The organism is Calothrix sp. CCY 0018 (assembly GCF_963920925.1).
Taxonomy (GTDB): domain Bacteria; phylum Cyanobacteriota; class Cyanobacteriia; order Cyanobacteriales; family Nostocaceae; genus Rivularia.
The window spans coordinates 115344-173014 of record NZ_CAWUDI010000008.1 but is presented as its reverse complement, the minus strand read 5'-3'; the positions used below and the strand labels follow the sequence as shown (position 1 = coordinate 173014).

The 57671-nt window shown below is 38.8% G+C and carries 41 protein-coding genes and 4 pseudogenes (2 of these 45 cut by a window edge); 16 read left to right on the top strand and 29 right to left on the bottom strand.

The genetic code is table 11. The annotated features are described in order from the left end of the window. Together ACM03V_RS08350 and ACM03V_RS08345 are read left to right on the top strand one after the other, a co-directional pair. Positions 1-247, top strand: partial view of an AAA family ATPase gene (locus tag ACM03V_RS08350; RefSeq protein ID WP_414620300.1) — the end only. It extends 1265 nt beyond the left edge of the window; the window shows 247 of its 1512 coding nt (coding positions 1266-1512); the start codon falls outside the window, past its left edge; its stop codon occupies positions 245-247. A gap of 140 nt (positions 248-387) precedes the next feature. Next, complete coding sequence (locus ACM03V_RS08345) at positions 388-738, top strand: DUF1257 domain-containing protein (protein ID WP_323237688.1); 351 nt, start codon at positions 388-390, stop codon at positions 736-738. Between the two features lie 540 nt (positions 739-1278). Here the strand turns inward: ACM03V_RS08345 and ACM03V_RS08340 are convergent. From ACM03V_RS08340 to ACM03V_RS08300, 9 genes are all read right to left on the bottom strand, one after another. After that, positions 1279-1653: an ester cyclase gene (locus tag ACM03V_RS08340; protein WP_414620299.1), complete on the bottom strand. Its 375-nt coding sequence runs from the start codon at positions 1651-1653 to the stop codon at positions 1279-1281. A gap of 501 nt (positions 1654-2154) precedes the next feature. Next, positions 2155-4332 carry a prolyl oligopeptidase family serine peptidase gene (locus ACM03V_RS08335; RefSeq protein ID WP_414620298.1) on the bottom strand — a complete coding sequence of 726 codons (2178 nt, stop codon included), beginning with the start codon at positions 4330-4332 and terminating at the stop codon, positions 2155-2157. A 52-nt stretch (positions 4333-4384) separates the two neighbouring features. Further along, positions 4385-4837, bottom strand: coding sequence for a hypothetical protein (locus ACM03V_RS08330; RefSeq protein WP_414620297.1), 453 nt, complete (start codon positions 4835-4837; stop codon positions 4385-4387). A gap of 332 nt (positions 4838-5169) precedes the next feature. Continuing rightward, on the bottom strand, positions 5170-5343 hold the full coding sequence (locus ACM03V_RS08325; RefSeq protein WP_414620296.1) for a hypothetical protein: 174 nt from the start codon (positions 5341-5343) through the stop codon (positions 5170-5172). A 77-nt stretch (positions 5344-5420) separates the two neighbouring features. Continuing rightward, entirely contained in the window at positions 5421-5708 is a 288-nt protein-coding gene (locus ACM03V_RS08320) for a hypothetical protein (protein ID WP_414620295.1), read from the bottom strand. 240 nt (positions 5709-5948) lie between these two features. After that, positions 5949-6740: a CPBP family intramembrane glutamic endopeptidase gene (locus tag ACM03V_RS08315; RefSeq protein ID WP_414620294.1), complete on the bottom strand. Its 792-nt coding sequence runs from the start codon at positions 6738-6740 to the stop codon at positions 5949-5951. A 28-nt stretch (positions 6741-6768) separates the two neighbouring features. Further along, the gene (locus tag ACM03V_RS08310; protein ID WP_414620293.1) at positions 6769-7563 is read right to left on the bottom strand and encodes a lysostaphin resistance A-like protein; all 795 of its coding nucleotides are present in this window, start codon (positions 7561-7563) and stop codon (positions 6769-6771) included. Beyond that, positions 7544-8500, bottom strand: a complete 957-nt coding sequence (locus tag ACM03V_RS08305; protein WP_414620292.1) for a lysostaphin resistance A-like protein — start codon at positions 8498-8500, stop codon at positions 7544-7546. Before ACM03V_RS08305 ends, ACM03V_RS08310 begins: the two co-directional genes overlap by 20 nt. A gap of 62 nt (positions 8501-8562) precedes the next feature. Then, on the bottom strand, positions 8563-9180 hold the full coding sequence (locus tag ACM03V_RS08300) for a TetR/AcrR family transcriptional regulator (protein WP_414620291.1): 618 nt from the start codon (positions 9178-9180) through the stop codon (positions 8563-8565). Positions 9181-9651: 471 nt separating this feature from the next. Between ACM03V_RS08300 and thrB the strand changes: the two genes are divergently transcribed. From thrB to ACM03V_RS08285, 3 genes are all read left to right on the top strand, one after another. Continuing rightward, a complete protein-coding gene (gene thrB / locus ACM03V_RS08295; protein ID WP_414620290.1) occupies positions 9652-10584 on the top strand; it encodes a homoserine kinase in 933 nt (310 codons plus the stop codon). A gap of 9 nt (positions 10585-10593) precedes the next feature. Then, entirely contained in the window at positions 10594-11112 is a 519-nt protein-coding gene (locus tag ACM03V_RS08290) for a hypothetical protein (protein ID WP_414620289.1), read from the top strand. A 369-nt stretch (positions 11113-11481) separates the two neighbouring features. Next, entirely contained in the window at positions 11482-13089 is a 1608-nt protein-coding gene (locus ACM03V_RS08285) for an NAD(P)H-quinone oxidoreductase subunit 4 (protein ID WP_414620288.1), read from the top strand. 148 nt (positions 13090-13237) lie between these two features. Here the strand turns inward: ACM03V_RS08285 and ACM03V_RS08280 are convergent, their stop codons facing one another. The 6 genes from ACM03V_RS08280 to thrS form a co-directional block, all read right to left on the bottom strand. Continuing rightward, positions 13238-13435, bottom strand: coding sequence for a type II toxin-antitoxin system RelE family toxin (locus tag ACM03V_RS08280; protein WP_414620320.1), 198 nt, complete (start codon positions 13433-13435; stop codon positions 13238-13240). 50 nt (positions 13436-13485) lie between these two features. Continuing rightward, positions 13486-13725, bottom strand: coding sequence for a hypothetical protein (locus tag ACM03V_RS08275; protein ID WP_414620287.1), 240 nt, complete (start codon positions 13723-13725; stop codon positions 13486-13488). 147 nt (positions 13726-13872) lie between these two features. Continuing rightward, the gene (locus ACM03V_RS08270; protein ID WP_414620286.1) at positions 13873-16008 is read right to left on the bottom strand and encodes a TonB-dependent receptor plug domain-containing protein; all 2136 of its coding nucleotides are present in this window, start codon (positions 16006-16008) and stop codon (positions 13873-13875) included. Between the two features lie 722 nt (positions 16009-16730). After that, on the bottom strand, positions 16731-17030 hold the full coding sequence (locus ACM03V_RS08265; protein WP_414620285.1) for a type II toxin-antitoxin system RelE/ParE family toxin: 300 nt from the start codon (positions 17028-17030) through the stop codon (positions 16731-16733). Further along, entirely contained in the window at positions 17015-17203 is a 189-nt protein-coding gene (locus ACM03V_RS08260) for a hypothetical protein (RefSeq protein WP_414620284.1), read from the bottom strand. Before ACM03V_RS08260 ends, ACM03V_RS08265 begins: the two co-directional genes overlap by 16 nt. A 70-nt stretch (positions 17204-17273) precedes the next feature. Next, the gene (thrS, locus tag ACM03V_RS08255; RefSeq protein ID WP_414620283.1) at positions 17274-19127 is read right to left on the bottom strand and encodes a threonine--tRNA ligase; all 1854 of its coding nucleotides are present in this window, start codon (positions 19125-19127) and stop codon (positions 17274-17276) included. Positions 19128-19444: 317 nt separating this feature from the next. On the opposite strand from thrS, the pseudogene ACM03V_RS08250 reads away from it, so the two are divergent. Together ACM03V_RS08250 and ACM03V_RS08245 are read left to right on the top strand one after the other, a co-directional pair. Beyond that, a pseudogene (locus tag ACM03V_RS08250) lies at positions 19445-19784 on the top strand (DUF2605 domain-containing protein). Between the two features lie 233 nt (positions 19785-20017). Next, positions 20018-20362 carry a DUF2973 domain-containing protein gene (locus ACM03V_RS08245; protein WP_414620319.1) on the top strand — a complete coding sequence of 115 codons (345 nt, stop codon included), beginning with the start codon at positions 20018-20020 and terminating at the stop codon, positions 20360-20362. 101 nt (positions 20363-20463) lie between these two features. Here ACM03V_RS08245 and ACM03V_RS08240 read toward each other — a convergent pair whose 3' ends face one another. Together ACM03V_RS08240 and ACM03V_RS08235 are read right to left on the bottom strand one after the other, a co-directional pair. Beyond that, positions 20464-22743 (bottom strand): glycogen debranching N-terminal domain-containing protein, encoded by a 2280-nt coding sequence (locus ACM03V_RS08240; RefSeq protein WP_414620282.1) that lies wholly within the window; start codon positions 22741-22743, stop codon positions 20464-20466. 852 nt (positions 22744-23595) lie between these two features. Then, positions 23596-24639, bottom strand: a complete 1044-nt coding sequence (locus tag ACM03V_RS08235) for a glycosyltransferase family 4 protein (RefSeq protein WP_414620281.1) — start codon at positions 24637-24639, stop codon at positions 23596-23598. Positions 24640-26069: 1430 nt separating this feature from the next. Between ACM03V_RS08235 and ACM03V_RS08230 the strand changes: the two genes are divergently transcribed. Together ACM03V_RS08230 and ACM03V_RS08225 are read left to right on the top strand one after the other, a co-directional pair. After that, a complete protein-coding gene (locus ACM03V_RS08230) occupies positions 26070-28079 on the top strand; it encodes a DICT sensory domain-containing protein (protein WP_414620280.1) in 2010 nt (669 codons plus the stop codon). A 235-nt stretch (positions 28080-28314) separates the two neighbouring features. Next, on the top strand, positions 28315-28743 hold the full coding sequence (locus ACM03V_RS08225; protein ID WP_414620318.1) for a photosystem I reaction center subunit II PsaD: 429 nt from the start codon (positions 28315-28317) through the stop codon (positions 28741-28743). Between the two features lie 267 nt (positions 28744-29010). Here ACM03V_RS08225 and ACM03V_RS08220 read toward each other — a convergent pair whose 3' ends face one another. The 3 genes from ACM03V_RS08220 to ACM03V_RS08210 form a co-directional block, all read right to left on the bottom strand. After that, positions 29011-32655, bottom strand: a complete 3645-nt coding sequence (locus tag ACM03V_RS08220) for an ATP-binding protein (protein WP_414620279.1) — start codon at positions 32653-32655, stop codon at positions 29011-29013. 105 nt (positions 32656-32760) lie between these two features. After that, positions 32761-35784 carry a hypothetical protein gene (locus ACM03V_RS08215; RefSeq protein ID WP_414620278.1) on the bottom strand — a complete coding sequence of 1008 codons (3024 nt, stop codon included), beginning with the start codon at positions 35782-35784 and terminating at the stop codon, positions 32761-32763. A gap of 154 nt (positions 35785-35938) precedes the next feature. Beyond that, the gene (locus ACM03V_RS08210; RefSeq protein ID WP_414620277.1) at positions 35939-36106 is read right to left on the bottom strand and encodes a hypothetical protein; all 168 of its coding nucleotides are present in this window, start codon (positions 36104-36106) and stop codon (positions 35939-35941) included. 125 nt (positions 36107-36231) lie between these two features. On the opposite strand from ACM03V_RS08210, the pseudogene ACM03V_RS08205 reads away from it, so the two are divergent. The 4 genes and pseudogenes from ACM03V_RS08205 to ACM03V_RS08190 all read left to right on the top strand — a co-directional run. After that, positions 36232-36555: pseudogene (locus ACM03V_RS08205) on the top strand (transposase); the annotation flags it as partial. Positions 36556-36769: 214 nt separating this feature from the next. Beyond that, the gene (locus ACM03V_RS08200) at positions 36770-37798 is read left to right on the top strand and encodes a D-alanine--D-alanine ligase family protein (protein ID WP_414620276.1); all 1029 of its coding nucleotides are present in this window, start codon (positions 36770-36772) and stop codon (positions 37796-37798) included. Between the two features lie 274 nt (positions 37799-38072). Then, complete coding sequence (locus ACM03V_RS08195) at positions 38073-39464, top strand: ATP-grasp enzyme (protein ID WP_414620275.1); 1392 nt, start codon at positions 38073-38075, stop codon at positions 39462-39464. Between the two features lie 775 nt (positions 39465-40239). After that, positions 40240-41568, top strand: coding sequence for an ATP-grasp domain-containing protein (locus ACM03V_RS08190; protein WP_414620274.1), 1329 nt, complete (start codon positions 40240-40242; stop codon positions 41566-41568). Positions 41569-42060: 492 nt separating this feature from the next. Here ACM03V_RS08190 and ACM03V_RS08185 read toward each other — a convergent pair. The 4 genes and pseudogenes from ACM03V_RS08185 to ACM03V_RS08170 all read right to left on the bottom strand — a co-directional run. Continuing rightward, a pseudogene (locus ACM03V_RS08185) lies at positions 42061-42483 on the bottom strand (helicase); the annotation flags it as partial. Between the two features lie 63 nt (positions 42484-42546). Next, a complete protein-coding gene (locus ACM03V_RS08180; protein WP_414620273.1) occupies positions 42547-44793 on the bottom strand; it encodes a Piwi domain-containing protein in 2247 nt (748 codons plus the stop codon). Next, entirely contained in the window at positions 44790-45605 is an 816-nt protein-coding gene (locus tag ACM03V_RS08175) for a PD-(D/E)XK nuclease family protein (protein WP_414620272.1), read from the bottom strand. Before ACM03V_RS08175 ends, ACM03V_RS08180 begins: the two co-directional genes overlap by 4 nt. 18 nt (positions 45606-45623) lie before the next feature. Beyond that, a complete protein-coding gene (locus ACM03V_RS08170) occupies positions 45624-45848 on the bottom strand; it encodes a hypothetical protein (protein WP_414620271.1) in 225 nt (74 codons plus the stop codon). Positions 45849-45987: 139 nt separating this feature from the next. Here ACM03V_RS08170 and ACM03V_RS08165 point away from each other — a divergent pair, with 139 nt between their 5' ends. From ACM03V_RS08165 to ACM03V_RS08155, 3 genes are read left to right on the top strand one after another with little or no spacing between them, the layout of a single operon-like run. Further along, positions 45988-46350 (top strand): helix-turn-helix transcriptional regulator, encoded by a 363-nt coding sequence (locus ACM03V_RS08165; protein WP_414620270.1) that lies wholly within the window; start codon positions 45988-45990, stop codon positions 46348-46350. Between the two features lie 29 nt (positions 46351-46379). Continuing rightward, the gene (locus ACM03V_RS08160) at positions 46380-46994 is read left to right on the top strand and encodes an ImmA/IrrE family metallo-endopeptidase (protein ID WP_414620269.1); all 615 of its coding nucleotides are present in this window, start codon (positions 46380-46382) and stop codon (positions 46992-46994) included. Between the two features lie 19 nt (positions 46995-47013). Then, positions 47014-47601, top strand: a complete 588-nt coding sequence (locus ACM03V_RS08155; protein ID WP_414620268.1) for a Uma2 family endonuclease — start codon at positions 47014-47016, stop codon at positions 47599-47601. A 23-nt stretch (positions 47602-47624) separates the two neighbouring features. On the opposite strand, the gene ACM03V_RS08150 is transcribed toward ACM03V_RS08155, so the two are convergent. From ACM03V_RS08150 to ACM03V_RS08130, 5 genes and pseudogenes are all read right to left on the bottom strand, one after another. Further along, positions 47625-50195, bottom strand: coding sequence for a CHAT domain-containing protein (locus ACM03V_RS08150; protein ID WP_414620267.1), 2571 nt, complete (start codon positions 50193-50195; stop codon positions 47625-47627). A gap of 103 nt (positions 50196-50298) precedes the next feature. Beyond that, positions 50299-50646: pseudogene (locus tag ACM03V_RS08145) on the bottom strand (phosphoribosylformylglycinamidine synthase subunit PurQ); the annotation flags it as partial. A 287-nt stretch (positions 50647-50933) separates the two neighbouring features. Beyond that, positions 50934-51488, bottom strand: coding sequence for a hypothetical protein (locus tag ACM03V_RS08140; RefSeq protein ID WP_414620266.1), 555 nt, complete (start codon positions 51486-51488; stop codon positions 50934-50936). A 36-nt stretch (positions 51489-51524) separates the two neighbouring features. Further along, the gene (locus ACM03V_RS08135) at positions 51525-53582 is read right to left on the bottom strand and encodes a hypothetical protein (RefSeq protein ID WP_414620265.1); all 2058 of its coding nucleotides are present in this window, start codon (positions 53580-53582) and stop codon (positions 51525-51527) included. Between the two features lie 52 nt (positions 53583-53634). Next, a protein-coding gene (locus ACM03V_RS08130) for a DUF4011 domain-containing protein (RefSeq protein ID WP_414620264.1) crosses the window boundary here: on the bottom strand, positions 53635-57671 show its 3' portion. 37 nt of this gene lie beyond the right edge of the window; 4037 of the gene's 4074 nt are visible here — the last part of the coding sequence; the start codon falls outside the window, past its right edge — the gene reads right to left on this strand; it ends in the stop codon at positions 53635-53637.

Sequence of the window (57671 nt, the reverse complement as noted above, 5' to 3'; positions counted from 1 at the left end):
ACAGTTATCCAAGATGTCTGATGGCTTCTCTGGGGCGGAAATTGAACAAGCGATTGTAGCGGCAATGTATGAAGCCTTTGCCCAAGACCGCGAGTTCACCCAGCTAGATATTATTGCTGCACTCAAAGCGACGTTACCGCTGTCTCGAACGATGCAAGAGCAAGTAACCGCGCTTAGAGACTGGGCGAGACAAAGAGCGCGTCCAGCCGCAGCCTCCGTAGCTGAATATCAGCGAATGGAGTTTTAACAAGCTTTCTCCTGTTAACGCAGGAGCAAAGACTAGCAAACCCAAAGCTAGTAAATAAAAAAACCGCGTAATTATAAACGCGGCTTAGCCTAAAAAAAACCGTTGTCTTAATCTCAATCTTCTTTTTGGAGGAAACCCAAATGTCTCATTTTAGCACTCTACGTACCAAAATTACCGACGCTGAAATTCTCAAAGCTTCTTTAAGCGATTTAGGTATCACCGTTAAGTCTGAAGCTGATGTTCGTGGTTATAACGGTCAGCGCGTTCGTTCTGACATCGTTGCAGTTTTAGAAGGCGAATATGATTTAGGTTGGTCTCGCAACAGCGACGGTTCCTTCGACTTGATTGCCGATTTATGGGGTGTTGCTAAGAAGCACAACCAGACCGAGTTAATCAATTCCATCAACCAGAAGTATGCTGTTAACAAGACTTTGACCGAAGTCAAGCAACGCGGTTTGCAAAATGCTAACGTTAAGTTGGTATTGCAATAGAAATTTTCTGCGCGTTCCCAAAGCTGCACGGGTTAACTCAATTAAATAAATAGCGGTTAACCCGCTTTTTCGGGATTGGGACTTACCCAGTCCCTTTTGCATTGCTTATCTCTAAATTAAATTTAACATCTTTTAACGCTAACTTCAGTTGCCTGCAATTCAATATTAGGTAAAAACCGGACTTGTTGATTAAATAAGCCCGGTTTTTAATTTTTTAAGCTTCGATAGCAGGAAACTTTTTTATGTAAGGGACTTGCCTGAAAATAAAATACCACTTTCAAAGTCTGAATCAAGCTAAAGATGGTAAACCTAGATTCGTCTATTGCTACATTATTAAATCGCAAGTTCCTAAGTATTGATTTTAATTCGCCAACAAGCATCATTCATTTATGGGGAATTAATTACGAATTACGAATTACAAATTATATTCACTAACGCAGTAGCTTGCCAATGCCCGATGCTCCTCCAGTGACTAAGGCAACTTTACACTGAAATATTATTTTGTTTTCCTGTTTCAACAAAGACTGAAAAAGGGATACCTTACCTAATCGGCGGTGTAATCGTTGGCCAACGCTCAACAAGTTTGTCATCTGCTAATCTCCAAAGTACAAAGCCCTTAAACTCCATCTTCTTTCCTGTAGAAAAATCGGTTCCGCGCCACAGACACCGCACCATAACCTTATCACCCTCAGCGATCATGTCCTCGACTGTAACGTGCAAATCGGGATACTTTACATATGCTTTCTCCATCGTCTGCTTAACCAGTTCGGGACTCACCAATCCTACAAAAGGTTCTTCATGATCTATAAAGTTAGGTGCGAAGTTTTGGTAAGCAATGGCAGAATTCTTGCGGTTCACAATCTCTTCAAAGTGATTGCGGATGAATGTTTTATTCTGTTCGAGTGTTTGTTCCATAATGCTCTTGAACTCCATGTTTCGAGTTGTGTTGTGTAATGTTCTATGTATACTGAAGTATAGTAAGTCTCAATGCTGGACTACTTTCAGATTCTTATGGTGTTTAGCGAACCCGTCGCTCTTGGTAGCTGATAAAACAACGGTTTCAACATTGACCGCCTGTATTGTTCTATATTTCGATCCACTGATTTACAGCACTAACAACCTTAAAGAAGGATTCATACTCGGCAGGTTCGCCGAAAAGTCCTCGTTGAGTAATCCCACGCACAAAATCTTCGTACTTAATCATTTTATCCACCACCTTAAAATTGTAGAGTTGACCATAACTTCAAGGAAACATCGTGATTTGTTTATGGATCGATTCACTGTGATTCGACCATCAACAATCAAAAATTAACTCAGTTCCCCTACTTTACATCCAGTCCTTGTATGCATCCTTTTTGATAGTTTTAGGTGGAAATTGTGGCGGATGTTCAAGTTTGGACTTGTTCAGGTTCGTACTTATTGCGGAGACCTCACATCGAGCCCAGTCCAGTGCGCGGCAAACGCCCACATATCTGCCGTCTCCTCGATGATCTTGTCGGTGGGCTTGCCTGCTCCATGTCCCGCCCGCGTCTCAATCCGGGCAAGGTGGGGCTTGTCACCAATCTCCGCCGCCTGGAGTGCAGCGACATATTTGAAGGTGTGCCCTGGAACCACGCGATCATCCGTATCGGCAGTGGTAGCGAGAATCGCGGGATAGGTTTTGCCGGACTGGATGTTGTGATAAGGCGAATAGCTCAAGAGGTTACGGAAATCCGCTTCCTGCGCCGGAGAGCCAAATTCGTCTACCCATAATTTCCCGCCTGTGAACTGGTCGAAGCGGAGCATATCCATGACACCGACACCGGGCAGCGCAGCGGCGAACAGATCCGGTCGCTGATTGACCACTGCGCCGATCAGGAGTCCGCCATTCGATTCGCCCTGAATCGCCAAGCCGTCTTGGGTCGTGACTCCCTGCGCCTTAAGATACTCGCCCGCCGCGATGAAATCGTCGAAGACATTTTGCTTGTTCTGACGACGACCTGCTTCGTGCCATGCCTTGCCATATTCGGAGCCTCCGCGAATATTCGCGATCGCGAATACTCCGCCCTGTTCGACCCACCCCAAACAGTCCGGCGAGAAAGCGGGAAGTATGGGGATTCCAAATCCTCCATAGGCATAGAGCATGGTCGGTGCCGGACTGGTCACATCCTTGCGTCGGACGATAAACATCGGGATACGGGTGCCATCCTTCGACCTGTAGAACCGCTGTTCGACCGCGATCCGGTTGAGATCGATGGCGACCTTGGGTTGTGCCCACACCCGCGCCGTGTTGCTGGCGACATCGTATCGATAGATTACGCCCGGAGTGTTGAAGCTGGTGAAGACGAAGAAGGTTTCCTGATCGTCTTGGTCGCCCTCGAAGCCGATCGCGGTGCCGATACCGGGCAGCTTTACAACGCCGTCCGCTTTGCCATCTAGCGTGTAGCGTCGAATTTCCGTCTTCACGTCAGCCAGATAGGAGATCAGTAACCGTCCAGCGACCAGCGACGCATTGAGCAAAACTGAATCCTGCTCCGGCACTACATCCGTGATCACTGGGTCGGCGGCAGCGATGTCCATCGTCACGACCTTGAAGCGAGGCGCGTCCTGGCTAGTCATGAGGAAGAACTTCGTCCCCACATTGCCGACGACACTCCATTGATGATCAAGATTATCGACCAGCTTGCGAGGCTTCCAATCAGCGCTCTGGAGATCCACCACGGTCAGTGTGTTGGTCGCTGAAATGGGCGTAGAAGCGATCGCGAGATAACGCCCGTCTTCGGTGATGCTCAAGGTATGCAGCATATTCGGCTGATCTGGGGTTGCATAGACCAGCCGATCTTGCGCCTGGGGGGTGTTGAGTGCATGAAAATAGACGGCATGATTGGTCACGCTCGCCTGGAACGTTTCGCCCTGCTTCGGTTCAGGGTAACGGGCGTAGAAAAAGCCAGAGCCGTCTTTAGCCCATGCGATGCTGGTGAACCTCGCCCATTTGACTTCATCGTCGAGCACCTTGCCCGTGTTTACGTCCAGTACCCGAATCGTGCGCCAGTCTGTGCCGCCATCCTGCACCGCATAAGCCACGCGCTTGCCATCATTAGAAGCTGACCACTCGGCAAGTGCGGTCGCCCCGTCCTTTGCCCAACTATTGGGATCGATCAGCACGCGCCCTGCGCTATCCACGCTGTCGCGGACATAAAGAGCCTGCTGGTTCTGAAGTCCGGAATTATGGAGGTAGAAATACTGCCCCCCCTTTTTGACCGGAATGCTGAACCGCTCATAGTTATACAACTGTTTCAGTCGGTTCTTGAAAATATCTCGACCGGGCAGCGTATTGAGATAAGCGTTGGTAACTTTGTTCTGTGATTCGACCCAGGCGGCAACTGACCTGTCGTTGCGGACATCGTTTTCCAGCCAGCGATAGGGGTCGGCGATCTTCTGCCCGAAATGTTCTTCGACGACATTGACTCGTTTGGTTTCAGGATAGGTGACTGTAGGCATCATTGCTGTAGACTCCGTGCAGGCGGAGGCGAAATGAGTGGTAAAGAGTAGCGCGATCGCGAAAAGGGCTACGCGGCGCATCGGTATCTTTTGAATCCTTTTTGGGAATGACATTGCTTTCTCCTTTGTCGTCTGAAATGGTTTGACTACATTTTTGTGGCAGCTTCTAGGGAAGAATGCCGTCCTTTTGTAATTGCTTCTGGAGCGTTTTCGGCAGGCTTTTAATGTTACAAAGTTTGGCAGAATCGCCGTCATAGCGCCAGGATTGAATCTCGCTGGAGCGATCGAACTCGACATTGATCTCACAGAAATCGCGATCAACAATCGTGTTGCCTCCGGTAATCAGCGTAGTTTTATCGCCTCGACGGTTCTCAGACTCATTCACATGGATTGGCTGCTTAAACGCCCGTTCTCGATCCGTTCTGTAAGAATAGATTGTGTTCCCATTGGGTAACGTGAGTGTCGTCGTGGGTGTACCATATTTGCGAACAAACTCATTGATATCCCGACCAATCCAACTGTTCATCGTGCTATTCAATCGCTCTTTCGATTTGCTATCGTCGCACCCGAACAAGCTCACGCTTGCTAAAATTAGCAGCATCAAAATCCAAGTTTTCATATTCATCCCTCTGTGTTGAAAAGTTCTAATGTATTGGCCTTTGAAAGGCATGAGGCTGAAATCCTCTGCTTCCCTCAGCATTAATCTCGTGTTGATCTGGAGTGTACTAAGTTCTAATGCTTGATTTCTTCCAGATTCTTATGGTGAAGAACGAGTTCGTTTCGGCATCGTCCGATTGAAATATTAACGTTCAGAATTCACTTGCCACGTAATCACAATGAGTTCTGCTTGCAGCAAGACAATTAATATCCACGAAAGCGCTTGTAAAATGGCTGCCATCGTCCAGTTCTGACTCTGAAGCTCCCAGATCGTCCAAATAATAATGAATCCAATCACCAACCAGGGTACGATGACCAGTGAATTCCGTCTGCGATAGAAGCGGATTGCCGTCTCACGCCAAAATGGGAAGGTGCTGAGGATACAAGCGATGTAGGACATTCCTGCACTGCTAAACAAGCTTGTTTGAAGTCTCGAAGCCAGGTTGGGGTATCCAAGCGCGATCGCACTCAGACAAACTCCCAGCGCGAGATATAGGAAAGTAAACAAGGTAAATCGTTTCATTTTTTTCTCTTTTCGATAAAGCTTATTCTCTGTACCAGACACGTACACATTGAAAGTAATTGATTGCAAGACCCTGACTGATCATCACTGGGTAGAAAGCATTACTGGTCGTCACTCCGTAGTCACCATCACCCATGCCTTTAATCCGATCGGGTAAAACAACAGTTTCAACATTGATCACCTGTATCGTTGTATTTTCAATCCACTGATTTACAGCACTCACAACCTCAGAGAAGGATTCGTAATCGGAAGGGCCACCGAAAGGTCCCCGTTCAGTAATCCGAGGCGCAAAATCTTTGTACTTAATCATGTTATTTACCACCTTAAAACTGTAGAGTTGAGCATCAATTCAAGTAGTAGGCATTGCCCACCATCTTTAAAACCTAGGACTTACGCACTAACTACGTATTTCCGTCATTGCGACGTAAGGAAGCAATCCCAAAACCTTGATTTTCTGACAGATTGCGTAACTCCTAAAACCTTTCTTTGTAAAACCTTTCACGGTAAAGCTTTGTGGGCAGTGCTAGCCCTACGAGAACTATTCCAAAACTTAAGCTAACCTTGCCAGCAAAAGTCTAAGAGCAAAGGAAAAGGCATGAACGCTGACATGGGATAACATCGCAGTCTCAAGCGAGTATTGCCAAAAGAGCCAACCAAACGCAATCCCCCCAATCCCATTCAGTAACAACGCCCGAATAATCACAACTGGAGTGAGGGGAACAATCGCGGCAGTTGCTGGCAGGTGTAGTAGTCCAAATACCAGCGCGGCTAGAACGATCGCACCCTGGTAAATCCCTTGACTTGGCAACGTAACGCCTTGTTTTAGCCCTTTCCACGCGATCCAAACCAGCAGCGACATTAAACCCCAGCGCATCAAAATTTCCTCAGTGATGCCGCCATAGAACATTGCTGTGAGCAAATTCAACCAACTTGGCTCTGTATTATTGGCTGCCCGTAGCGCTTCAGGTAGGACAGGTTGCATCAACCGATCGAGCAACAAGAGAATGATCGCCGTTGCTGCACCTACACCCAAACTCCACTTCATCTCAACGGCAAAAGATGGAGACTTAGCGATGTGAAACACCCAATGATCAATCAAATGTGAGCGTAATCCAACGCGATAGGCACAACCAATTCCAATCAGAATGCTGATTGCCAGTAGAACTGTAAGCTGTAGTCCTTGTAGAAGCATTAAAATCCACAGTGGAGACACTTTTTCCAGTGTTTCTGGAGACAGTTTCGCCAACTGTTGCTCAACTAATGGAGCCGACGTAATCGTAACCATCGCAATTCCCACACTGCCCAATACAAATAAAATCGCGAATTGTTTCAGAGTTGCCATTGGTTTAATCTCCAAATGATTCGTCATATCAGCCTATGCCAGCAGCTACCATTAACGGGAGTTGGGGCAGGTTGTAAACAATGTGGACGACGACAGCGGGCCAGACCGAGCCGCTGCGGCGGTAGATTTCGGCGGTGATCAGACCCACGAGCAAGGCTGCGGGGAAGACGGTGATGCCGTGAGCGATCGCGAAGGTCAAGGCGCTGCCCACGACCGCGATAACCGGACGACCGTGGCGGAGCAGGACGGTGGTGATGACACCCCGGAAGAGTAACTCCTCGCCAAGGGGTGTGAGAAAACTGATAAACAGCGTCGCCAGGATCAAGGACAGCACCCCGCCACTGCCACCTTCGGCGTACATGGTCTGATAGGGGACGCTATTTCCGGTGATCTCGATGTAGGCCAAGACCGCCAGACTCTTGACCACGAAGGCAACTAGTCCTGCTCCGGCCCCAATGAATAGCCACCGCCGAGAGACCGGACGCACGCCGAAGGCGCTGAGGGAACGGATGCGTAGCAGCACAGCGGCTGCAAACCCGGCGATGCCAGCGACACCAGACAGCGCGGTGAGAACCAGTCCATAGACCACAGGATCGAGTCCGAGCCGCGAAAGTTGTGAGCCGCCGCCGAACGTGACTACGCCAAGGACGACAAGACCAACAATGGCCTCGGGCAAAGTCGGACGTGTGAGCCGGTTGTGTGCAGGCCGACTAGAGAACTCGGCGGTATCTTCTGATTCCTGCGGGTGGTTAGAAGAGAATTTAGACATGATGATCAATCCTTTAGTGCATTTGCTTGTGGTTTTACGAACTTTCAAAATCACTGACGACCTGCGGTGGCTCTGGGAAATGGGTTGGGGCTTTACGCTTGAATACTCCGTAGGCGATCGCCAGAAACACGGGTATTGCAACCAGCACCGATAGCGCCACGTAGGTCGCGTGGAACTCGCTGATTGTGAACAGAGCCGGTGTGGTCACGGCGCTTCCGGCTATGTTGAACAGGAGTATGCCAATGATGTTGTTCGCGAAGTGTGCGCCGATGGCGAGTTCAGTGGTTCCGTCAATCAACGAGACCACGGTCCACAACAGACCTGTAGCGAGGAAGTAGTTGGAAAAGACCGTGAGCCAGCCGCCTGCGATCGCCTCTGGGTTTAAGAGGTGCGGCAGGGTGAAGATCACGGCCGCCACGATCGCCAGAAAGACGCGGTTGGCCCAGATCATGCTCGCGCCCTGCACGATGTATCCGCGAAAGAAAAGCTCCTCCGTGGTCGTCTGGATCGCAGTGAAGACCAGTGCCAGTGGCACGAAGAGCGCGAACGTCGCCAAGTCGAAGTTGAAGGTAAAGGTGTCGGGGTAGAAGAGGTACTGTCCCAGCGCGCCTATCAGACACGCTGGAACGGACCACGCCACAAACCCCTGACCGACGCGACGCCAATCGATCCGCTCCCGCGCCGTCACCAGCGTCCGGGGGTAGCGGCGGTGGATACGGGTAACGGCGATGAGAACCCCCGCGAGGAAGAACGGGAAACCCACCATAACAAACAAGAACTTCCCGAAAGGACCAAGCACGGAGTAATCCGGCTGGCCGCTGAGCGCGAACGCGACGAGTACGCTGGCACCAGTCCCGACCACCAGCCACGCAAAGAGGATGACCACCAGTCCCAGCAGGTACCGCCACCTCCGATGCTTACCTCGCCGGGCGGCCTCTACGTAAGTCGCTTTTTCAATCGTTTTTCCCGGCGTTCTTTCGGTGCCTTGCATCTCCATCTTCGTTTCCTCCATTAGTGTGTGTATGTGGTGCTTGGCTGCGGTTGCCAATGGCTTCAGGGATCGACCGGGTTGCCGACGGCTCCACCAGTGGCTACGCGCACGGCGTGAGCCATGTGCTTGAGCGGGTTGCCGATAGAGGCGCGATCGGCTCCCGCCATAAGGGCGGCACTGACATCTTCACTAATAACGCGCAAGACTGCGGTGGCAGCCGCCGCGTGCAGACGCACCTGGATATCATCAGCCGGGCGGCGCAAACGATCCGCGATGATCTCGACCAGATCGCGCTCTATTTGATCGTGAGCCATTAGCCAGGCCGTCCGCAGATCCGGCTCTTTTTCAGCTAGCACGGTCATCTTGATCACGGCATCGTCGTAGGACTGCTGATCGGGATCTTTGGAGCGATTCGTCGCCCACTCGACGAGGTGATCTTCGAGGGAAACCTCCCGAGGCCAACGGCGCAACACCGCCACACACTCCTCTGCATCCTGCGCTAAGACCGGCTCGACACAGCTCTCCTTGTTGCGGAAGTACCGCCAGAGGGTACGTACTGAAATGCCTACTGCATCTGCAATCTGCTCGCCGGTTGTAGCAGTGACACCTTGCTCCCAGAACAAGCGCGCTGCTTCACGGGAGATTTCCAAACGCATCCGCTCGCGCCGCTGCTCACCCATCCTTTCCTAACTCTTGATTGCTTGTTGTTATACCAGTTACGGTGATACTCCACACAGTGAGCATTTTTTCCATTGATTGGCATCAGGTTCTATTTTTTTGTCACTAAATGTCATTATGGCACTAAGTGACATATTTTGACAAGGGGATGCTGCACAATAGTTACTTTTGCCGCACCGCAGCAAGCCAATGTATAAAACTAGAGAAATTTTGGTCGCTAAGGTTGAGGCGCTGAACTTCTACGACGTGGACGACAAAAAACAAACAAGAATAAAGTTTCTACTGCCGTTGAACCCTCGTAAATTGGCAAAGGTATTGGTTAATGGCTCCGAGTTTGATAAATAATTATGACGGTAAACATCCTCCCGCAACAAAGCAGTCAATATGCTTCTGAGATTTTTTGTGTAAGTCCTGATTTATATGAGATGCTGATTAATTAATGCTGAAATTTTTTATTTAGTTAAATTTATTTGATGTCTGTTGTTTCTTCTGTCTGCGTAACTGTTCCCGCAACAACTGCGAATTTAGGCCCTGGGTTTGACTGTATTGGTGCAGCTTTAACGCTTTATAATGAATTGAAGTTTATTCGAGAAGAAGTTAATCCAAACAAAAAGCTAGTTATTACAGTTACCGGAAGCGAATCAGCAAAAGTAGCAACCGATGAAAGCAATCTTGTATATCAAGCATTTGTAAAATTTTTTCAACATATAGAACAAACACCACCCCCAGTAAAAATTGAGATTAAATTAGGGGTTCCACTAGCGCGGGGTTTGGGTAGTTCCGCCACAGCTATTGTTGGTGGATTAATCGGCGCGAATGTATTGGCAGGTGAAGTTTTAACACCAACGCAGGTAATGGAATTAGCCATCATAATGGAAGGACACCCGGATAACGTGGTTCCGGCGCTTTTAGGTGGATGTCGTTTAGCTGCCACAAGCGATACGGGATGGGAAATTTGTGATATTCCCTGGTGTAGTGATGTCGTACCAGTACTAGCAATTCCAGATTTTGAACTTTCAACTAGCGAAGCGCGGCAAGTATTACCAACTCAAGTAAGCCGTGGAGATGCGATTTTCAACACGGCACACCTGGGGTTGCTATTGCGGGGATTGGAAACTGGTAATCAAAATTGGTTGCGGGCTGCTTTGCAGGATAAGTTACATCAGCCCTACCGAAAAACCCTGATTAATAATTACGATGCAATAAACGCCGCAGCCTTATCAGTTGGTGCTTACGGCATGGTTATCAGCGGTGCGGGACCAACATTACTTGCATTAACTAATACCGCTAATTCTCAAGCTGTAGCGGCAGCTATGGCTCACGAATGGGAAAATCAAGGAATTAAAGCACAAGTACAAACGCTCCAAATTGATAATCAAGGAGCAAGAAGCGTCGTTCAAGGATAAAAAGCAATTATGCAAGATGTTCGGGCAGAAATTGAGGTGATTCGTTCTCAAATCGATCAACTGCGCCGAGAAGGTGCTTCTCTTGCCGTGAATATTACGCCTTCTGAAGATAATGATAATTCACCCCAAGCAATAGCAGAAGCTTATCGTCGTCAAGCAAGAGAAAATCCTCAACTGTTTGCCGAGCTTAAAGGTATAGATGAGGCGATCGCAGCTTTAGAATTTCAATTAGCAGAAAAAGAAACAATCATAAAAAAATCTCGTTCGGGATATATAACCCGTCTTTCCGAGCAGATAGAACAATTGGAAGAAGCTAAAACCAAAGCTAAAGCTCATGCAGAACGAATAAATCAGCTAGCATCAGAACTTGCTACAGAAGTCAATAGTCTCAAAAATTGTGCCGACAATCTAACTCCGCTTTATTGGCAGGTATATTACAAACCGTTTATTACAGGCTTTAAAACTATCTCCGTTCCTTACGTTCGTTCTGATGGAGAAGTTTGGACGATTGTTAACCGGATTGTTTGATTAGGAAGTAGGGAATGGGGAAGGAACAGTTTAGAATACGTTGGCTTCCAAATTTTCTTTATTTATAGAAATTGCTTTTCGCTTCAAGCATACATTTCTATATTTTTGGTTAGTTATTGAAAAACTTTACTAATTTTCAACTCCTACAAGACAGAGTTTATGTTACAAATTGCAACGGTGGCTGTAGTCGCCGTTTTTTGTTTTATTAACAATTATTTATGATTTGGATCAAAAACACCGTTTTTTTTGAGTATTTATTACTAAAAAAGGTCTAAATTTTCATTTTATAGGGGTAAATTCTGTTTACAAAACTATAAATTGCTTAATATAATGTAAACATTAAGAGAAATTGTAAAGCGATTGTCAGTAATGAGCGAATTTCCTTGGCTAACTTCTATAATCTTGTTGCCCGCTTTGGCAGCACTAGCGATTCCCGTACTTCCTGATAAAGATGGTAAAACCGTTCGTTGGTTTGCTTTGGGAGTGGCGATCGCCGACTTTACATTAATGATTTGTGCCTTTTGGCAAAATTATGATTTTCAGAATGCATCATTGCAATTTGTTGAAAAATATGCTTGGGTACCGCAGTTAGGTTTAAATTGGTCTGTGGCAGTTGACGGTTTGTCAATGCCCTTAATTTTATTAACAGGCTTAATTAATACTTTGGCGATTTTTGCGGCTTGGAGAGTCACAAATAAGCCACGTTTATTTTATAGTTTGATGATGGTGATGTACGCCGCTCAGGTTGGCGTATTCGTCGCTCAAGATTTATTAATGTTCTTCTTGATGTGGGAAATTGAGTTGGTTCCCGTATACCTGCTAATTTCCATCTGGGGAGGACCAAAACGTCGCTATGCGGCAACTAAATTTATTATTTATACAGCGGCAGCATCTATATTTATTTTGGTAGCAGCGTTTGCAATGGCATTCTCTGGCGATACCGTAACTTTCGATATGACAGCTTTGGGAATGAAGCAATATCCCAAAACTCTTGAAATGCTTGCTTATGCAGGTTTCTTGATTGCCTTCGGCGTAAAACTGCCAATTTTCCCTCTTCACACTTGGTTGCCGGATGCTCACGGTGAAGCTTCTGCACCAGGTTCAATGATTTTGGCTGGCGTATTGTTAAAGATGGGTGGTTATGCATTAATCCGCATCAACATGGAAATGCTGCCCAACGCTCACGTTGTTTTTGCTCCCGTATTAATAATTTTGGGTGTAGTTAACATTATTTACGGTGCTTGCTGTGCCTTCGCACAAAGCAACTTGAAGCGTCGTTTGGCTTATTCTTCAATTGCTCACATGGGTATCGTGTTAATCGGAATCGGTTCCTACACCGAAATTGGGATGAGCGGTGCCATGTTACAAATGATTTCCCACGGTTTGATTGCAGCAGCATTATTCTTCCTTTCCGGCGTAACTTACGAACGCAGCCACACCTTAGCGATGGATAAAATGGGTGGTATGGCGAAAGTAATGCCCAAAACCTTTGCTTTGTATACCGCTGGTGCAATGGCTTCCTTAGCGCTACCAGGAATGAGCGGTTTTGTTGGCGAATTAATGGTATTCCTCGGTATGTCTAGCAGCGACGTATATAGCTCCAGCTTTAAAGTTGTAGTTGTATTGTTAAGTGCCGTAGGCGTAATTTTGACTCCGATTTATTTGCTCTCTTTGTTGAAACAGGTATTTTACGGCAAGCAGAATGAAGAATTACAAATGGAATCAATAGTAACCGATGTAAAACCCCGCGAACTTTTCATTGCCGCTTGTTTATTACTTCCAATCATCGGTATCGGTTTGTATCCGAAATTGGCAACACAAACTTATGATGTGAAGACGCAACAATTAGCAGTTCATGCACGTGAAGCCCTACCAGTAATTGCATCCAAACAACCATCGAGTTTGTATTCTAAAGTTATTTCCGCACCAACTTTAGCAGATTCAAATGTTGCTAGTTTGGTTAAAATTGCTGAGTAGTTAAGTACGAAATTCCGGGCTGGTGCTATTAAATCGTTGTGTAAATATTTGGTGGGGGTGATGAATGCATCACCCCCATTAATTTTGGTTAGTTGTTAGTTGATAGTTGATGAGCCACACCCTTCGGGTGAAAGTTGTTGGTTGCAAATCAACCTTTTCTATAAACATCTTTTCGATGCTTACATTGTAAAATTTGTATGTAACGAACTCTGTAATCACCAATCCGGATACGATACTCATTATCGTAACCTTTTAATTTAACAACTCCATCAGGACGTGGTTCTGAAGCAAGATTTTTGATTTTTTCAATAACGCGCTCAACAAAATCATTTGGCAAATTGTCAATCTGCTTTTGTACTGATTTTTAAATGAGTATAGTGTACTCGCTCATAATACTTAATTTGAGCGATTAGTAAGATATTTATCTATAGTAATGGACTCACCAGCGACATACTCAGCGCGAACAGCTTGTATTTCTTTATGTGTTTCTAAATTATCTTCATAAACCGCTTCTTCAGCTTCAAAAATTTGTTGTTCAATTATTTCTTTAAGTTGACATTTCTCTTCTAAATCTAAGGAAGAAATAGCTTCTACTAAAGTTTCTAGAGAGAGTTGTAGTTTAACTATAGCTGGCATTTTTTTCTTGCTGATTGTTTTGTTTTTCGCTTAAATACACCATAATGGTAATTTTAACATTTATATGATTGATATTCATATTTTCAGTGTATTCGACTGCAATATTTGTGATTGATTCCTTGGATTAAGCCATTTTTAGTTAAAAGTTTAAATATTTGAACTTAAACCAAGCCGAAAAGTAAAACCAGGACTATAAATTCTATTTACTCTTTCGTACTGTTCTCCAAGTAAATTTTCAAAATAAAATGTTAGTCCTAAACTTTGATTGATAGGTACGCGAGCGCTGAGATCTAAGTTTATATAAGATGATGAAAAATCGGTGTTTTTGTCATTTGGATTGGTAAAAAATGCTCGACGAGCGCCACTGGAATAATTTGCATAGAAATTTGCTTGCCATCCATCTTTTGCGTAACCAAATCCTGCTTGTAAATTTGAGTAAGGAATTAAACCTAACTGTAACCCGGATTCAGTTCCGGTTTTGATTTTGGCATCGGTATAAGTGTAGTTTAAAAATGTTGACCAATTACGCGCTACATTCCACCGTAAAGCAGCTTCAAAACCATTGGTATCAACTAACCCAATATTTTGCCATTGACCTTGAACTATACCTAAACGGTCATCTAAACTACTGCCAAAATAAGTAAATTGTCCCGTCAAATTTGATGCTAAATTAATATCAATTCCCGCAGTCCAATTAGAACCAGTTTCTGGTTTTAAATCACTATTTGGCAACCATCCATGTACAGTATCATAAAGATATTTTTGGTCTAAACCAGGATTTCTTTGTACAGAAGACCAACTTCCACGCACAGCTAGATTTGGTGATATTCCATAGCGAAAACCAGCGCTAGGATTAAAGTAATTTCCATATTCTGAATCAAAGTTTTGTCTTAATCCTAAATCAACTTGAAATGCATCGCTAATATTAATAGTATTAACGGCAAACAAAGCTGTATTTAACAAACTTCTATTTTCTGATTCATTTAAAACAATTCTATCTGGACGAGTACTATCTGTAATTCCATCTAAGTTAAGGTTATTTACATCTAAACCCCAACGCAGTCTGTAAGTTGGAGAAAGTTTCCATTCATGATCTAATCTGCCAGTAAATTGTTGAGTATCTAAAGTTCCAGTCCGATAAAATTGTGCGTTTTCAAAAAATGTCGGACCGTATGTATTAAAATAATCTTGGTTAAATCCTAATGTAGTTGTGAGTTGAGAATTATTAGCTAGTTGAGATTTCCAAGCTAAACCAATATTTAATCCATCATGGTCTAATCTGTCTCTTTGTAAAGGAAAACCAAAATAAACTAAACCACGACGACTGCTGAGCGTTTTCACGTCTAAACTCAGAGTGTTTTTTTGATTTAAATCAACTGCAATACTACCAAAATAAGTGCTGGTGGCTGTGTCGGCATTAAATAAATTACCATTTGCATCGCGGTTAGCTGCACCTACAGGGACTTGATATTTATTATCGATAAAAAAGCGTTCAAAACTTAAGTTGTAGCGAACTTTTTCAGTTCCCCCACTAAAACTTGACTGTTGATTATTTGAATTTAAAGAACCAAATTCGGCAGTAGCATTTAGTTTTGGCTTGCCCCTACCTTGCTTAGTGATGATATTAACAACTCCACCGACTGCTGAGGAACCATACAAGCTGCTGGCTGCACCGCTATATAATTCTATTTTTTCTATTGCTTCAGTGGGAATACTATTTAAATCTGTGGCACCATGATAAGTATTAATATTAGTATTTATCTGTCTGCCATTGATGAGAATTACCGACTGATTGATAGATGCACCGCGATAATAAGTTCCTGTATGAATGTCTGCTCCATGTCCAACGTCATTAATTACAAATCCCGGCATTCTTTTCAAAACATCAGCAACACTAGATGCACCTTGCTTTTGAATTTCTTCTTTTTCAATAATGTATATTGGTGTTGATTCTGGTAAGGTATTTCTTTCTCCAATAACTTCTAATATAATATCGTAATCATCTGTTTCTTTTTCTTCTATACGATTAGTTTGAGATATTTGAGTCGGATTATTTACTTCGTTTGCTTCGTTGTCTTCATCGGTCTTTTTTACTTTAATTTCTAGTGGTTGAAGTAAACTGGCATTAGTTGCTGGTAATTCGATTTCGCTGAGGTTGGGGATATTTAATTGAGTTTGAACTTTTAATTCTGTGTGATTAAGTTCAGCATCGTTTGCAAGTGAGGGGTAAGCAACAAACAGGTTAAGAAAACAGATTGAAAAAAAGTAGAAATTATTTTTCATTAAATCGAAGTGTGATTTTTTGCTAAAAATTACTGTTGAGATTAGCTGAGCTAGATTTCTGATTGTGTATCGCGATTTTTGCACGGGAAAATTATCGTACTCGCTCCATAACTTGCACAACTAGTCCGCGATTTAATGTTTAAAAATGGCTATTTGAGCTTGCGATTAACTGAAATACGGCAAGTTGATAATATTTTTTGCCTACTAGAAAATTTCCATAAAAACCATTAGACGTTCCACAATCAACATTTCTAATAAATTATGCTGAAAATAAGCAGAGGATACATAATTATTCCACCTGCTGACATAAATTTTTTATTGCCATTTATTTAACTTGAAAGTTCGTTTTTTAAACTTTCTTTATATTGCTGAATACACAAAAGATTATCGGTATTTAAAATAAATTGTCAACTAATTTGAGAATAACTTTAGTATTTATTTATCTTTGACAAGCTGTCTTATTAAGTATTTTTGATTTAAGAAACTATGACATATAGTCATATGAAAATATTTTTACTTTTTGACATTTTTTTGGCTATAGCCGTACTTGTTGTCCTAAGTAGGTGGAATTAATAAAAATCATCTTTGGGGCTTGAGTAAGTTCTCATACTATCTAACTCATAACTCCTAATTATTCCCTACTCCCTTCCAATAGAAAAAACCCGGCTGTAGAAGACAGCCGAGTTTTTACTTTGATTGAAGTTGTTGTTTAGATGGATGTATTAGTCTTTGCCGAATTCCTCCAACAGTTTCTTTTTATAAGTGACTGCGGCTACAGTAACCGTCTGACCTTTGATACGGTAGATAATTCGATACATATAGGCAAACTGTTGTCTGACATTATCGTCATCGAATTCTGGTACAACTTCACCAGCAGTAGGACAGTGATTCAAACTGCGAGTTACATCAAGTATTTTCTTGACTACCGCAGCAGCATAGGAAGCAGAATCACGAGAGATATATACGGCGATCGCTTCTACATCATCTAAAGCTTTAGGCGACCATTCTACTTGATAAGCCATTTGCTTAAACGTTCTTTGGCCTCATTGTGTGTCCTTGTTCCTCTAGTATCGGCTACTTCTATGCTACGTCGCACTTTTTCGCTGACATACAAATGATATTGAATATCTTCAACAGAACAATTATCTGGTAACTGTCTCAAAATAGATTGGATGCTTTCCTTTGGAGTACTCATAATCTTATTTTTTGGGTATTTATATAAATTCGGTAATAGCTAGTGGGCTTTAGCCCACTTCTATTCTCTCCTAAAAGTTGCTGTAATTGGTAATAGCATTCTTCATATTGTCCAGTACTTCGGATACGGACATGGTTCCTAAATCTCCGGAAGCACGGGTACGAATACTTAAAGTATTGGATTCTACTTCTTTTTGTCCGACTACAGCCATTACGGGAATTTTCTGCTTTTCGGCATTACGTATTAGTTTACCAAGTCTGTCGCCACTGGTATCTACTTCCGCACGAATACCTAACATTTTCATTTTGGCAGCGACATCTTTTGCGAAATCTAATTGTACTTCTGTAACAGGCAATAACCTTGCTTGTACTGGTGCTAACCATAAAGGAAAATCACCAGCATATTCTTCTATTAAAATACCAATTAATCGCTCTAAGGAACCAAAGGGCGCACGGTGAATCATTACTGGATGCTGACGAGTACCATCTTCAGCAACGTATTCTAAATTAAATCTTTCTTTTGACGGCAAGTTGTAATCTACCTGTACAGTTCCCAATTGCCATTCTCTTTCTAAGGCATCGCTAACAATAAAATCTAATTTAGGGCCGTAAAAAGCAGCTTCACCTATCCCTTCAAAGTGAGCCATTCCTAACTTTTCCACAGCGCGACGAATCGCACCTTGAGCTTTTTCCCATGCGTCATCGGAACCGATATATTTTTCCTTGTTTTCTGGATCGCGGAAACTCAATCTGGCTTTAAAATTCTTTAGTTGCAGTTTGTTAAATACCGATAAAATCAAATCTACAACATTGAGGAATTCTTCATCAAGCTGTTCGGGAGTAGCAAATATATGAGCATCATCTTGAGTGAAACCCCTTACCCGTGTTAAACCACCCAATTCTCCAGATTGTTCGTAGCGATAAACCGTACCAAATTCAGCTAAACGTATTGGTAATTCCCGATAGGAACGCAGTTCGCTGTTATATATTTGAATGTGAAAAGGGCAGTTCATCGCTTTGAGAACAAAACCTTCTTCCTGTGCTGCGGCTTCCTCGTCTTCCGCCATCATGGGGAACAAGTCTTCCTTATACTTCTGCCAATGCCCGGATTTTTTAAATAAATCTACTTTGCCAATATGCGGCGTTACAACTGGTGAATAACCGCGTTTTACCTGTTCTTCCTGAAGAAAATCTTGTAAAAGAGTCCGCAGTAAAGTACCTTTAGGAGTCCACAACGGTAAACCAGGCCCAACTAAATCAGAAAATATAAATAATCCTAACTCTTTACCTAATTTACGATGGTCGCGGCGCATTGCTTCTTCTTTACGCCGCTTGTATTCTGCTAGCTGTTCGGGGTTTTCCCAAGCAGTACCATAAATACGCTGTAGCTGTGCTTTATTTTCATCTCCGCGCCAATAAGCACCGGCAACACTTTCTAACTCAATCGCTTTCGGGGTTAATTCGCTGGTATTTTCTAAATGAGGCCCAGCGCATAAATCCCACCATTCATCACCCAAATGGTAAATAGTAATCGGTTCTTGTTTAATATCTTCTAAGACTTCTAACTTATAAGGTTCGTTAATTTCTTTGATTCGACGTTCGGCTTCTTCGCGACTGACTTCTTCTCTGATAACGGGTAATTTACGATTAATTATTTTTACCATCTGCTTGTAGATGGCTTTCAAATCTTTCTCGGTAAAAGGTTCTGGATTCTCAAAGTCATAGTAGAAGCCGTTTTCAATCCACGGCCCAATTGTGACTTGCGCCTGGGGAAACAACTTTTGTACCGCCATCGCCATGATGTGAGAAGTCGTATGGCGAATTTTTTTTAAATCCTCAGATTCGCTGGTACGCGGTAGATTAATTTTTTCCGGTTCTGCCGATTGATTATGAGAGTCGGGAGGTGATATTGGCTGTTTAACCATTGACGAAGAAATTACTCTATATATTTTGGAACTCCATCTATATTAACGACCTTGGGGTAAGCTGCATCACCCAGTGTCAAATGTTGTTAACAGTATTTACATATTTTTTGAGAAAACAAGCTATATCAACCTCGAAGGTTAAATATTACGTCTTTTGGATATGTACAAATTACAAAATAAATATATATAATAAGTAAAGTGTAATAAAACTTACAGATTGTTTTAAGGTTCTAGCTTTGAAAACACACTGCTTAAAATGTTAAGAATATTAAAGAAGGTTAATATTAGTAATAAAAATTGAATTTTTCCTCTCATTTATGCGAGACTCGAATTTACCGGAGCCAGAGTTGCCCAAGACAGTCTTGCAGCCATTGTTGGAAGACTTTGAGTACTGGGAAGGCTCGATCGCAAACCTTACTAGAAACAGAGCATCTACCATTTTTGGATGAGCAGGATCAATCTGACCTGTTGACGCGAGTGAAAGTTGCAGCTGATGAAGTTAAACACGACATAATGTTGTTTAGAGTCGCAGAAGGAAAGGTAGGGATTGATATGGCAACGCTTATACCAAGGCATAAGTTAGTTACAGAATGCTGGAATGTTGCGATGCGATTTCGCTCCCAAGAGGATGTTTCACAAGAGCAACACAAATCATAAAATCATAAATATTTTTTCTTAACTTCTTTAAATTTAATGATGTTTAAGAGAAAATGTACTTAATGCTACAAAAATATATTTTTGTATTGACTGCTTTACTTGAATTAAATATGGGCGTACTCATTTAAACCGTGGAAGCAATTTTTACATTGCAGCTGGAAGCGAACGGTATTGATAAGCCCAATTGAAATGAACGTTTAAAAACTTGCTGCCCCTAAAGGAAAACGAAGATGCTGTTACAACTGCTTTACATTCTCGCTTTTACTACTCTCGCTTTTATAGCTGTTGCTAATTTGATTCGCAATTTAATAATGTTTAGTTTCGATAGACAATCAAATTATCCGGCGCGATTCTCAAGGATGGATCGAGGAAGCGTTGGAGGAAATCAAGGCAATTATTCACTATCTACAAGAAGACAATATGTACCTCACCCAGAACTTTTAGATAATTCTGGCAATATTGTTAAAGAACCGCTGTTGGTAATGCGTTCGATCAATGTTGAAGATGCTCGCCGTTCTCTTGATGCTCTTTATGAATCATCTCCTGGAAGGAAAGCTGATAGTTCTGAGGAAGCTTAATTGGTAATTGGTAATTGGTAATTGATAATCTAAAACGTTTGTAGAGACGCGATATAATGCCTTGTCGGGCACGCTAGCGCGTCTCTACATTTTTAATTGAATTATGCTTCGATGACAACTCGGAGATTTCCACGTTTCTTAGCAACACGACAAGCTGTAGTACTGCCAGAGCGCTCGAATTCTAGATCGAGAATTGTCGCACCAACTCTTAAGTTATGAAGAGAAAGACTATTTATCGACTCAGGTAATGCCGGATCGATAATTCTCAAGCAGTTGTTTGGCGCATCGGGAACTAAGTTAACCATCATTTGCAACAATTGGAAAATAGAACCAGTTGCCCAAGCTTGGGGAGTACAAGCTACGGGATATCTGACAGGAGCTTCATCACCGTGACGTTCGTAGCCGCAAAATAGTTCTGGCGGACGTTGATAGGGCTGCATGGAAGTCATGTCAAATAAACCTTGGAAAATTTCCAAAGCTTGATCGACTAATCCCAGCGATCGCAATCCCATCGCGATAATAGCATTATCGTGAGGCCATACCGAACCGATGTGATAGCCCATTGGATTGTAAGCTGGAGACAAACTGCTCAAAGTACGGATACCCCAACCATTAAACATATCGGGTGCCCGCAATCTCTCGGCAACGCTATAAGCATTTTCAGGAGTAAAAATCCCCAGTTGCAAGCAGTGACCTGGGTTAGAGCTAATACTGTCTACTTGCCTACCTTCACCGTCTAAAGACAAAGCACAGAAATCTTGGTCTTCAATCCAAAAATCACGATTAAAACGAGCTTTTAAATTTTTAGCATCTTCTTGCCAACGATCTGCTAGATCGAGTCGCTTTTTCATCCGAGCAATTTCTGCAAGACGCATTTTTGCTGAATAAACATAAGCTTGCACTTCACAAAGAGTAATCGCCCCGCTCGCCAATTCTCCTTTACGGTCTACAATACAGTCACCAGAATCTTTCCAACCTTGGTTAAGCAAACCGCGCTTAGATTTACGGATGTAGCTGAGGTAGCCCGTCTCCTTTAAATTACGGTCGATCCAATCCATTGCGGCTAAAGCATTTGGCCAAAGTTGCTCTAAGGTTTCTCCATCATGAGTCCATGCGAAGTACTCAGCATAAAGCATTAACCATAGAGGGGTAGCATCAACCGTACCGTAGTAAGGTGTATGGGGAATTTCTTGAGTACGGGCTAATTCTCCGAAGCGCAATTCGTGGAGAATTTTACCGGGTTCTTCTTCGCGCCAATCGTCCTCTACTTTACCTTGGTAGCGAGCTAGTAAACCTAAAGTCTCCTTAGCGATTTCCGGATTTAACATTAAGGTTTGGTAAGCGGTAATCAATGAATCTCTACCAAACAAAGTCGAAAACCACGGTACTCCAGCCGAAACAGTCATCGACTTACCGAAAGACTGGCGCAACAAATACATATCTTGTTCGCCGCGCTCGATAACTCGATTAAAAGTACCTTTATCCGAACGAATTTGAGTAATCTTTTGTACCCAATTTTGCTCCTCCATCATCTCGGCGGATCTAGCCTGAACCAAAGTTACCGGGGCGCTAACCGTAGAGGTGGGCTTATTATTGGTAAACATATTAATCCGATAACCCAGCTTTTGGGTTTCGTGGCTGGCTAGCTCCAACTGCCAAACAGCCGTATAACCTTTAAAATAATCTGGTTGCCGATGCTGAAAATGGATTCGGGATTCCATAATCATGTTATCCAAACCTTGATAAGCAAGGGTTAAAGCCTCTTCTTTCGCCCTTCCATTTTCATCTTGTACCGATGCTACATCTTGGGTAGCTTCTTCCGATTGCGGCTGCACTAAACGCAGCAGCCTACCGCGTTCATCCCGACTGAAACCCCTGACTTCAAATAGATCGACGTAATCCGCGTCATAGCTGATACTTAATTCAAAAGTGACAGTAGTCGTACTGTAGTTAGAAACTTCTATTTCTTCAAATAAAGCACCGTTAAGCACTAGCTCCCTGCGAATCCCTACAGTATCCGCTTGCAGGCGATCGTCAATCCTGGGATTCGTACACAACACCGAAAGCGAGAACCCTTTATCCGCAGTACTGCTCAACAATATTGGCGATCGCCCTTCAATTTGGAAATCCAACCGACTTAAAAAGCGCGTATCGCAGCAAAACAGCCCCATGCTGGGATTAATATCGTTAAGCGAGCAACCAGCAATATTACCCAAAGTGTCTGTGACTAAAAATAGGTCATCGTCTTTAATTGTTAACGATGCCTGGGGTCTTTCGCTGAGAACGCAAGGCCACTCTGGGATGGGGATTTGGTCGGCAGGTACAAAAGTTTTTCCGTCTAGTGTGATTTTGTCCGGTGTCATCAGGGTATCCGGTGTCATTAGCAAAAATTCCGTGTACAGGTGTAGGTGTATGCTTTGTGTTAGGAATACGTCAATCTGAAAAACAGACGCTTTCTTAAACTCGTTTGAGCCATTGAGTCAAAACATTAGTCGCGTACAGATGAGCAAGGGAACGCATGGCAGAGCCAATATATAAAATCTTTATGAATATGTATATTTAAAAAAGTATCCTAAATAGCAATATGCTTATTGAATAATATCAACCATCAATAGCAGTTAATTTGTACTTATTATTTTTGAAAGCGCTCTTTTTCTAAAAAATAGATATACGATAACTATCTCGGACTGTTGCTAACACTAATAGAGCAAGTCGGCGAAGGTATATTTTATCTATTAACTATTACCGTAAATTATTTAAACATATTATATAATTCTTATCTATATTTTTTTATATGTACGTAAAGCAAATATAACCATACCTATAAGCATTATTTTTTATCTTAAGCAGAGAAAAACAATGCATTTTTTTATATATACCATAAAAAGCTAAGTTAATTCCAAATTATTAAAAATTGATTTTTTCTAGTATTTTAGTATTTGTTAAAAAGTATCTATTCCGATATTGCCTAAGTCACAATCGTTATTTAATACTTTAACCATAAGTACTATAAAATAATGCTATTCAAGATTCCTCTAATATACTTATAAACTTAAATACCTATTGAAATTTTTTTAAGGCTTTGATATTTTCAATTTGCGTTAATAAGCTATATTACAGTGAAAAAGTCTACCTATAGGCAGACTCCTGTAATAACATATTATACTTCTGCAGCAATTGCGAGTAATGTCAGAGTTGTATTAGAAAACAATAATCCCTTTATAGTTTAGAGCTTATGTAGATTGGCCCGAATTCAAAATCATCGAGTAAGCTTTCTCATACCCGTCAGTCATCGATTCCACACTAAACCGACTGACAACGTATTCCCTGCAAATTTGACGGTCTAATTTCGTAGCTTTTGGAATCATCTCAATCATTTTGTCCGTAGAGTCGCAAACAAAACCTGTTTTTCCATCAACAATAACTTCTGGTACGGCACCCAAATTCATGGCGATTACAGGAGTACCAGCAGCCATAGACTCAATCATTACTAAACCAAAAGGCTCTCGCCAGGTAATAGGGAACAATGTTGCCATTGCTTCACCCAAGAGTCTTACCTTGTCGTCATGGGAAATCTCTCCAAGGTACTGAATCTGTTCGCCATCAACTGATGGTTCTACTTTCTCTCGAAAATAATCCATGTCTACTACATCAACCTTGCCAGCCATTTTCAAGGTTAAACCAGTAGCACGAGCAATTTTAATCGCTTCTACCGCTCCTTTTTGCGGCGACATTCTACCTATAAAAGCTAGATAAGCAGGCTGTACGGGTTGAGAATAGAAGGGATAAACAACCGTATCAATTCCGTTATAAACCGTGTGGACGTAATTTAAGTCCAGGCAAGGTTCTCGCTGCGAAGAGGAAATACTAATTAAAGGTTGCTCGCTAAAACGGTGATGTATCTTGATGGTATCGGATGTAAATGCTCCGTGGAGCGTATGCACGGTGGGTGTTTTGACGAAACCGCTGTAGGGAAGAGCGGTATAACCAATGTGGGAATGAATGATATCAAAATTGGCGTATGCTTCTTGATAAACTTCAGCGAGAATCATTTGATGGTAGATATCTGGCTCTTGAATAGAAGAGTCGAGCCGTAAAGCTTTATCGTGAACTGAGTGCAACTTTGCGTTTGTAATCGAGTCACCAGAAGCGAACAAAGTTACAGAGTGGCCTCGCCGAACTAATTCGTCCGTGAGAAGTTTGACAACTAATTCTATTCCGCCGTAGCGAAAGGGAGGAACGCGCTCCCATAAAGGAGAAATTTGAGCAATTCTCATGTTTCACCAATTTTGTGGGAAGTAAAGCATATTAACCTCGCATAGATCCTGCTTTTCTAAATGAATAGAAAATCCAGAACGGTTATTCTCGCGGGGTAGGTATGCTATGCCTTGTTTTGCCTTAATGCAGGATTGCTGCACCGCTTAAATAGCTGCATCTACATTAATAATAAGACAGGAAGGAACATTTAAGCAGCAATTAAAGTTAAATACTTTGGAGTCTTTTTCGAGTCTTTAACTATTTGTTGCTAGCATTGCCGATTATTTCGCGAAAATTAAGCCGATAAAGAATATTGACTCCCGACTTAGTTTTAAGGAAATAAGCATATGTCTCTAAGCATTACTTCAAAACTGTTTAATACTGCTTAAACTATCTTGAAATACAGACAAAGCAATATTACATGAAACATTAACATGATGCAATATACTTAATATTTTTATGTATATTTCAGTGTTGCTATTAACTTAGAGATAGTATGTATTAACGATTGTTTTTCTAAATCGAATTTTTAAAACTGATAAATAATATACAGACACCACTTAATTTAAGATGAATAGCGAATCAAATTAAAATTAGGATTTTATGATATTTGAGGAACTTAAAGACGAATAAAGAAAGTTAATGTTTAGAAAGAGACTATTTAATAGTAGGACTTACGCAATTGCGACGATAAATTAAGCTTTTCAGACGTTTAAATGCCCCCAACCCCCCGCTAATTTGGGGGGCTTTGCCTAAGTCCTAAATAGTATTCTTTAAAATCAATGATTAAGTGCGATTGCTTAACTAGTATATAATTATTTTACCGCAAAATTCATTAACTAATAAATTATCTTATTCAAAAATATTAGACAGTTTTCATGGTAAAATATGTATAAAGAAGAGCATCACAAATATGTTATTTAAAAACCTTCTGAGGATATTAATATTATCTTAATAAACAAAAGCTTCAAATCATTTCGTGAAACATTAAAACGAATATTTAATTATATTTTGGGTTAGGATAAATAAAAAAGGATAATTATTTTAACAAAATAAGTAGCGGGAACAGCATTTTATATTCTAAAAATAGTAAATTAGCGCAGATAAATTAGCTGTACAATTTTAAGAATTATGTTTATTTATAGAAGATTATATAGAGCGTTTTACACTTGGCCAAAAAACTGACGCTACTTAGATAAGTATAAAAATAGAAATTCCAAAGTAGTCATAGATTCTTTTGTCGAAATATTACTCAACAGCAAGGTAGAATGTTTTCATGGATTCAATCTTATTTGTTTGCCATACAGCTGCGTTATCGCTGCTATTTGAAGCCTACAGAAATATTGTTTACAAATCGCAACAATTTGCCTGCCCTGAGATTCCCTTGTAGTTTGTACAATGCAGCTGTGACGTGGATTTAAATCCAGATTGTGGCTCCTTAACGACATTCATGAGCATTTCGACTTCCGTGCTGAGTGATTTGCTACAAGTACTACCCTACTTGCGGCCTCAAATATACTTTAAAGCTTCATTAACAGCGCTCTCCCACGCGATGGAAGACCAGGTTTTGGCTGCCACAATGGAGCAGCCTTTAGTGATTGCCAGTTTTCAAAGAGAAAGATTCTACCGTCAAGAAGCTCATCGGTATCAACGACTGGCGCAAATCAGCAATCAAATATACGTTTTATCTGCTCCAGAAACAGATTTTAGTAGCAGTTCCGAACATTATGAAAAGGTAGCTTTTGAGCCGAAAGATGCCCTTTCTCAAGAGTGGCATTTGGTAGTTATTGCTTTTAATTATGCGACTTGCTTAGTTTGCCGAGAATATCCTACTTCCATATTTAGAAGAGAAATATCTCCAGAATTAATTCCGAGTCTTGATATGGACACGGCAAGGAGATTTGAGGGAATTTGGACCGCTGAAAGGGGTGTAAGCCTCAAAGCGGCCGACTTGTTACTAGATAAAATACTTATTTATCGTCCGGAATTAGCCGATAAAGTAGAGCAGGCACGCCAACGCTTTGGTATTGGCGATAATTATAGCGAGCAGATTGTAGACGATAAGAGCGAATATGCTTGCGACATCGATACCAATCCCTTCGTGCAGCGTTTAGTTACCTATTTACAAGCCAGCCAATATAAATTACACAAAGCTTATCGCTCGATCGCCGCACAAGCACGAAAAGAACGATTAGTCAACTCAATTAGTACGGCAATTAGGCGATCGCTAAATCCGCGAGAAGTCTTAGAAGTTGCCGTACAGGAGCTTGGGCAAAATTTGGCAGCTAGCCGATGTTTAATCTACCGCGCTCAAGCAGCAGATAAGAACGCCATTATCGAACATGAATTTATTAGCCCTAGTGTTTTATCGCTTTTGGGGCAAACTAGAGAATTACAAAAGAATCCGATATTTCAGGAAGTATTACAAATGGGGGAAGGTGTGTGTGTTTCCGATACTTTTGAAGACTCTCGCGTCGCTGATTCTCCAGAAGTTGCGGATTTTGTCAAAAGTTTTTCTATTCGTTCGTGGTTGATGGAACCCGTATGGTTTCAGGGGCGAATGTTAGGCATCATAGAATTACAGTATTGCAACGATAAACCCCACGAATGGCAAGCTGAAGAACTAGACTTGGTAACAGCGATCGCCACTTCCGTCGGAGCCGCTTTAATTCAAGCCGAAGCCTACGCCAATTTAGAAGATTTTAATCAGCAATTAGAAGCATTGGAACGTACTCGTAGCAACTTGATAGCGATTACTGGACACGAGTTGCGTACTCCGCTTTCCACAATTCAAGTGTGCTTAGAAAGCTTAGCTACCGAACCAGATATGCCGTTGGAATTGCGTGAAATAATGTTGAGTACGGCGCTTTCCGATTCAGAAAGAATGCGGAAGCTAATTCAAGATTTTCTGACTCTTTCCAACTTAGAAAGCGGCCGAATTGAATGGCATCCAGAAACACTGACTTTACAAGAATGCGTAGATTTAGCAGTTAGTAGAATTAACGCTCGCACCAAAATAGAAGAGTTACCAAAAGTATCCGCAGAAATATCAGAAAATTTGCCTTTGATTAGAGCAGATGGCGATTGGTTAGTAGAAGTGCTAGCAAAACTGATGGATAACGCTTGTAAATTTACGCCACCCCAAGGAGAAATTACAATCATTGCAACTCGCAACGGCAATCAGATGGTTGAAGTTACAGTTGCCGATACCGGAAGAGGAATAGAACCCAATCGTTTAGAAATCGTTTTTGACCGTTTTTATCAAGAAGAAGGAGCATTAAGGCGCACCACCGGCGGAACGGGTTTAGGATTAGCAATTTGTCGTCAGATAGTCATTGGGTGGGGAGGAAAAATTTGGGCAGAATCATCAGGTAAAGATAAAGGCTCCAAATTTCACTTCACCGTACCGAGTGTTGAAGGCAGTCAGGAGGAGAGATTGTCGGTGGCTGTGGGGAAGTAGGGGGATGGGGTGATGGGGAGATGGGGAGAGGGGGTAGAGGGGGTAGATATTTTTCAACTCATAACTTATAACTCATAACTCATAAGTATTACCAATTACCAATTACCAATGCCCAATTACCAATGCCCAATTGCCAATTTCCATTATTTGTTAAAGTTCCTAACGCAATCGTAATATGGTCGCCGTTGGAGTGTTAGGATGCCGTAAAAACGTTTCAACGTTGAGAGAATATATTATGGCAGAAACACTCTCCGGAAAAACTCCATTATTTGGTGGCAGCACCGGCGGCTTGCTCAAAAAAGCGGTAGAAGAAGAGAAGTACGCGATTACTTGGACTAGCCCCAAGCAGCAGGTTTTTGAAATGCCTACTGGTGGCGCTGCAACAATGAATGAAGGCGAAAATAAGCTGGAAATTGCTCGTAAAGAGTACGGCATCGCTTTGGGCGCTATGTTCCGGAAAATGAAAATTACTGATTACAAGATTTACCGGATTTATCCTAACGGTGAAACTCAGTACTTACATCCGGCTGATGGTGTCTTCCCTGAAAAAGTCAACGAAGGTCGCGATAAAGTGCGTTTTGTTGCCCGTAAAATTGGTGACAATCCTAGTGCTGCAAAACTTAAGTTTAGTGGCGTAAAACCTTTTGACGCTCCTAATCCGTAGTTGAATCAGTTACCAGTAACCAGTTAGCAGTTAATAAGTTTATCGGAAATTGAACAAAGATTATGGGGAATAGATTGTCGGTTGGAGTTTTTAAACTGTATGTCTATTCCTTGTATCGCTGTATTTAACCGATAAATAATAACTGTTTATTGGTTACTGGTAACTGTTAAGTGGTCACTCTTGGAGAGTAAGCGGTTGGAGCTAGAGAAAACACCTAGCGGTTTCAACTATGCGGGTTATAGATGAAATTTCAAACATTCTCTAAATTTATTCTTTAGAAAGAATCAAATTGAGTACGTTTAATTCGTTAGAAGTTAATAAATATTTATCTGTAAAGCTCTTTTTTCTAATTTCTCCTAAACTGTAACTTCTAAAAAGTACAAAAGGAAATTCTCTGTAACCATCACCAATTGGTAAAATATTATTAACGGGATAAAGTAAACGAATATAAATAGCGAGAATATCGCGAAAGCGTTTGTCTTCTGGTTCTTCTGTTAAGTTTTGAAAATATTCTTTGAGTATTTCACCACTTATAAATGTAAATAATGGTAAAGCATAATATTGGTCTGAATTTTGACTAAATTGTTCGAGCTTTTGAGTTTTACCGACTTCTTGTTTAAGCTTGTTAATTAATTCTATGGCATCTTTAATAGCAGAGCGTAAATTTTCGGGATAAGATTTACGACGACTAATTATTTGCATATTCTGCCATAATTGTTCGTTAGCGTAAGTGGCTATATCTAGCACTCGCATTTGATAAGTTTCTTCTAAAGTATTTTTAGGAATTGGTACTACTAATAAGCTTCCGCTGATATAAGCTAATTCAAGATTGCCGAAGTCTAATAATTGATCTAAATTACTGCAAATTCTGGCAAAGCTATTGTTAAAAGTTTTATATAAATCGAGATAATTGGAAGATACGGTATCCTTGACGGTAAATTGTGCGCTACCTAATAATTGTTCTAAATTTGTATAAACTTGTTCTACTAAAATATCGCTTCTATTTCTACGTTGTTCCTGCTTTAACTGTTTGATTAGATTTGCTATCCGAGTAGAAAATGTTTGACTAGCAGTAAATATTGATTTACCACCAATGGGAACGATAATAAATTTTTCTCTACCTATATTTCCATAACCAAATATTCTGGTATTTATGGAAGCTTTTAAAATTAATAATATATTTAATAAAGATAAAACGCTTTCTTGTATAGCTATGTGTTGATTTTCAAAGTCATCTTGATAGTAAACTGACTTTTGAGCTAAGTAAAATATTAATTGTTTATCTTGATTATCAATTTTATCGTCTCCACGCCCTCGATATATTACCTGAATGACTTCCATGAGGTTTTTCTCAATTTCAAATCCAGGAATTTCAACTAAAATATGTTTTGTTTTGGGAAAAGATAAACCTCTACTTCCGGAAGCTGTCATAAAAACGATTTTGACATCATTTTTACATTGATTTATTTGCTCTTTTTCTGGCTCGGATATATTGGCGTGAATTTCGATGTAATCTTCAAAGGGTTTAAACTGTTCTCTTTGTCGCTCTATCTTTTCAATTAATTCCCCTAACCTTTGTTTATCTTGAATGTAAACTATAATTTGTTCGACTTCAGAAGAATTCAATAAAGCTTCTATATCTTGAAGAATTTCTTTTTGTAAGCTTTTAGTTAAACTATTTTTATCTTGAAGCTGAAATTTTTCTACATACTGACAAGATTCAACTATAGCTTTATATGTAATCGATAAAGTTTTTGCTGGATAAGAATTAGCATTGATGAGTGTAGATGGTAATTCTTTGAATACAAAATGCTCGATTGAAAGAGGTTCGGAAATTTCCGAAGTTTTGCGAAAGTAGATTTTATCTGGTTCCGGTGTTTTATCGGCAAGATGCTGGTTGATAACATTTTTATCGACTATAGAAGCATCAGCAATAATTACTTTGGTGTTGAAACCATGTTGAGAATCTGTCAATTCATATTTCTTTAAAATCTGATTGATACGGTGTAAAAATTCAACACCGCTATCATCACCAGTTATTTCATCTATCATGATGAATAAATGTTTGATTTTGCTGGAAATAGCTTTCAATCGTTCGGGTATAACCAAACCTTCTCTTTCGTTATAAGCATTTCTAAAAATCTTCTCAAAATGCTTTAAAGTATCGTTCCCATCGGCTGTTTTTTTCAGAGATTGAATTGAGGCTGTAGCAACAATATTATTCGATTTTTGACGTTCTATAATTGTGTAAATTGCCTCACAGATACTATTTAATACTCCTTTATCGCTGTTTGCCGCATCTTGAATGGTATCTTCTGCTTTTCTATCAAGTCTATCGGTACGCTGCAAACGTAATTCAACATTACGACTATCGCGAAAATGTACTGTTTGTAATCTAAAATCTCCCTGACGCTGATTAGATAAATACTGTACCGTATATTCTCCTTGATTATCGCTAATTAAATTACCATGACTATTAATAGCTAATATTCTGTCATCGCATAATTTATCTGAATTTTTATGCTTAAATTTTTCAATGATATCTAAATTTACTTGCTTGCGAGGGCTGACATAAAAGAATAGAAAACCATCATCAACATGACTTTTGAGAAAATTGGCGATCGCAGTTGTTTTACCGATACCGGGATTACCAGTTAAAAAGATGTAATTAGAATCGGAAATAAGCTCTCTTTTAATTAATTCTGCATGAGCATTTCGTAAATCTAAAGTTCCAGCTAATCCCAATTTATCCATCAATTCTTGAGAAACCGTACCTACAGAATTGAAAAAGCCTTCAATTATTTCTTGATGAATTACAGTAGTAGTATTATTAGCCGGAATATCTAAAAGAGCATCAACAAACTGTTTCCCATTAATAAAACTACTGTAAGCACTACGTCTGATACGATATAAAACCTGTTTGCGAGCTTCATTTATCTCTGGAATACTAGAATCTTTAGTATATATTTCATAGCAATTTTTTAAAACAGTTAGATTCTCCGGGTTAACAGACATAGCACTTACACCTCTATCGCTATATCCAACCGGATTAAATATTATTGATTCATTATTAATGATATTTCTCTCTTTAAGAAAGTTATAAAAACTATAAGCATAACCACCAGCTTGAATTAATTTAGCGCTTTCTTTATCCTTATATTTAAAAGCAGTAAAATATTTTTTTAAATCGTCATTAAACTCAAAACCTAAAGACTGTGTATCGATACGAAGCTGTGAAAAAACACTTTTAGAACGTAAATAACTGATATCTTTAACTAGCAGATTTCTTAAAATTTCTACAAAATCAAGATTTATCACCTCTTGATTTGATTTAATCGAAAACACCGATAAATCTACACAGACAATTCTTACTTGTTTGCGATATCGTAGCAGCATCAAAGTATCTGCATTGACAAACTCACCTTTTTTACCTAAATCTAAGTCTTCCCAAAAATATTGTTTGCTAATACGTTCAATTTGATCTGAATTAAAATTACCTAACTGACGTAAAAGTTCTTGAAACCACTGTATTTTATTTTTACCTTCATAAGTTCCAATACTGTTATCACCGCTAAATTGACATTGATAATATAGTATTTCTAACTTACAGATAATACGTGGTTTATCCCAATCTATAGATTGTAAATATTCTGCAAAAAAGTTTAATCCAGATAAAAAACCTTTCTGTAGATAAAACGTACACCACTTTTGTACCATCTCTCTTTCAAGAGTACTGATAACTTGACTGACAATACGCTTGAGCATCTGAGGAAACTTCAACTGCTGTAATTCCTCAACATACAAATTCCCAAAACGGTGGTTTATCTGCTTCTCTTTGATATAAGCCAGAATTCCGATATTGAAACCGACTTCAAATAAACGCCCTAATTCTTCCGAAATTTTAGATGACATCCCGATTCAACTTCTATCAAAATTACTCAAAATATGACTCAAAAAACTCAGCGTTACTTTGCGCTAACCTTAGCGTTACTCTGCGTTTAAAAAAATGTTTTATCTTTAATTAGTCTTCTGTACATTTAAAATCTTCTTCACTTCAGTCAAAAACGCTAACAAATTAAATAAAGACCTTCCTCTCATATGATTAAATAAAGAAAGTGCCCCAACCGAATCATCACCAATCAAATTTTCATAAGGATTTAACTTGAGGCTGATATCTTTCGCTTTTTCGTACCGCGAAAAATGGAACAAAGTCAATAAATTTAATATTTCATTTTTCAAATCGCCGTTAAAAATCAAACCTTTGTAAATATCTTCATCATCTAAAATACCTTGGTAGATATTCGCAAAAGTAGCGTATGAAATTACACCATTATAATTGCGATCGTCACCTTTACCAATGGTGACACCATTAAATAAATTGAAGAATACCACAGATTTCTTACTTGGATCGTCTACAATATTTGCTAATTCTACTGTATCTTGAATATATAAAGAATCGACTCCAATCTTTCCTACAAATTTACTAGCATAATATTTATCAAAAAACATCGGATAAATTTTGATATTATCATGTGTCGATTTGAAAGCTCTAATTACTTCTTTTGACATGAAAAATAATCCATCATCTTCTTCCTTTTGCGTCATGTATAAACTACTGGTATAAGGTGCTTTAGCAATATAAATAAAGCGTCTATACCCTTGTTGATAGAGATGAGCAACTTGATCGATGATTACTGTTGGATGACTAAATACCTGTTGTTGTTGGTAATTATCGGAAAAAGTTTTAATTAGTTTTACTTTGACAGCACCATTTTGATAGGTAAAACCTAAAATTTCTCCCATGACGTTAGAAACTTTCTGAGAGCTTTTCCAACTTCTATCGCTTTCCCGACTTGATACTATTATTATTGCCAGCTTATCCACTATTTTCGCAGATTCTGAAGCACCGTTAAAATTAAATTTTTTAGGAAGTACCGAATATAGCGAACTAAATACATTAGGTAACTTATATTTTAAACTTCTAATATCTACACCTTGAGAATTAGAACGATGTTCTTCGTTTAATAAGTGAGACAATGATTTAGATAAACATACTATCGACTTTTCTATTGGCGCATCTTCATCTTTATTATGTAAATGCAATCGTAAAATTGGAATGAATAATGGTTGATGCCCGTGCAATAATACTTTTAAACTCATGTACGATAACAGAGAAAAAGTAAAATTATAAATGAATAGTTGCTGCGAATCTAACTGCTCGTCTTCTAATCTATAAGGAAATAAAATTAATTTCCGTTGTTTTAAATCTTGATTATAAACTTCCTGACATTTGCTATCTTGAAGCGGTAAAAGCAATACGGGTAAAGCGCGAATATTGTTAATATCGTACTCCATGTTAAAACTTTGCTGCTCGTCGGATGAAGCGTAATGAATATCGCTGACGGTGATTTTAGCGGGGAGAGAGCAAAGGGTATTCGTTTTAGTATCAGCTTCACCGATGGATATATATTTAAGCAGTTGTTTGGGATTACCTCTCAAAACAGGTTTAAAAAATGTATTGCTATCAGTTATCTCCTGAATATCTCTTTCAAGAATGCTTTTACTAACAGAAATGTGTAAAGGATATTCTCTAGCAGGAAAATTTCGCTTCGATTTAATTAGTTTGCTTAAAGATTGCTTGACAATTTTAACTTTATTATAGATATTATACTTTTCAAAACCCTTGAGAATTCCTCTAAAAAGTTTTCTTTTCGCTTCATCGTCATCACCCTTGAGAATTGGTATCACCTTTTCATCAAATCCCGGAATTGGATTATATTCTAATTGCCAATTTTGATTGTTATTACTTGTTACCGGATTTGGACGATAGGCAAACATTAGATAATATAAAAATACGATTCGTAAAACTTTTCTCGCAAAAGTCTTTTTCTTTAAAACATCGTTTAATTCTTCTTGATGTTCCTTACTATCTGGATTTAGTAAATTAAGATAATATTCAAATACATTTTTACCACCATAAGCCTGCACTTTGCCATCAAATTTGAGTTTCAAACCGAAAATAAACTGAATTTCTCCCTTATCTTCATCCTTCGTCTCTCCCAAATAACCTTCAACTTTGGGAATAATCGGTAAACTATCAAAAGCTTCACCACGAGAGAAAATATCTCTGTAATTTATGTCAACTCCTGCATAATTCACCAAATAATCACCATCAGCTTTATTAATATCGTTAATATACTCATCAACTAAGCGTAAACGTCTGATAGTATCTTGTAAATAAACCGCAGCTTGAGCATTATTACTAGTATCTACATTCAGATTTTCATGTAAAAACTCTAAATAATTTATCTGGGCTTGTTTTTTGAGTTTTCCTAAAGTTTCTCTATCTATAATTTGTTTCAGTTTATAAAAATCCGATTCCGATTTATCTTTATCTTGGTATAAATCATCGAGAATATAGCTTAAATCTTCCCGCTCTGTTTCACTTCTATCGCTAAATTCAGCTTTGATATACTTTTCTAAACCCGCTCGTAACTGCTCGCTAAATTCTTTGGTTTTCTGTACGCTAATGGTTAATTTGTGAAATCGTAAAACTTCTTTACCTTTTTCACTCTTCCCCGATACAGTTAACCGCTGTTTCTGTAAATTTTTATAGTCGCTGAAAGGATAGCTAAAATCTAATTTAGAACTACTCCCTTTAAAACTTTGTAAATCTGTAGTTAAATTTTCGACAAACTGTTGAATAGATAATGAATGCGGCTCAACTTGAGATGTTAATAAATGCTGCAAACAATCGTTAATCTTTTCAATTTGTTGGGGAAACTTTGTTGCAAAACCTGGACTAAAATTAACCGTAGCAGTCTTAGCACTATTACTAGAAGCACCCAAAGGACTATTTATTGGTAAAGTAATAACTTGATTAGCAACATTATTGATACTAATTAATAATCGTTGTTTGTCGTCAGATATTTTAAATAAATTTTGATGCTGCGGACTTTTTAAAACTTGTAAAATCTTATCTAATAAATCGCTGTAGTCTACATTAACTAATTCATTGTTTCCAGATTCTAGACTATTCACCCCGGTAGCTCCTATTTTTCTTAATGTTGCAAATAATGACTATTTAATAAATAATCTTTATTTATACCCAAGCGCTACCGCGATTTGACGTATAAATTATACGAACATTGCTACTTTGTAAAATCTTTAAGTCAAAGTATGTAATTACGTTTGTCTAAATAGTAAGAGAATTATCAGTTAATGCAGCAGCAATTTCTAAGCTTTCGGTTAATGCAGCAGCGAGCAACGGTTGATTAAGATTATCCACGCATTCGTTGTCTAAAACAAAGTCATGGGGAAGTTTTTCCCAGGTAATTTGGTATTCGGGAGCAGTGGAAAGCATAGGAGAAGATGGGAATGTTTAGTTTTAGTTTAGCGGTTGGGATGTTAGAGCCAGAATTGGCGATCGCCATCTAATGCACCGGGATAAATACCTTGTAACCGTCGATAAGCCATAACATCGGAGCCAAATTTTTCAAACAATCTATTAACGACATTAAAGCAGCCTCTAAACGGCATTCCAAAAAGATTAAAGGTTCAAATAATCGGGAACGCACCAGAAAAAATCTAGTACGTAAGCATGAAAAAATTGCTAATCGCAGACGGGATTGGTTTTGGAAATTAGCACATCAATTAACTGATAAATTTGATATTTTGTGCTTTGAAACTTTAAATCTTAGAGGAATGCAACGTTTATGGGGTCGTAAAGTTTGTGATGCGGGCTTCGGTGAATTTCTTCAACGCTTGGAATGGATTGCTAAGAAAAAAAATAAATTAGTCATATATATTGACTTGGATGATTACACCACCCCCCAATCGAGTACATTAAAAGCATTGGCGCACAAAACCAGCAAAGAAAACGCGCTTTGTAATCGAGAGATGAACACAAAAGTCTAAGCCTTTGCTTAGACTTCTAAGGGATGAAGAAGATAAGAAGGAACAATTTCCGCTTGCTTCCTCATCTCTTGTCAGGCAATTTTTGCAACGGTACTTAGGAAAATGAATCATGGCAGTACTTCGTATCCTTCATTTAGTTGGATCTGCATACAATTATTTTTATTGTGAGTTGTCACGCAATTACGCCCAAAGCTGTCTAGTAGCTACAGCGAATCCATCGCTCTATGACTTTTTGATTGCATACATCACACTTGATGGCCAGTGGCGATTTCCTGACTCTCTGAGTCCAGAAGATATTGCTGTCGCTAAACCGATGCCTCTAGCAGATGCTATACAGTTTATAACAGCGCAAAACATTGACCTTATGTTGCCACAAATGTTTTGTCTCCCTGGAATGACTAACTACCGGGCACTATTCGACTTGCTAAAGATCCCTTATATAGGCAATACTCCAGATGTGATGGCAATCACGGCCCACAAAGCCAAAACTAAAGCAATTGTCGCAGCAGCAGGAGTGAAAGTCCCTTCTGGAGAACTGCTCCGCCAAGGAGACGTTCCAACAATTACACCTCCAGTAGTGATCAAACCTGCAAATACCGACAACTCTTTAGGGGTGTCCTTGGTCAAAGAGCCTAGTGAGTATGACGCTGCCTTGAAGAAAGCATTTGAATTTGCTTCAGAGGTAATCGTAGAAACATTCATTGAAGCCGGTCGAGAAGTCAGATGCGGTGCTATTGTCAAAGATGGGGAGCTAATCGGTTTACCCCTTGAAGAATATCAGATAGATCCCCAAGTAAGACCCATCCGCAGCTATACTGACAAATTCAAAATACCAATTGAGGGCGACTTGGCTTCAACTGCTAAAAATTATGTTCCAGGTTGGATTGTAGATATTAATGACCCGATTACCCAAAAGGTTCAGCAACAAGTTAAAAAGTGTCATTTGGCTTTGGGTTGTCGCCATTATAGTTTATTTGACTTCCGGATTGACCCACAGGGACAACCTTGGTTCTTAGAAGCCGGGTTGTTTTGTATTTTTGACCACAATGCGGTAATTGCCTGTACGGCAAACGCAGCGGGAATTTCTTTAAATGAGTTATTTATGGCGGCAATCAATGAAGCGTTGAGCGCGAGATAATGTCGGGTAAATCACCTTTTTAGCTTTCTTCTGACTTAGAATAAGTAGAGTGATGCCGTCTAAAGCTAACTAACAAGAATCGTCATTTGTCATTGGTGAGCCAGTGCGCCCTCGCGGGTTCCCAAGGCAGCGCGTTGCTCTGGAACAAGCGAGTTGTAGCGACTGCCGCCGACTTGTAGACGCGCAAAGCGGCGGCTTCTCGCAGAGTAGCAACTGGCGTTAGCGACGCAGGAGCGTCACCCGAAGGAGCATATATTATGTCACAATTACAACTATGAAGGAGCAGATTTTTGCAATATTCCAAAACTTGGGTACTCTGGCATTACTAGCGATCGCATTTCCCTTTAACTGCACTGTTGTACTTACATTGCTGCTGTGGAATTTTTTCAGCCAAAGCTATGCCAAGCAAGTGGTTTTGAACGAGAATCCGAAAAATATCTTGATCGGTGGTGGTAGAATGACCAAAACCCTTCAGTTGGCGCGATCATTTCACGCGGCAGGGCATCGAGTCATTTTATTCGATCTCGACAAATACTGGTTCAGTGGTTATCGATTTTCTAACTCTGTGGCTAGATTTTACACAGTTCCTGACTCGCACGAAGACTTAGAAGGCTATACTCAAGCGGTGCGAGCGATCGCCAAAAAAGAAAATATAGATTTTTTTGTGCCCGTAGGTATTTTTGCTGCCAACTACTTTGATTCCGAGCGCAAACCAGTGTTATCAGGCTATTGTGAGAATTTTCACTTCGATGCTGATACAATGAAGATGCTGGATAACAAGTTTACTTTTGCTGAAATTGCACGCTCGCTATCGTTATCTGTCCCGAAAACCTTCCTAATTACAGATCCCGAACAAGTTCTTAAATTCGACTTTGCCAACGAAAAACGCAAGTACATTCTCAAAAGTATTGTCTATGACTCTGTTTTACGCTTAGATTTGACCAAGCTACCAATGGAATCTTACGAAAAAATGGCGCTTCATGTTAAAAGTAAGCCAATTAGTAAAGATAACCCTTGGATATTGCAAGAGTTTATTCCAGGAATTGAATACTGTACTCACGATACAGTCAGAAATGGTGCATTAACGGTACATTGCTGCTGTAAATCATCTGCTTTTCAAGTCAATTACGAAAACTTGGAACATCAAGCAATTAAAGAGTGGGTGAGTCATTTTGTCAAAGAATTACAACTGACTGGACAACTTTGTTTTGACTTCATTCAGGCAGAAGATGAAACGATTTATGCCATTGAGTGCAATGCTCGCGCTCACTCTGCAATTACAATGTATTACAACCATCCAGGTTTAGCCGACGCCTATCTTAGTAAAGAGCCTCCGGCTGAACCTCTGCAACCCCTGAGTGATAGTAAGCCTACTTATTGGCTTTATCACGAACTTTGGAGACTTAATGAAATTAGATCGTTAAAGCAGTTACAAAAGTGGTTTAATAATATTTGGCGAGGAAAAGATGGAATATTTGAAGTTAACGACCCACTACCGTTCTTAATGGTACATCACTGGCACATTCCTTTGCTATTACTCGATAGTTTGCGATGCTTACGAAGTTGGGTGAGGATTGATTTCAACATCGGGAAACTCATACAGTTTGGAGAAGACATAAAATATAGCAAATCTACCTCTGCAACCCCTGAGCGGATCGTAAGCTGACTTATTGTTGTCTCAAAATGAGTTTACTTATGTGGGCAGCATATTGCTTCAAGGGCAAGTTTACTTGCGATCGCGCGATCGCAAGCGCATCGTCTTGATATAATTCCCGAAGAAGAGCAAGTAAGCTAATAATCATTCAACCTACAGAAGCGCGTCTCTTAGTCTCCGCGTCCCCGCGTCTTTTTGATACTAGAGATTGTGCAACTTAAAAGCATATGAGCTTACCCTGGTACAATTCTAGACGGCTTGACGATTATATATGCAAGTGTAGTTAATTGACACTCCTCGGCATAAATGCACGAGGATTCTTGGCTCACCGAGACCACTTAAACTAGATACCTTGCAGTGTCTAGCCCAGAGGTGGGACTCTCCCCAAGCGACTTCGGGTATGCCCTACCCGGCGTTGGATTTCTCCAAGTTCTTTTTTGGATTTGAAACATATTGCTTCAAAAAACTGTTTGCCTAGCTCCTCTGAATCTTTTACCTACTGCGAGGTGGAGTCTAGAGAAATGCAGCTTTATCCGCATAGATTCAATTTTCAAGGTTCAGCGCTTTGTCTTTCGACGGCTAGGTTTTTTAAGTGGTTGTGTACCTTTCCACTTCTTAACAATACCATAAAAGCCGTCCTATAAGGACGGGGCTTTATACCCAATTTTTCGGTAAGGCAGCAAGGGCAGGCTCGCATCTTTTTGTGCCGCTTCATTTTTCTGTGCCACCAGCTACTGATTCCATTATCATGTCACAATCATAATATTATCATCTCACAATCATAATTATGAAGGAGCATATTTTTGTAGTGTTCCAAAACTTGGGCACTCTTGTATTACTGGCGATCGCATTTCCCTTAAACTGCATCGTCGTCTTAACATCGCTACTATGGAGCTTTATAGAGCAACCATTTGGCAAGTCAATTGTTGTCAACCCTAATTCTAAAAATATCTTGATCGCTGGCGCTAGAATGACTAAAACTCTTCAGCTAGCGCGTTCATTTCATGCCGCAGGGCATCGAGTTATTATAATTGACATCGAGAAATTCTGGCCAAGTGGTAACGAATATTCCAACTCTGTTGCAGGCTTTTATACCGTTCCCGATCCGAGCAAAGACTTAGAAGGCTACGTTGAAACCCTACACGCAATAGCCAAAAAAGAAAAAATCGACTTTTTTATCCCGGTAGCCATTTTTTCCGTTATCTACTACGATCGAGGCAAGCCGCCATTACCAGACTTTTGCGAGTTTTTCCACTTCGATGCTGATGTCATAAAGATCCTGGATGACAAATTTGCCTTTGCCGAAACAGCGCGATCGTTCGGTTTATCAGTCCCCAAATCCTTTAAAATTACCGATCCCGAACAAGTCATCAACTTTGACTTTTCTCAGGAAAAGCGCAAATACATTCTTAAAAGCATTCCCTACGATCAAATACGTCGCTTGAATCTCACCAAGCTACCTTGCGATACGCAAGCAGAAACAGCAGCATTTGTCAAGAGTCTGCCTATCAGTGAGGAAAACCCCTGGATTATGCAGGAATTCATCCCTGGAAAGGAATACTGCACTCACACTACCGCGCGAGATGGAGAGTCAAGAATGTACTGCTGCTGTGAGTCATCCGCCTTTCAAGTCAACTACGAAAACGTCGATCTGCCAGAAATTATGCAATGGGCGAGTCACTTTACCAAAGAGTTGGGAAAAACCGGGCAACTTTCCTTTGACTTCATTCAGGCAGAAGACGGAACTGTTTACGCGATTGAGTGTAACCCCCGTACTCACTCCGCCATTACTATGTTTTACAATCATCCAGGAGTAGCGGATGCCTATCTTGGTACAGAACCTCTGGCTGAATCTTTGCAGCCTCTTGCTGATAGTAAGCCAACCTATTGGCTGTACCACGAAGTTTGGCGGCTGAATGAGATTAGATCGTTTAAGCAACTGCAAACTTGGGTAAGAAACATTTTGCGAGGGAAAGAAGCAATTTTTGAGGTGAGCGATCCCTTACCCTTTCTGATGGTACATCACTGGCAGATTCCCTTACTGATTCTCGACAATTTACGAAAACTCAAAGGTTGGGTAAGAATAGATTTTAATATGGGCGAACTGATAGAGTGAGAACGGAGAAATTCGGCATTCATGTAATAATTCAAGAGCCAGAATCCAGGAGTCAGAATAGTTAAATAATCATTCCCAGTTCGCCCATTTTTTTGTGAGTTAGGAAAATGGTTGGATGTATACTTTAAACGGTCACAAACTGAGCTTTGCTAAAGTTTAAAAGTTCGTTGTCTAAAACAAATTCGGGGAGTTTTTCCCAGGTAATTCGGTATTCGGGAGCGGTGGAAAGCATAGGAGAAGATGGGGGATGATTAGTTTTAGTTTAGCGGTTGCTGTTGAAAACTAAGAGGATGTTTTAAAAGTCGGATTTATACATTACCTGGCACCAGGTGCGCGCCACTTGCTACAACGCGCTTATCCCGCGCAACGCAGTGGCTTGGCTACACAAGCAAAACCCGCCGTGGCAGCGGGTTAGTAATTAATTAGTCCACGCAGGTGGACTTTGCTTTTGTAATAGCGGTAATAAAGCGCCGGATACTTTTAAAACATCCTCTAAGGTTGTTCTTTAGAAAGAATCAAATTGAGTACATTTAATTCATTGGAAGTTAACAAATATTTATCTGTAAAACTCTTTTTTCTGATTTCTTTTAAACTGTAACTTCTAAAAAGTACAAAGGGAAATTCCCTGTAACCATCACCAATCGGTAATATATTATTAACGGGATAAAGTAAACGAATATAAGTTGCGAGGATATCGCGAAAGCGTTCGTATTCGGGTTCTTCGGGTTCGTTGGTAAAATATTCTTTGAGTACTTCACCACTTATAAATGTAAATAATGGTAAGGCATAATATTGGTCTGAATTTTGGCTGAATTGTTCGAGCTTTTGAGTTTTATTAACTTCTTCGTTGAGTCTATTAACTAATTCTATGGCATCTTTGATAGCAGAACGCAAATTTTCAGGATAAGATTTACGACGACTAATGATTTTGCTTGGCATTATCCTATTAATTTAGCACGTTAAGTACGCAAGAACCTGTTAGAGCCAGAATTGGCGATCGCCATCTAACGCACCGGGATAAATACCTTGTAAGCGTCGGTAAGCCATAACATCGGAACCAAAGAGTGGTATAGGTAAACGTGGTGGTTTAAGGGAGCCATAATGTAGCAATGTAAGTTTTAATGTCGTGTCTACTAAATCTTCAATTGATACTATATGTCCCGCTTCGTGAATTCTTAAACGTAATGGAACAGGTAAACCCATATTTTCATTTAATTCTGTTGTTACTAAAATCACTTCACGAGAAGATAAGCGCAATGCTAAACCTTTTGTAGGTGCTTTAATAACTTTTTGCTCCCAGTTATACAGTCTGGGTATTCCAGATTTATAGCATTCAACTAAGATAAACCGAGAATCAATAGCTTTTGCCCATTCTTTTAAATATAAAGCTTCATCACCGCAAAAACGTCCATCTCGATAAATTAATACTGTCTTTCCCTTAAGCTTTGCTCTAGGAAGAAATTTCTCTAAGATTCTCTGGGGAATTTCTTCACCTTCAATTAAAGCATCTTCGAGTTTATAGCCGTTAAATTCACCTTGCTTTCCGTAAAGTCGTAAACTAGCGCAAGCATTCATGGTTCCAGCAAGCTTCTTTTTAGAACCTCTAGAAATATCTAAACCAATAAAATAATCGGCAATTTCTAATGGTTCAGCTAACACAAAAGGTAAGTTACCTAATTTAGCTAATATTCCCGGAATGACTTGATTGAGAATATTATTAACTTTTACTGTTTTCAAAGTATCTTCATAAATTACTTGGCTGGCAATTCCTCTTCTTAATAACCGCGAGTAAATCAAAGAATAAAGACTGTCACCTGTATCATCAGTACTTCTATCACCACTGGGCAGAAATACTAAAACTATATCAGGATGTCTTTCCATTAAATCGTCTATAGCTTCTTCAATTTGTACTCTAGCTTCGATACTAGTGAAATTTTCTGTAGACACTATCTTCATATTTTCGGGAGCTAGTATGCTTCCGAAATAGTATTTTTGTAAACGTTGTTTAACTTCATTTAAAAAAAGTTTACCAACCTGAAAATTACCTATCTTCAAAGCAGCTATTTTAATTTTATCTGATGGGTCTTTATAATCTTCGTGACGGAAATAAACTCCACCTTGATAAAGTCCTTTTAATATACTGTTTTGAACGCCAATAATATTTTTACCAAACAAAAGCTTAGTTTCTGAAAGCTTTAGTGATGGTTGCCAAAATAATTGTGAATAGCTAGAACTATTTATACTTTGTCCTAATTTTAATCCATAATTAGCTAAAGCTATATTTGCTTCCTGCTTATAAACCCCTAAAAGGTCTTTTCTTTCTCTATAAGCTACTTTAGTTGCTTTAAGTAACTTTCCATAATCTACTTCAAATTTATCCGCAGTTTCAGCAGTTACGCAAGGACGTAAAGCTGCCATTGCATAGCGAAATTGTTTATTCTTTTTACCAAATTGTACGGTGACTACTGGTTGCTCGTCGGGAGCTTCTTCTAATGCTTGCTTGCTAATTGCACCAGTTGCGTCTTCTTTTAACCTTTTTCTGTGTTCGCCGATATTACCAATAATTCCAGTTATTGTAGCAAAGCTATTATGCTCGATATCCCGAACTTTTAAACCCATTAAAAGCTTTTGTGGGTCTTGTCTAAAAGGATGATTTTCAAAAAATTCAGCTAAATTACCTTTATAACTAAAATTACTCTTAACAGTTATTGTTAAAGCTGCAAAAAACTGATTGTTTATTTCTATAGTTTCAGCCCAAAAAATAGCTCCGCGTTTTACCTCTACCTGTTTTTCTGATAAAGCTACTTTTGATGAAAAGGGACGAATAAATTTTAATATTCTAACTGCTAACTGAGCCAAGATAGAAGCTGTTAACTGTGGCTGACGTACCCATTGAATAAAATAATCACAATCGCCGATATCTTTTCTCAATTCATCACAAATTTCTGTCAATGCTTCTTGCCATTCTTTATGAGTTGGCATTACTTGATTTGGTTTAGCTAAAACCCAAAAAAACTTTTTATCCCAAATTACAATAACATCTGGAAACTTGTGGCAAAAACGCCAACTTAAACGGTTCCCAATTTCTCGCTCTACTTCCGGAGATAGTCGAAAACAGATAAAATTTATTTTTGAATCTTTTAAGATTATTAATGGTAATATTTCACTTAAAAACTTTGTTTCCAAAGCAGATTGCGGACGCGATGTAACCATAGCACCATTCATACAGCACCCTCAATAGCAAATTTACAAATAGAACTAAAAGGACAAAATCGACAGCTTATGCCAGGATTTTGCGGAAATACATCTTGAAAATAATCAGATTTTTGTCGGTAACGTTGCAAATCTTTTTGATGCTGTTTTGCTATCCTAGACATCGTAATTTGAAAAGATTCTAACGTTTCAGGTGTAGCTGTAATTTTTTTTGATTGCTTGCAAGTTTCTAAGTTATAAAACGAAGCAACCGCTTTATTTTCTGGGTAAAGATAGCTAGCTGCTAATAAATAAATATAAGCCTGTCTGCGGTCAAAGTCAGACTTACCAGTCTTAAAATCTAAAATATGTAGGGTCTTATTTTCTTCTAAAAAAATGCAGTCAATTGCTGCATATAAATTAAACAAATAATTACCCTGCTGAATTAAGATTGGTTCCGGAAAACCTTCATCACCTCGACTGAGCTTAATTATTTTCTTACTTAAAAGAATCGGATTTTCAAAATAATTTTCAATTATATTAATTACCCTTTCTCGAACTAGATCGGATTCTTTATTTAACTGCAAAATGTTTACTATTCGATTCAGAGCATCTTTTTGAGAAAACACTGAAAAGTCTTGATGAATCTCGTAAACCGCTTTTTGTGCCAACAAACCTATTGTCTGAGCCGTATTATCTTTATCTAAAAGTGCTGCTACTTCCGGTTCTCGCTTTCTCGCTTTAGCAAAACCTCTTTTCATATCGCAGTGAAGATGTTCGAGTCCTACTGGTGGGGAAAACAAAGACAATAGATTGTAGCTAGCAAAATTCCAAATCTTTTTCATTAAAACTTTTTATTTAATTCATTTTGTGAGAATTTCGTAAATCGCTTGACTGGTTCTAGCTGATTTAGATACACCAGGTTTATTAGCAGTTTCAAAAGTCTCTAAAGCTTCTAACATCTGCTCCGCAGCTTGTTTCAAGTTTGTATCACTACTTAAATTCTGAACTTCCTCTAGAAGAACTGCTAAAGGTCTACCGATAGAAAAACTTAGCTGATTTGAATTGATTGGTTGTTTTTTATTCATGTGACTAGAGATTAACGAGCGATTGTACTATAATGCATTTATTGCACAAGTTGACCAATTTAGTCAACATAGATTTATTTATAGATATGAACATTGAGAAAAGGTAGAGTATGATTCTTGGACTTAAAGGAAAAGAACCGTGAACGAGAGCTTTGGTAAAATCATTCGTCAAGCTCGTAAGGAAAAGGAATACAGTCAGCGCGAGTTAGCGAAATTAGTAGGAGTTAATTATACCTATCTATCCAAATTAGAAAATGACCATGCGGGTTATCCCCCTAGTGAGGAAGTTATTGACTTGTTAGCGCATCATCTAGACTTAACCGAACAAAAAGATAAGCTAAGACGACTTGCGGGAAGAATAACCCCAGAAGATGCCGAAGTATTTGAAGAACTTGTAAGAAAATATAAACAAATGCCTGCTTTACTCCGCAGGATGCGAGATGAACCCAAATTTGCAAAGGAATTATTGAAAGAAACGACTCAAGATGATGAGGAGAAATAGAGTTGAATGTTATCAAACCATATCGCTTTATGTCTAAGCAAGAAATAGAGCAAGTGGCATTAAATAACTTGAATAGGGTGCAAGCAAAACGAAAACGTCCTCTAAAAGGAAATTGTGTTGCTGAAGCAGTTGCGGATTATTTAGATATAGGTATTGTTTGGCAAAGCATAGCTCCTGATGATGAAGGATACATAGCAGCAATGATTTGGCCAATTCAAAGGAAAATTATTATTAACGACCAAATTCCAGCATTAGAGGGTGGTTTTGGGCAATCCACTATAGCTCATGAAATAGGACACTGGTTGCTTCACATCGAGCATGATGCTCTCGATATATTCAAAGAAAGAATGAGTCCTGAATTAATAATGACTATAGAACCATTTTTATGTCGTAGCGTTACTGTTCAAAAAGGAATTGAATGGCAAGCTCAATATTTTGCTAGTTGTTTGCTAATGCCTTTACATAAATTAGAAGAAGCACGAAGAGGACGTGATTTTACTAAATGGCGACATTTGTATGCTGTAGCAGATGAATTAGAAGTAACAATTTCTAACTTAACAAACCGCTTACAAGGTCTTGGTTGGATTTATATACCTAAAGGTTCTAAACAAATTTATTCCGGTCAAAAACTTTTAAACAAATAATAAATATTTGGGTTAAAAAATGAACACTTCATTACTCACGTCCGAATCTACCCTACAACTAACAATCGATTTAACCGACGAACAATTTTGGCAACTATGTCAAAAAAATCAAGAATGGAAATTTGAACGCACAGCATCAGGGGAATTATTAATTATGTCACCAACTGGAGGAGAAACAGGAAATCGCAACATTGAAATCGCATATCAACTCCAAGGTTGGAGTCGCAAAAATAATTTAGGTAAAGCTTTTGATTCTTCAACTGGGTTTAAATTACCTAACGGTGCAGATCGTTCTCCCGATGCTTCTTGGATAACTATAGAAAAGTGGGAATCTTTAACCAAAGAACAAAGACGAAAATTTTTACCTTTATGTCCAGATTTTGTATTAGAACTTCGTTCTCCTACCGACTCGCTGAAGAAAATACGAGAGAAGATGCAGGAGTATATGGAAAATGGCGCTCGGTTGGGTTGGTTAATTAATGTGGAAGCACGACAAGTTGAGATTTATCGTCAAGGTAAGGATGTCGAAATTTTAGAAGCTCCCATAACATTATCCGGTGAAGATGTTTTACCTGGATTCGTATTTGATTTAACAACAATTATGTAGAGATTTTATCAATAATATCAAAACTAAAAACCACATCGTAATTGCCATCTACCAATTCCAACTAAAATCAAACTAATAATCAGCCCTAAAATGGTAATTCGTCGTCTGCGATTTTGATTTTCGATTTCTTGATCGCAAACTAACTGCGAACTTTGAATAAATTCTGTTTCTTTAACACTAAGTTCTTCCGAGCGTTTTTGCTGCCAATCTTGGGCTATTGCTAAAGGTACACCCCGCAACAATGCACTTTTATCTTCACCGCTTTTCTCCCATTGATATATTGCCGATCGCAATTGTTCTTGCCAGCGTCGAAAGTCAGTATCAACCTGTATCCAGTGTTCTAAACGTCCCCAACTTTTAATCAAAGCTTCATGAACGATTTCTACGGTTTCTTCACCAGTGGAATCATTACGGTTTGTTACTAACAAACGAGCAGATGCTAAATGAGTTACCAAATCCCAATTATTTACTTGAGAGCGAGTTGCTAACCTGCGAGTTGCTTGAGTACCTTCTTCCAAACGCACTAACTGAATAAATATTCGTTTTGCTCTTTGCCTATCGTCTTCGGAAAGTCGAGCATATATTTGCTCTCCATATTCAGCCAAAGCACCTTCCACACAGCCGATTTCCGAATAAGCATCGTGAATCAATTGACCGTTTTGATGCTTTTCCCATAGCTGAGTTAAAGCAAATTCCAGCAGTGGTAAATTACCCAATTCTCCCCACACATCATCAATTAATCTATTTGGTAGCCCCAACTCCATTTTTACTTTCATCTTGGTTGCAGGCTTTTCAATTGCCGAGTACAATTCTTCTTGACTCATTGGCCCTAAGTTAAGCACCGCTCCTTGCAAAGCGTCACTAAATGGACGATAAGATAAAGCATGACCGTAAAAATCGGCTCTAAGAGTAATAACTAAACTAAAAGCTGGAGCTAAACTGACAGCAGCTAATAATAAATCTAAAAAAAATTGGGTTTCAGATTCAAGACAAAGGGTATAGAATTCTTCAAACTGATCCGCTATCAATGCTATACGAGCGTTTGGATTTTGCTCAATAAACTCTGCAATAATTGTTTGTAAAGCTTGGCGATCGCATTCTAATCTTGCAGCTAATTCTTCTTTAAGCAAACGCAGATTATTTTCTGAATTAGCTGCATTCTGCTGCAAAAAATTAATTGATAAGCACAAAGGTAACAAAGCACTTGCTAACGCTTCAAAGGGCTTGTTACCTGGACGAAAAGAAATGATTTGCCAATTGGTATTTTCATCTTGTCGCAACTGGGGAATCAAACCAGCAAATACAACGCTTGATTTACCACTTCCACTAGGGCCAACTACAGCTACAAATGTTTTACTTTTTACAGCTTTTAACAAATTCAAACAAAACATTTCCCGCCCAAAAAATAGGTCTGCATCTGCTTCAGAGAAAGCAAATAATCCCCGATAAGGACAAGGAGGCATTCCTCCCAAACTCAACCAGCTTGGTGGCTCTAGCGCTGGATTTTGAAAAATTACGGGTAAACAAGAAGCGCCAGGAAATTTATTTTCTAATCCTTGTAACTGTCTGCGTGCTTTTTGAAACGATATATATAAAGAGTCTCTTTCTTTAGCGAAAAATTCTAAGAAAAATTTGAAAAATACTTGTGCAACCAGATTCGGTATTGGCTCCCTCATCACAATAGTTGTAGGAATATTTAATTTTTCCAACACCGAAGCCAATCCCAAACCATTACAAGAATTAAATATTGCTAATGTCAAACCATTTTCAATTGCTGCTTTAAGAGCTTCTTCTAATTGTTCTAAAGTTAAACTGTTATTAGTTTTATTTTGATTAATATAAATTTTTCCTGCTTCATCCTCAGTTTGACTGTGGCCTGCAAAAAAAAGCACATCCCAACCTTGAGATTGCCAAAGATATCTATTAAATTCCTCGCGTGATGGTTGAATTATAAATTTGACTTCTGCATCTTGTAAACTGCCTAGAAAATTACTTTCTGCTTCTAAATCAATACCGAAACTATTACCCATAACTGCCAAAACTCTGACTTTATTCTTAGTCAGTCTTGACTGTGTAACAACAGTACTTCTTCTATACTCCGGTCTAAAAAGAGCAATTTCACAATAGGGATAATCATCAATCAAATCCCACCAACACCAAGGTATCCTTCGCAACCATAAATCGTTAGTTTCAATAACTATCTGTATTTCCTCTTCTCGACTTAGTGCAGAGCGTAATTTGCGTTCTACATTCAAGAATTCCTCTGATTTTAACCAAGCATTAATACTCAACCGTAAATGCCTAGATAAATCATTGAAGCTAACATCAGAAATATTAGTTATATCACTTTGATCAATTTCTATTTCATCATCTTCCTCCGATAGCGAACGGAATCGCAAATTCAGGCAATCGTAAAAACTCCGATACATAAATTGCCATCGCTGATACAATTCCACCAAATGCGGCGCTGGTGGTAATGAGCCGACAAATTGCTCTGGGAGGGGATGACCAGAAACCCATAATTGAGCCGTTACTTGCTCGCATCCTCCATACAAATCGCTATTTCCCAGATTAATAACAACTGATTTGCTCATGAAAAATACGTTATTATTCGAGGAGTCTGTAAAAGTTTCTAGCTTCTTTTATAGTAATCTAAAGACGCTGCAATGCAACGTCTACCTAATTTTAGTTGTAAATTTAAACTGCTGTTAAAACCTTTTCCAACAATCCTTGAAACAACTTTAATCCATCAGTATTACCCAACATCGCATCAGAGGCTCTCTCAGGATGCGGCATCATTCCCAACACATTACCGTCACGATTGCAAATACCTGCAATATCTCTTAACGAACCGTTAGGATTTTCACCTTCGTAGCGAAATACAACTTGATTATTGTCTTCCAACTCTCTTAAAGTTTTCTCATCAGCATAAAATTTCCCTTCACCATGAGCGACAGGTAAAGTTATTTGTTGGCAACTTTGATAACCTTGCGTCCAGGGTAAATCGTTACGCTCAACCTTTAGCGGGATTCTGTCACAGATAAGAGCAATCCAAAAACGATTATTAGTATCAGCTTTTTGTAAATGATATCGTTTTGAATCATCCAATTAATCAACTTCTATTTCATCGCTATCTGGTTCAAAATTATATCGTTAGGAACTTTTAAAACTTGCTTTGCTCGTAAAAGAACTACTTTCCGTGATGATAAGTAGGTTTAATTGGATATTCCCCATCTTCAGTATCGGAGATAAATTCCATAACGATAACGGGAATATCACCTTGAAGTTGTGCTGTATAAGCTAGAATTGGCGATAGCTATTTATACTGATGACTATCTACCTTTTGCTAAATCGGCATATATAAAAATTTCTATTCCTAAAATTATCAAAAGCAGCATTTCTACAATACACAGAGAAATAATAGCCCAGTGATGTTGTTGCACTAAAATCCAGAAAGCAACTAAGCCGGATATTCCTGAAAATACAAAAGTTATCTCATCAATAATTAATTGCTCTATCTTACGTCGTCTTCGACGTTTGTCGCTTCTGTGTACAATTTCCCAGCCAAAAATTGACTCAATTTCATCATGAAGAGTTTCTTGCTTAACTTTTTCTACTAATATTAAACGAATATATCTGCCAATTGCCGAAATTTTATCGTCGTTAACGAGATATGTCCAACCAAGTATGAGACAAACAAAAGGTATGACTAAGAGAGCATAGTAACTAATTTTGTTGGAAACAGCGAAAGACAGAACACCACCAAATACCCCTAGTGTCACGTAAATCATGTTGTCGCGAAAACCAATTCGCTGTGCTTGTTCTTCCTTTAGCTTCTCATATTCAAGAAGATAAATATCGAGGATTCGATTTTGTTTTTCAGTCATGATACTTCCCTACACGACTCTGGATAGTTATTGTATTTATTTATTTAGTTCTTCTGCTAAATCTTCACGTTCTATTGCAATCAATGCATCTTCTAATTCGTGAAGCCTACTTCTTTGTTCTAACCATTCCCAGATACCTTGTGGTTTTCTTCCTTGGTCAAAAGTCGCAAGTATATGTGGTGGGATATCTAACTCGTCTGCTAAATCTTGCCAGTCATAAACAAGTTTCTGACAAATAATCCTTTTAACGGATCTAGAAAAACTTTTTCTAATGGTTTTAGTAACTTTAGTACCCTCTTCCTTATTTGAAGGCTCTGGTATCAATGTGTTGCTAATAGAAGATTTTTGAGTGTTTAAAGTATCCAGTACTAACTTACTTTCAAAAGGCGCTGATTTCAATAGCCCTACCACAAACGATGCTGCTGTTTCGGCTGCGTATTCTTGCCAATCATCATTTTTGGAACCGTCAGCCCAGTCACACATTCCTTTGACAAGAAAAATTCCGGGCATAAAATCACTTTCATAAGCAGCAAGTGCAGCACCTGCTCCTTCCATTTCTATTCCAACAAGTTGTGACCAATCACTTTGTAACTCATCTCTTAAATCTTGATCGGCAATAACAGTGTTACCAGATGCAATAACACCGAAATGTACGGCAGGATTAACTCTTCGAGTTGTACCATCAGGTCGTTGAGCTTTCACACAGAAAGCCCAGTTTTGTAAAGGTAGGTTCTTTGCTGCTTCCAGCAAAACTCTTGCAGGACGATATACTTGATATCTTGGTTGATTTTGTGAATTACCTTGCTCTGCTTGAACTCGCTTATTTAACGCATAATCAACAATCTGTTCCCCTACAATAATGTCACCTAAATATCTACTATTCTCTTTAGGAACTCCTCCTGCAATTCCAGCCAGGATTATCTGAGATGGATTAAATTCATTTATTGCTCTTTGAGTTGTGATCGCAGCTTGGGAATTACCCATTGAAGATAAACACAAAATTGCGGCTTGATAAACAGTTTCTGATTTACTTGTCCTGATAAAAGCTTTATGAAAAGTTCGACCAGAATATTCTACAATTTGAGGTGATTCCAGATACTTTAGAATAGCATCTCGCTCCTTTGGTAAAGCTGTGAGAATGACAACATCAGTTTTATTCTCGGAAAATTCACTTTGCGGAAAATGACTTGTTGCCATGATCGAAGAAATTACCTTTGATTCTATTGAATGGTCATTAGTAATAGGTTCTAATTCTTTAATTTTCCCTTGAGGTGAACTAGCTGTAATGTTCTGAGGAGTAAAGGTTTCGGGTACTTCCTCTCTAATATTAGAAATAGGGGGAAAGGATTGATTATAAGATGCTTCAGTTAGATAATGCTTTAGATAATCTATAAAATCTTCAAGTGAAGCATCAGTAGCATCATATCTTTTTGTTGCTTTTTTAATTGAACTAATAAGACTTGAGTAAAGATTACTTACATATTCTCGTCTGTGCTGATATTTTTCAAGTTCGCATGAGTAATAAGCTTTCCAATGTGATAATGTTCTAAAATTGTTTGGATTCGTAATAGGTACACCAATTATTCCTAATTGTCTTATTTGTAATGCGATGTCTTTCCAAACTTTTATATAAATTTCTTCATCATCTTCTCGTTTAGATTTTCCTGTGGCAACATCAATCATGATGCTTTTAATACCCTCAAGCTTTTTCAATAATGTTTCAACTTGAGAAATATTAAATTCATCTAAATTGTTTTTTCCTTTGGATCTATCAAAATTAGTATACAAGTAATTTTCTACTTGATTAATAACATTAGAGTACAGTTCATAAACATATTTTAGACGTGCTTGTGTATTTAAATTATTGTCAGAGTAAAAATCATACCACTTCTTAAGAGTCTCGAATTTATTGAGATTTATTATATCAAAATTGTCTTCATTAAGAAATTCAATCGTTAAGTTGATTTCTTGATAAATATCTTGATAGATTTCTTCTTCATCCCAAATATTTGATTGACAAGTGGCAATATCAATCATAATTGATTGTATTTGTTCAACCTTGACTAGAAGTTCTTCGATTTTTTCAGGTTTCATGAATTGTCTAAAAATCTATTGCTAACAATATTGTGGACAACTACATAGGGAACTATATTTCTTTCTGAACTTCTAGCTGTTTTAGCAGTTCGAGAAGCAAATTGATTTGTACTTGTCTATTGTGATACCAATGCTTTGACCAAATTCTATGAATCTGCCAATTCATTTTCTCTAAAACTATTCTTCGCAAACGGTCGCGATCGCGTGCTGTTGGATATTTGTTATAAGTCAATCCATCACACTCAATACCTAATAAAAATTCATTGGCTTGCTGTTTATTCTTAACTGCTAAATCAATCGGATAATTGGAAGCACCTAAAGATGTTTCTACTTCGTATCCTTCTTTTTGAAGAGCGTATGCAATATCTTCTATTAAAAGTGAATTAGAATTATAAATTCTAGAATTTGTTTCTTCAATTCTTTCTCTTTCAACCCGCTGAATATACTCGAAATACTCTTTAAAACAAATTACACCCTGACTGTAAACTCCAGACAACATATCAGGTGTAATTGATGCCACTAATATGAGTTTATGCTTTGCACGAGTTATTGCTACATTCAGCCGCCTTTCTCCTCCTGGATAATTAATCGGACCAAATTTTCTTTCAAATTTTCCTTCTTTATCTCTCCCATATCCAAAGCTAAGAATAATGACATCTGCTTCGTCACCTTGTACATTTTCTAAGTTTCTTACGAAAATTTTATCTGAGTCATCCTGAGAAAACTCTGCCAGTTCATCATTATTTTGACTTAGTTCTTCAATTTTTTTTTGGATAGCACTTGCTTGTTTTTTGCTAAATGCAATTATACCAAGACTAAGATTCATATTCTGCCGAACATGATCTAAAGCAAGTTGTGCTACTTCCTCAGTTTCCCTTATATTATGACCCTTTCCACCACGCTCGTATACTCCGTCCCGAACGTGATGAAAGAAAACTCCTCGATTTTTATCTTTTACGGGACTTGGAAAGGTAACAAGCTTTGATTCGTAAAACCTCTTATTAGAAAAATCTATTAAGCTTTCATCTTGGCTACGATAGTGCCATTTTAAAGTGAATTCCTGCATAAATTTTCCGCATTCAGCTAAAAAACTTTCATAAGCCGCTTCATCCTGATTCTCATCATCATCATCTTCAGAACTGATACCAGAAAAAAATGAAGATGGAGGCATTTGTTGCGTATCACCAACAACTATTACCTGTTTTGCTCGCATGATAGATGAAATAGCATCTTCTGTACGAATTTGAGATGCTTCGTCAAATATCACAACATCAAAAGGAATTAACTCTGGAGGAATATACTCACTTACCATTAAAGGACTCATCAACCAGCATGGTTTGAGTGCCAAAACTAAATCACAAGCTTTGTGAATAAACTGTCTTATTTCATCATGCTTTCTTTGTTTTTGAGTTTCTTGCTCAAAATATGAAATTGTTGGTTTTACATCTTTTTCTTGAAACCAATTGTCACGCTGTTCAGCATACAGCTTTTGCAGCCTTACTCTTGCAAATTCATATCGCTTCTCATCTTGCTGAGAAAATTTTGTGATCGTATCTTCATGAATTTTAAAGTTAAAGCATCTTAGTTCAGTACTGTTATCGTAAATATATTGCAGCCAATAGTAATAAAAGCTTTTTTCAAAAACAGTAGACCAAACATTAGGAGAAGCATCGCATTCCTTAATTTTATCAAGGAAAGATTCCAATCCCATTCCCTTAAGTTGTTTGATATTTTCCTGATAATCTAACCATTTTCTAAATATATCTAACTCGTTAGCAGCTTTTTCAAGAAAGCGCTCTATTTCATTTATAGGGATATTCTGAAAATAGCGATTAGAGCCATTAATTATCTTTTCTGGATAATCAAAATAATCTTTTAATATATTAAATTCGTTATTAATTTCTTTAAAATTTTTTTGCCAATTTAATTTGTCTAAAGCATTTACCAACTCACGTCTACTATTTTCTGAATAAATTAGTTCCGATATGCTTTTTTTGCTAAGTTTATATTTTAGTAATTCATCAAACCATATAAGCGCTAGTTTTATACTAAATAAATCTGGTTTATCTCTGATGAAGAAAGTCTCAAAAGCTAGCCGAGGTTGGTAGTTATTATCTGCTAAATTTGACTTAATGTTATGAAGTTTGACCGCTTTTTCTACATCTTTTATTAGACGTTTATCAGAACAATATCTTTTTGATTTTCTATCTTTTAATATTTTGTGTTTATCTTTCCAATATTTGGAACTAAACCAACGAAAAATACCCCACCCTCTGCATATTGATAGTATTTTATGCAAATTCTGGCTAAAAAATGAACTTTCATATTCACTAACTAAATCATTAGAATACTCTTGCTCCAAATTACAGTCATTCTCTAATTCAGATAATAATCGCCATAAAAGTTTTATATTAGTGTTTGACATCCAAAACTTCGGAACTTTAGGAATATTAATAAATCCAGTTGCTTGCACAAAAACATTTTCAAACTCACCTTGTTCTCGAACACGACGTTTGTCTAAAGGGAAATTTGCTATGTGATGTCCAGCATTAACGATATTTTCTAATTCTTCTAATGTTTGAGGCGTTTGTTGACTAACTAATATAGCTAATTCATTACCAGTTTCTCTGACCCATTTAATATGCTGAGATAATTTCTCAATACCTTCATATATTTGTTCGCGTTTTTGGGAGTTTAAGGCTGTTAGGTTACTTTGTTGCCATACAGTCTTCTGTTGACATTTTATAAAAGGATGAAATTCAATAAGCTTATCTATTAAATTTTTAGCTCTAGCTAACTGAATATAAGACCATTTATTGATATTACGAAAAGTAAATCTAATTTCATAGTTACATTCTCTTTGAAGTTTTAGAAGTTCACCATAAAGCTCAAACGTAGATTTTTCTATAGGACGCCATTTTTTATGTAAAATTTTAGAATGCTGATTTAATATTTGCCTGCTATTTGTTAATTCGTAAAATATATAATTCAAATCAAACTCTTCATAGGTATGTTCGCTATCTTTTCTATAGTTTTTCAGATATTTTGCGAAATTTTTCTTTTTACCTATATCTTGATTAGAAAAATTGATAATAGCTTCTTCTAAACCAGATTTGTTCAGCCGATCAAAAACTACTTGTAGTGCAACTGGCTTTTCTGCAACAACAAGAACTTTCTTATTTTGACCAATTAATTCTGCAATTAAATTGACTATAGTTTGACTTTTACCTGTACCTGGAGGACCCTGTACTATAAAGCTCATTCCTGATATTGCAGCTTCAATAACTTGTTGTTGGCTAGAATCAGCTTCAAGAACTTGTAATACTGAGCTAGGAAGTATACAGTCATCTAAATTTTCTACTGGAATTATCTCAGGAGTACTTGATTCATATAGTTTTCTATTATTTGCTAATCCCAATAAAATTGGATTATTTATACTACCATCTACTTCTTGCTGAAGATATTCTAAGTCTTTTATCATCGAAACTTTTTTTCTTTCAAACAAGCCAAGATATGTAGTCTCTTCAATTTCCCAATTGCTATTATTTATGCGTTTACTAATATCTTTATTTTGGCTAACTCTATCTAAAAGCTTTTGATAATCTAAATCCTCATCTGTATTAATTTCCTCATTCAATATGATTCCATAGTCATTATTTAATTTCAATGCTAAAGCTGGATTTATAAAAATTGATTCATCTGTTGATAAAATACTATATTCTCTTTTCCTTGGAGGCTTATCTAATTCAACTGGTATAAGTATGATAGGAGAAATTATATCCTCTCGTGGTTTTTCCTTGGAATTCCATTTGAGAGTGCCAAGTGCAAGAAATAAAACGTTTACACCCTTCTGTTCAAAGATGTCCCTCGCATCCTTATGAAGCTTTGTTAAATTATTATTTATTTTACGATTATCTATATCATCATCTAGTAAATCATTCAGAGAAATTGGTTGTTCTTCAAGTACTAATTTCTCAAATATCTTCGCTGCTGGTATGGGAATTTCAGTAGTAGATTTTTTATCTTTCTGAAAGTGCAATAGGCGATTACGCTTTCCAAGTTCAGCAAGATCCTTCTTCCATTGTATAA

Bases quoted from the DNA above. Each gene is read 5' to 3' on its own strand.
- ACM03V_RS08345 (WP_323237688.1), top strand. From the start codon at position 388: ATGTCTCATTTTAGCACTCTACGTACCAAAATTACCGACGCTGAAATT.
- ACM03V_RS08340 (WP_414620299.1), bottom strand. From the start codon at position 1,653: ATGGAACAAACACTCGAACAGAATAAAACATTCATCCGCAATCACTTT.
- ACM03V_RS08335 (WP_414620298.1), bottom strand. From the start codon at position 4,332: ATGTCATTCCCAAAAAGGATTCAAAAGATACCGATGCGCCGCGTAGCC.
- ACM03V_RS08330 (WP_414620297.1), bottom strand. From the start codon at position 4,837: ATGAAAACTTGGATTTTGATGCTGCTAATTTTAGCAAGCGTGAGCTTG.
- ACM03V_RS08320 (WP_414620295.1), bottom strand. From the start codon at position 5,708: ATGATTAAGTACAAAGATTTTGCGCCTCGGATTACTGAACGGGGACCT.
- ACM03V_RS08315 (WP_414620294.1), bottom strand. From the start codon at position 6,740: ATGGCAACTCTGAAACAATTCGCGATTTTATTTGTATTGGGCAGTGTG.
- ACM03V_RS08305 (WP_414620292.1), bottom strand. From the start codon at position 8,500: ATGCAAGGCACCGAAAGAACGCCGGGAAAAACGATTGAAAAAGCGACT.
- ACM03V_RS08300 (WP_414620291.1), bottom strand. From the start codon at position 9,180: ATGGGTGAGCAGCGGCGCGAGCGGATGCGTTTGGAAATCTCCCGTGAA.
- thrB (WP_414620290.1), top strand. From the start codon at position 9,652: ATGTCTGTTGTTTCTTCTGTCTGCGTAACTGTTCCCGCAACAACTGCG.
- ACM03V_RS08290 (WP_414620289.1), top strand. From the start codon at position 10,594: ATGCAAGATGTTCGGGCAGAAATTGAGGTGATTCGTTCTCAAATCGAT.
- ACM03V_RS08285 (WP_414620288.1), top strand. From the start codon at position 11,482: ATGAGCGAATTTCCTTGGCTAACTTCTATAATCTTGTTGCCCGCTTTG.
- ACM03V_RS08275 (WP_414620287.1), bottom strand. From the start codon at position 13,725: ATGCCAGCTATAGTTAAACTACAACTCTCTCTAGAAACTTTAGTAGAA.
- ACM03V_RS08270 (WP_414620286.1), bottom strand. From the start codon at position 16,008: ATGAAAAATAATTTCTACTTTTTTTCAATCTGTTTTCTTAACCTGTTT.
- ACM03V_RS08265 (WP_414620285.1), bottom strand. From the start codon at position 17,030: ATGGCTTATCAAGTAGAATGGTCGCCTAAAGCTTTAGATGATGTAGAA.
- ACM03V_RS08260 (WP_414620284.1), bottom strand. From the start codon at position 17,203: ATGAGTACTCCAAAGGAAAGCATCCAATCTATTTTGAGACAGTTACCA.
- thrS (WP_414620283.1), bottom strand. From the start codon at position 19,127: ATGGTTAAACAGCCAATATCACCTCCCGACTCTCATAATCAATCGGCA.
- ACM03V_RS08240 (WP_414620282.1), bottom strand. From the start codon at position 22,743: ATGACACCGGATACCCTGATGACACCGGACAAAATCACACTAGACGGA.
- ACM03V_RS08235 (WP_414620281.1), bottom strand. From the start codon at position 24,639: ATGAGAATTGCTCAAATTTCTCCTTTATGGGAGCGCGTTCCTCCCTTT.
- ACM03V_RS08230 (WP_414620280.1), top strand. From the start codon at position 26,070: ATGAGCATTTCGACTTCCGTGCTGAGTGATTTGCTACAAGTACTACCC.
- ACM03V_RS08225 (WP_414620318.1), top strand. From the start codon at position 28,315: ATGGCAGAAACACTCTCCGGAAAAACTCCATTATTTGGTGGCAGCACC.
- ACM03V_RS08220 (WP_414620279.1), bottom strand. From the start codon at position 32,655: ATGTCATCTAAAATTTCGGAAGAATTAGGGCGTTTATTTGAAGTCGGT.
- ACM03V_RS08210 (WP_414620277.1), bottom strand. From the start codon at position 36,106: ATGCTTTCCACTGCTCCCGAATACCAAATTACCTGGGAAAAACTTCCC.
- ACM03V_RS08200 (WP_414620276.1), top strand. From the start codon at position 36,770: ATGGCAGTACTTCGTATCCTTCATTTAGTTGGATCTGCATACAATTAT.
- ACM03V_RS08195 (WP_414620275.1), top strand. From the start codon at position 38,073: ATGAAGGAGCAGATTTTTGCAATATTCCAAAACTTGGGTACTCTGGCA.
- ACM03V_RS08190 (WP_414620274.1), top strand. From the start codon at position 40,240: ATGAAGGAGCATATTTTTGTAGTGTTCCAAAACTTGGGCACTCTTGTA.
- ACM03V_RS08180 (WP_414620273.1), bottom strand. From the start codon at position 44,793: ATGAATGGTGCTATGGTTACATCGCGTCCGCAATCTGCTTTGGAAACA.
- ACM03V_RS08175 (WP_414620272.1), bottom strand. From the start codon at position 45,605: ATGAAAAAGATTTGGAATTTTGCTAGCTACAATCTATTGTCTTTGTTT.
- ACM03V_RS08170 (WP_414620271.1), bottom strand. From the start codon at position 45,848: ATGAATAAAAAACAACCAATCAATTCAAATCAGCTAAGTTTTTCTATC.
- ACM03V_RS08160 (WP_414620269.1), top strand. From the start codon at position 46,380: ATGTCTAAGCAAGAAATAGAGCAAGTGGCATTAAATAACTTGAATAGG.
- ACM03V_RS08155 (WP_414620268.1), top strand. From the start codon at position 47,014: ATGAACACTTCATTACTCACGTCCGAATCTACCCTACAACTAACAATC.
- ACM03V_RS08150 (WP_414620267.1), bottom strand. From the start codon at position 50,195: ATGAGCAAATCAGTTGTTATTAATCTGGGAAATAGCGATTTGTATGGA.
- ACM03V_RS08140 (WP_414620266.1), bottom strand. From the start codon at position 51,488: ATGACTGAAAAACAAAATCGAATCCTCGATATTTATCTTCTTGAATAT.
- ACM03V_RS08135 (WP_414620265.1), bottom strand. From the start codon at position 53,582: ATGAAACCTGAAAAAATCGAAGAACTTCTAGTCAAGGTTGAACAAATA.